The organism is Psychrobacter sp. UBA3483 (genome assembly GCF_002377905.1).
GTDB lineage: Bacteria > Pseudomonadota > Gammaproteobacteria > Pseudomonadales > Moraxellaceae > Psychrobacter.
Map to the genome: position 1 here is coordinate 57,672 of NZ_DFQS01000005.1, position 57,671 is coordinate 115,342.

The 57,671-nt window shown below is 44.4% G+C and carries 47 protein-coding genes and 2 tRNA genes (2 of these 49 cut by a window edge); 22 read left to right on the top strand and 27 right to left on the bottom strand.

Annotated elements, in window-relative coordinates; all coding sequences use genetic code 11:
• Together B2866_RS01015 and B2866_RS01020 are read left to right on the top strand one after the other, a co-directional pair.
• Nucleotides 1-677 carry the 3' portion of a serine hydrolase gene (locus B2866_RS01015; RefSeq protein ID WP_296189695.1) on the top strand. Its footprint begins 418 nt before the window's first position, so the window shows 677 of its 1,095 coding nt (coding positions 419-1,095); its start codon lies beyond the left edge, outside the window; it ends in the stop codon at nt 675-677.
• A 91-nt stretch (nt 678-768) separates the two neighbouring features.
• Complete coding sequence (locus tag B2866_RS01020; protein ID WP_296189697.1) at nt 769-1,437, top strand: thiamine phosphate synthase; 669 nt, start codon at nt 769-771, stop codon at nt 1,435-1,437.
• Nucleotides 1,438-1,516: 79 nt separating this feature from the next.
• On the opposite strand, the gene B2866_RS01025 is transcribed toward B2866_RS01020, so the two are convergent.
• On the bottom strand, nt 1,517-1,846 hold the full coding sequence (locus B2866_RS01025) for a TraR/DksA family transcriptional regulator (protein WP_296189700.1): 330 nt from the start codon (nt 1,844-1,846) through the stop codon (nt 1,517-1,519).
• A gap of 424 nt (nt 1,847-2,270) precedes the next feature.
• Between B2866_RS01025 and B2866_RS01030 the strand changes: the two genes are divergently transcribed.
• From B2866_RS01030 to ruvB, 5 genes are all read left to right on the top strand, one after another.
• Nucleotides 2,271-3,473 (top strand): phosphoglycerate kinase, encoded by a 1,203-nt coding sequence (locus B2866_RS01030; RefSeq protein WP_296189703.1) that lies wholly within the window; start codon nt 2,271-2,273, stop codon nt 3,471-3,473.
• A 286-nt stretch (nt 3,474-3,759) separates the two neighbouring features.
• Nucleotides 3,760-4,146: a hypothetical protein gene (locus tag B2866_RS01035; protein WP_296189705.1), complete on the top strand. Its 387-nt coding sequence runs from the start codon at nt 3,760-3,762 to the stop codon at nt 4,144-4,146.
• A 471-nt stretch (nt 4,147-4,617) separates the two neighbouring features.
• Nucleotides 4,618-5,655: a class II fructose-bisphosphate aldolase gene (gene fba / locus B2866_RS01040; protein ID WP_144297718.1), complete on the top strand. Its 1,038-nt coding sequence runs from the start codon at nt 4,618-4,620 to the stop codon at nt 5,653-5,655.
• Nucleotides 5,656-5,763: 108 nt separating this feature from the next.
• On the top strand, nt 5,764-6,384 hold the full coding sequence (gene ruvA / locus B2866_RS01045; RefSeq protein ID WP_296189707.1) for a Holliday junction branch migration protein RuvA: 621 nt from the start codon (nt 5,764-5,766) through the stop codon (nt 6,382-6,384).
• A 304-nt stretch (nt 6,385-6,688) separates the two neighbouring features.
• The gene (gene ruvB, locus B2866_RS01050) at nt 6,689-7,669 is read left to right on the top strand and encodes a Holliday junction branch migration DNA helicase RuvB (protein ID WP_296189990.1); all 981 of its coding nucleotides are present in this window, start codon (nt 6,689-6,691) and stop codon (nt 7,667-7,669) included.
• A 103-nt stretch (nt 7,670-7,772) separates the two neighbouring features.
• On the opposite strand, the gene B2866_RS01055 is transcribed toward ruvB, so the two are convergent.
• From B2866_RS01055 to B2866_RS01075, 5 genes are all read right to left on the bottom strand, one after another.
• Nucleotides 7,773-9,209, bottom strand: a complete 1,437-nt coding sequence (locus tag B2866_RS01055; protein WP_296189709.1) for an FAD-binding oxidoreductase — start codon at nt 9,207-9,209, stop codon at nt 7,773-7,775.
• 180 nt (nt 9,210-9,389) lie between these two features.
• Nucleotides 9,390-11,048 (bottom strand): ABC1 kinase family protein, encoded by a 1,659-nt coding sequence (locus tag B2866_RS01060; protein ID WP_296189711.1) that lies wholly within the window; start codon nt 11,046-11,048, stop codon nt 9,390-9,392.
• Nucleotides 11,049-11,135: 87 nt separating this feature from the next.
• Nucleotides 11,136-11,831 carry a ubiquinone biosynthesis accessory factor UbiJ gene (locus B2866_RS01065; RefSeq protein WP_296189714.1) on the bottom strand — a complete coding sequence of 232 codons (696 nt, stop codon included), beginning with the start codon at nt 11,829-11,831 and terminating at the stop codon, nt 11,136-11,138.
• 200 nt (nt 11,832-12,031) lie between these two features.
• The gene (gene ubiE, locus B2866_RS01070; RefSeq protein ID WP_409520827.1) at nt 12,032-12,826 is read right to left on the bottom strand and encodes a bifunctional demethylmenaquinone methyltransferase/2-methoxy-6-polyprenyl-1,4-benzoquinol methylase UbiE; all 795 of its coding nucleotides are present in this window, start codon (nt 12,824-12,826) and stop codon (nt 12,032-12,034) included.
• Nucleotides 12,827-13,292: 466 nt separating this feature from the next.
• Nucleotides 13,293-14,003: an FFLEELY motif protein gene (locus B2866_RS01075; protein WP_296189717.1), complete on the bottom strand. Its 711-nt coding sequence runs from the start codon at nt 14,001-14,003 to the stop codon at nt 13,293-13,295.
• Between the two features lie 283 nt (nt 14,004-14,286).
• Here B2866_RS01075 and B2866_RS01080 point away from each other — a divergent pair, with 283 nt between their 5' ends.
• Both B2866_RS01080 and B2866_RS01085 read left to right on the top strand, forming a co-directional pair.
• Nucleotides 14,287-15,954, top strand: a complete 1,668-nt coding sequence (locus B2866_RS01080; protein ID WP_296189720.1) for an ATPase — start codon at nt 14,287-14,289, stop codon at nt 15,952-15,954.
• 645 nt (nt 15,955-16,599) lie between these two features.
• On the top strand, nt 16,600-18,210 hold the full coding sequence (locus B2866_RS01085) for an inorganic phosphate transporter (RefSeq protein ID WP_296189722.1): 1,611 nt from the start codon (nt 16,600-16,602) through the stop codon (nt 18,208-18,210).
• A gap of 96 nt (nt 18,211-18,306) precedes the next feature.
• Here B2866_RS01085 and B2866_RS01090 read toward each other — a convergent pair whose 3' ends face one another.
• On the bottom strand, nt 18,307-19,920 hold the full coding sequence (locus B2866_RS01090; RefSeq protein ID WP_296189724.1) for an aminotransferase class I/II-fold pyridoxal phosphate-dependent enzyme: 1,614 nt from the start codon (nt 19,918-19,920) through the stop codon (nt 18,307-18,309).
• Between the two features lie 481 nt (nt 19,921-20,401).
• Here B2866_RS01090 and msrB point away from each other — a divergent pair, with 481 nt between their 5' ends.
• From msrB to B2866_RS01115, 5 genes are all read left to right on the top strand, one after another.
• Nucleotides 20,402-20,824, top strand: a complete 423-nt coding sequence (gene msrB / locus B2866_RS01095; RefSeq protein ID WP_068404968.1) for a peptide-methionine (R)-S-oxide reductase MsrB — start codon at nt 20,402-20,404, stop codon at nt 20,822-20,824.
• A 131-nt stretch (nt 20,825-20,955) separates the two neighbouring features.
• Nucleotides 20,956-21,441, top strand: coding sequence for a glutathione peroxidase (locus B2866_RS01100; protein WP_296189725.1), 486 nt, complete (start codon nt 20,956-20,958; stop codon nt 21,439-21,441).
• Nucleotides 21,442-21,600: 159 nt separating this feature from the next.
• Nucleotides 21,601-21,676 (top strand) — tRNA-Val (locus B2866_RS01105).
• 51 nt (nt 21,677-21,727) lie between these two features.
• A tRNA-Asp gene (locus tag B2866_RS01110) sits at nt 21,728-21,804 on the top strand.
• 170 nt (nt 21,805-21,974) lie between these two features.
• On the top strand, nt 21,975-22,991 hold the full coding sequence (locus B2866_RS01115; RefSeq protein ID WP_296189728.1) for a D-cysteine desulfhydrase family protein: 1,017 nt from the start codon (nt 21,975-21,977) through the stop codon (nt 22,989-22,991).
• Between the two features lie 49 nt (nt 22,992-23,040).
• Here B2866_RS01115 and modB read toward each other — a convergent pair whose 3' ends face one another.
• From modB to B2866_RS01195, 16 genes are all read right to left on the bottom strand, one after another.
• Complete coding sequence (modB, locus tag B2866_RS01120; protein ID WP_296189730.1) at nt 23,041-23,742, bottom strand: molybdate ABC transporter permease subunit; 702 nt, start codon at nt 23,740-23,742, stop codon at nt 23,041-23,043.
• A 210-nt stretch (nt 23,743-23,952) separates the two neighbouring features.
• Nucleotides 23,953-24,858: a molybdate ABC transporter substrate-binding protein gene (gene modA, locus B2866_RS01125; RefSeq protein ID WP_296189733.1), complete on the bottom strand. Its 906-nt coding sequence runs from the start codon at nt 24,856-24,858 to the stop codon at nt 23,953-23,955.
• Between the two features lie 172 nt (nt 24,859-25,030).
• Nucleotides 25,031-25,522: a molybdenum cofactor biosynthesis protein MoaE gene (locus B2866_RS01130; protein ID WP_102077822.1), complete on the bottom strand. Its 492-nt coding sequence runs from the start codon at nt 25,520-25,522 to the stop codon at nt 25,031-25,033.
• Nucleotides 25,523-25,657: 135 nt separating this feature from the next.
• Nucleotides 25,658-25,948, bottom strand: coding sequence for a MoaD/ThiS family protein (locus B2866_RS01135; RefSeq protein WP_296189736.1), 291 nt, complete (start codon nt 25,946-25,948; stop codon nt 25,658-25,660).
• Between the two features lie 79 nt (nt 25,949-26,027).
• Nucleotides 26,028-26,561, bottom strand: coding sequence for a cyclic pyranopterin monophosphate synthase MoaC (moaC, locus tag B2866_RS01140; protein ID WP_296189737.1), 534 nt, complete (start codon nt 26,559-26,561; stop codon nt 26,028-26,030).
• 105 nt (nt 26,562-26,666) lie between these two features.
• Complete coding sequence (mobA, locus tag B2866_RS01145; RefSeq protein ID WP_191690510.1) at nt 26,667-27,452, bottom strand: molybdenum cofactor guanylyltransferase; 786 nt, start codon at nt 27,450-27,452, stop codon at nt 26,667-26,669.
• Between the two features lie 3 nt (nt 27,453-27,455).
• The gene (gene moaB / locus B2866_RS01150) at nt 27,456-27,986 is read right to left on the bottom strand and encodes a molybdenum cofactor biosynthesis protein B (protein WP_296189740.1); all 531 of its coding nucleotides are present in this window, start codon (nt 27,984-27,986) and stop codon (nt 27,456-27,458) included.
• Between the two features lie 67 nt (nt 27,987-28,053).
• On the bottom strand, nt 28,054-29,157 hold the full coding sequence (gene moaA / locus B2866_RS01155; protein ID WP_296189742.1) for a GTP 3',8-cyclase MoaA: 1,104 nt from the start codon (nt 29,155-29,157) through the stop codon (nt 28,054-28,056).
• 254 nt (nt 29,158-29,411) lie between these two features.
• Nucleotides 29,412-30,707 (bottom strand): gephyrin-like molybdotransferase Glp, encoded by a 1,296-nt coding sequence (gene glp, locus B2866_RS01160; RefSeq protein WP_296189745.1) that lies wholly within the window; start codon nt 30,705-30,707, stop codon nt 29,412-29,414.
• A gap of 190 nt (nt 30,708-30,897) precedes the next feature.
• Nucleotides 30,898-31,917: a peptidylprolyl isomerase gene (locus B2866_RS01165; RefSeq protein ID WP_296189747.1), complete on the bottom strand. Its 1,020-nt coding sequence runs from the start codon at nt 31,915-31,917 to the stop codon at nt 30,898-30,900.
• Between the two features lie 294 nt (nt 31,918-32,211).
• Entirely contained in the window at nt 32,212-33,393 is a 1,182-nt protein-coding gene (locus B2866_RS01170) for a globin domain-containing protein (protein ID WP_296189750.1), read from the bottom strand.
• Nucleotides 33,394-33,624: 231 nt separating this feature from the next.
• Nucleotides 33,625-34,350 (bottom strand): respiratory nitrate reductase subunit gamma, encoded by a 726-nt coding sequence (gene narI / locus B2866_RS01175; protein WP_296189753.1) that lies wholly within the window; start codon nt 34,348-34,350, stop codon nt 33,625-33,627.
• Nucleotides 34,351-34,364: 14 nt separating this feature from the next.
• On the bottom strand, nt 34,365-35,174 hold the full coding sequence (gene narJ, locus B2866_RS01180; RefSeq protein WP_296189996.1) for a nitrate reductase molybdenum cofactor assembly chaperone: 810 nt from the start codon (nt 35,172-35,174) through the stop codon (nt 34,365-34,367).
• Nucleotides 35,175-35,220: 46 nt separating this feature from the next.
• On the bottom strand, nt 35,221-36,759 hold the full coding sequence (narH, locus tag B2866_RS01185; RefSeq protein ID WP_296189755.1) for a nitrate reductase subunit beta: 1,539 nt from the start codon (nt 36,757-36,759) through the stop codon (nt 35,221-35,223).
• A gap of 73 nt (nt 36,760-36,832) precedes the next feature.
• The gene (locus tag B2866_RS01190) at nt 36,833-40,591 is read right to left on the bottom strand and encodes a nitrate reductase subunit alpha (protein WP_296189757.1); all 3,759 of its coding nucleotides are present in this window, start codon (nt 40,589-40,591) and stop codon (nt 36,833-36,835) included.
• A 386-nt stretch (nt 40,592-40,977) separates the two neighbouring features.
• Nucleotides 40,978-42,357: a NarK family nitrate/nitrite MFS transporter gene (locus B2866_RS01195; protein ID WP_296189759.1), complete on the bottom strand. Its 1,380-nt coding sequence runs from the start codon at nt 42,355-42,357 to the stop codon at nt 40,978-40,980.
• A gap of 288 nt (nt 42,358-42,645) precedes the next feature.
• Here B2866_RS01195 and B2866_RS01200 point away from each other — a divergent pair, with 288 nt between their 5' ends.
• The 3 genes from B2866_RS01200 to B2866_RS01210 all read left to right on the top strand — a co-directional run bounded on the left by B2866_RS01200 (nt 42,646) and on the right by B2866_RS01210 (nt 46,871).
• A complete protein-coding gene (locus tag B2866_RS01200) occupies nt 42,646-44,697 on the top strand; it encodes a histidine kinase (RefSeq protein ID WP_296189762.1) in 2,052 nt (683 codons plus the stop codon).
• Between the two features lie 139 nt (nt 44,698-44,836).
• A complete protein-coding gene (narL, locus tag B2866_RS01205) occupies nt 44,837-45,496 on the top strand; it encodes a two-component system response regulator NarL (protein ID WP_201542607.1) in 660 nt (219 codons plus the stop codon).
• 142 nt (nt 45,497-45,638) lie between these two features.
• Nucleotides 45,639-46,871, top strand: coding sequence for a cytochrome P450 (locus B2866_RS01210; protein ID WP_296189766.1), 1,233 nt, complete (start codon nt 45,639-45,641; stop codon nt 46,869-46,871).
• Nucleotides 46,872-46,959: 88 nt separating this feature from the next.
• Here the strand turns inward: B2866_RS01210 and B2866_RS01215 are convergent, their stop codons facing one another.
• Nucleotides 46,960-48,438: an MFS transporter gene (locus B2866_RS01215; RefSeq protein ID WP_296189768.1), complete on the bottom strand. Its 1,479-nt coding sequence runs from the start codon at nt 48,436-48,438 to the stop codon at nt 46,960-46,962.
• Between the two features lie 322 nt (nt 48,439-48,760).
• On the opposite strand from B2866_RS01215, the gene B2866_RS01220 reads away from it, so the two are divergent.
• The 3 genes from B2866_RS01220 to B2866_RS01230 all read left to right on the top strand — a co-directional run bounded on the left by B2866_RS01220 (nt 48,761) and on the right by B2866_RS01230 (nt 53,171).
• Nucleotides 48,761-49,210, top strand: a complete 450-nt coding sequence (locus tag B2866_RS01220; RefSeq protein ID WP_296189770.1) for a DUF1971 domain-containing protein — start codon at nt 48,761-48,763, stop codon at nt 49,208-49,210.
• A gap of 198 nt (nt 49,211-49,408) precedes the next feature.
• A complete protein-coding gene (locus B2866_RS01225) occupies nt 49,409-50,332 on the top strand; it encodes an HpcH/HpaI aldolase/citrate lyase family protein (protein WP_296189773.1) in 924 nt (307 codons plus the stop codon).
• Nucleotides 50,333-50,864: 532 nt separating this feature from the next.
• Nucleotides 50,865-53,171 (top strand): nitric-oxide reductase large subunit, encoded by a 2,307-nt coding sequence (locus B2866_RS01230; protein WP_296189776.1) that lies wholly within the window; start codon nt 50,865-50,867, stop codon nt 53,169-53,171.
• A gap of 117 nt (nt 53,172-53,288) precedes the next feature.
• Here B2866_RS01230 and B2866_RS01235 read toward each other — a convergent pair whose 3' ends face one another.
• Together B2866_RS01235 and B2866_RS01240 are read right to left on the bottom strand one after the other, a co-directional pair.
• Nucleotides 53,289-54,788: an ATP-binding protein gene (locus tag B2866_RS01235; protein ID WP_409520826.1), complete on the bottom strand. Its 1,500-nt coding sequence runs from the start codon at nt 54,786-54,788 to the stop codon at nt 53,289-53,291.
• Between the two features lies 1 nt (nt 54,789).
• Nucleotides 54,790-55,509, bottom strand: coding sequence for a heavy metal response regulator transcription factor (locus B2866_RS01240; protein WP_296189999.1), 720 nt, complete (start codon nt 55,507-55,509; stop codon nt 54,790-54,792).
• Between the two features lie 386 nt (nt 55,510-55,895).
• Between B2866_RS01240 and B2866_RS01245 the strand changes: the two genes are divergently transcribed.
• Nucleotides 55,896-56,363 carry a DUF305 domain-containing protein gene (locus B2866_RS01245; RefSeq protein WP_296189781.1) on the top strand — a complete coding sequence of 156 codons (468 nt, stop codon included), beginning with the start codon at nt 55,896-55,898 and terminating at the stop codon, nt 56,361-56,363.
• Between the two features lie 191 nt (nt 56,364-56,554).
• Nucleotides 56,555-57,310: a CopM family metallochaperone gene (copM, locus tag B2866_RS01250; protein ID WP_296189783.1), complete on the top strand. Its 756-nt coding sequence runs from the start codon at nt 56,555-56,557 to the stop codon at nt 57,308-57,310.
• Nucleotides 57,311-57,442: 132 nt separating this feature from the next.
• Here the strand turns inward: copM and B2866_RS01255 are convergent, their stop codons facing one another.
• Nucleotides 57,443-57,671 carry the 3' end of a hypothetical protein gene (locus tag B2866_RS01255; RefSeq protein WP_200662905.1) on the bottom strand. Its footprint extends 287 nt past the window's final position, so only the last 229 of its 516 coding nucleotides appear in the window; the start codon falls outside the window, past its right edge; the stop codon is at nt 57,443-57,445.

The window sequence follows — 57,671 nt, forward strand, 5'->3', positions numbered from 1 at the left end:
CCCGTCCAATGGCGAGTATTACCAAGCTTATGACCGCAATGGTAGTATTAGATGCCGGTCTAGATATGCGTGAAGAGATTACCCTCGATCCAGAAGATTTCGTCGGTCCAAAACGCGCCAGCTCAAACCTTAAATCAGGTGATCGCTTGAACCGTGCTGAGATGCTACTCATGGCATTGATGAAATCAGAAAACCCAGCGGCAAAAAGCCTAGCGCGTAATTATCCAGGTGGTTATAGTGCCTTTATGCGCGCTATGAACCGTAAAGCTCAAGATTTGGGCATGAGCACCGCTTTCTTTGGTGACCCAACGGGTCTTGATAAGCGTAACGTGGCTTCATCAAACGATTTAGTGAAAATGGTACGTGCAGCTGGTAACTACGATGTCATTCGCCGTTTTTCGACCACCAAAAGCTATGACTTTTATGTCTCTAACTACTCAAGCGGCAACCGTACGTATAAAGCCAATAACACCAGCAGCTTAGTGCGCGATGGTAGCTACCCAATCGGTATCTCAAAAACTGGCTTTATCAATGAAGCAGGGCGCTGCGTGGTGATGGAAACCCGTGTCAATAATCGTCCAGCGATTATCGTGATTTTGGGCGCAAACAGCTCAGCGACGCGCTGGGGTGATGCGAAAAACATCTTAAACAGTTTGGCGACTCGCCGTACCGTATAAGCGCACTATTTTAATATTGATAAAAAGGCTGTTATGTAATATAACGGCCTTTTTATTGGGTCAAATTTAAGCCCATTTGAGGAAAAACCATATGTTCCAAGCATCGGCTATGACGCCCGCGCCCAAACTATATTTACTCACCAATGATGATGAGTTTGCGGTTTTATATGCAAAATTGGAAGCAGCATTAGCAACGGGGCTGGTAGCATTATTGCAAATTCGCCGTAAAAAAACCTTACAAGCGGTCAATGGCAAAGCAAAACTCTATGAGGAAGCGCAGCAGATAGTCAGCTTGGCCAAAGCTCATGACGTTGCAGTTGTAATGAACGATGACGTTGCACTTGCCAAAAAACTTGGCATCGGGGTGCATTTAGGTCAGCAAGACGGTAAGATGAATGACGCTAAAATTGCCCTAGCACCAAGCGAGATTATCGGGCGAACTTGTCATGGCGATGTGGATTTGGTCAAACAAGCCAAAAAAAACGGCGCAAGCTATGCGGCGATGGGGGCTGTTTTTGCCTCAAACACCAAACCTAATGCTAATGTGATATCTCGCCAGCAGCTTATTGAAGGTTGTCAGCAAGAGATTGATATCTGCGTGATAGGCGGATTAACGGCAGAGAATGTCACCGAGCTGGCAGGTTTGCCCATTGTCTATGTGGCGGTCGTTGGCGATATTATGGACTTACCTGTAGAGCAAATTGCCGCGCGTTGTCAGCAATGGCAGCAGGCGCTGAGTAAATGGCAAGCGCCTGCTTAAGCAAAGCGTCATTAAATTCTTCAATCATTTAACACCGCACTGATTTTAAGTGACATTTATTTAAAATCGCCGTTAAAAATTATTCTGCATGTTCCATGCATAGCGTGGCGTAAGGCAATGCTTTTAGGCGTTGCGCTTCGATTTTTTTGCCGCACACCTCACATTCACCGTAAGTGCCATTTTCGATACGGCTTAGCGCGTTTTCGACGTAGATGAGGCTTTGACGCGCTTCATCCATCAAACTTGCGCGCATGTCATTTTGACGGTAAGAGATGGCTTGATCTTCCCAATGTTCATTGAGGTCGTCTTGTGGGTTTTGAAGATGGTCTTCGATTTTATCAATGCGAGTTTCATATTCTTCTTTTAGGTTGAGTAGGTCTTGTTTGGCAGTTTCAATATCGATACTCATAGCGTTCTCCTGAGGGCTTATTTTTATTGTTGGGTTTATTACTGATTATAATAATAGACTTTATCATAAGCGGCTTTCTGTCAACCAGCGCGGCTTATCATAAACACTCCTTTATCATAAACAGCCTAATGATGAAGTACCACCACGAAATGTTACTGTTTTTAGTGCGTCTGATTACTATTGAGATTTTGTCGATTTTTGAACGGATAAAACTATGGCGCAAAATTTATCGCAGTTCTTTATAAGAGCTGACTAAAAACTGCTAGAATACACCGCTTGAAATTCTTGCTTGGGCAGTTTTGTAAATTCAAGTCTAAGAATGACCCATAATATATGTTTTAAGATGACTATTTAATAAAAATGTTTAGCAGTTAGCAAACAGCCATATTGTAGATTAACCATAGATGATGCATAGGAGCAGGTAATGAATTTTTTGCGTATGAGTGAGCTGAGCTTAGCGGATAAGGTGGTGTTGATTCGTGAAGACTTAAATGTGCCTGTTAAAGATGGCAAAGTCGCAAGCGATGCGCGCCTGCAAGCCAGTTTGCCTACCATTAAAATGGCGTTAGAAAAAGGCGCGGCGGTGATAGTTTGCTCACACCTCGGCCGTCCGACTGAAGGCAGTCCTGAGGCCATCTATTCGCTTGCGCCAGTTGCTGATTATTTAAGCGATAAGCTAGCCGCGCCAGTCAGCTTAAATAAAGACTATCTAACGGCAGGCGTAGCAATCAAGGCAGGCGAAGTTGTGCTGCTAGAAAACGTACGCTTTAATCAAGGCGAAAAGAAAAATGACGCAGCGTTGGCGCAGAAATATGCAGATTTGTGCGATGTCTTTGTCATGGATGCTTTTGGTACGGCGCACCGCGCGCAAGCGTCTACTGAAGGCGTGACTCAAGCCATGCATCAAGCAGGCAAAGTCGCTTGCGCTGGACCTTTATTGGCGGCTGAGCTTGATGCCTTAAGTCTTGCGCTTGAAACGCCAGCCCAACCAATGCTAGCAATCGTCGGTGGTTCAAAAGTCTCGACCAAACTTGAAGTACTGCATAGCTTGGCTGAAGTCTGCTCGCAGATTATCGTTGGCGGCGGTATTGCCAATACTTTTTTAGCGGCACAAGGTTGTAGCGTTGGCGCGTCATTATATGAAGCGGACTTGCTCGATACGGCTCGTGATATCATGAATAAAACTGAGATTTTATTACCAGAGTATGTGGTTGTTGCCAATAAAAATGAGATTGATTTTGCAGATTTTACCGGCTCATTGCAAAAAGCGGCGGCGACCATCAAGTCGGTCAATGCCATTGGCGACAATGACATGATTTTAGATATTGCGCCAGAGAGTGCCGAGCAATTAGCGGCGGCTATCATCAAGGCAAAAACCATTTTATGGAATGGACCGGTTGGCGTATTTGAAGTCGATGCTTTTGGTCAAGGTACCCAAATCGTGGCAAATGCGGTTAAAGACAGCCAAGGCTTTTCGATTGCAGGCGGCGGTGACACGTTAGCAGCGATTGATAAATATCAAGTGGCTGATGGGGTCAGTTACATGTCAACGGGCGGCGGCGCGTTCTTAGAATTTGTAGAAGGTAAGGTATTACCTGCTGTTGCTGCCTTGCAAATTCAGGAATAGGGCTTAACGATACTTCAGCAGTTGAGTAACAGTAGACGTACAACTTGTCGTGAGCATCTAGGTTAGGCTATAAAAATAATAAAGTGACCGTCCTGTTTGGTTTTATTGATGCAGAGTTTGTCCGTATGAAAGCTGCATGATAAAAGTAAGCATGAAAGGTCACAGCTTATTATTAAGTAGTAATTATTTGTTTCCATACTGAAAATTATGATTGCATGCCCAATTTGTACTCTATAAAATAGCGCAAATCATGTATTTGGCATGCTTTATTTACGAGAGGTTTATTATGTTAAAACGTCATTTGTTACTTGCTAGTGTCCTTGCTGGTACCTTTGCAATTACTGCATGTAGCCAAGAAACACAAGATAAAACAGAAGCTGCTGCTGAATCTGCTGGCGATGACGCTGCTGCTAACACTGAAGCTGCCGCTGCCGAAACAGAAGCCGCTGCTGCTGACGCTGAAGTTGCTGCTCAAAACGCTGGCGCAGAAGTCGCTGAAGGCGCTGAAACAGCCGGTGCTGCTGCCACTAATGCACTAGAAAACACGGGTGAAGCGGTTGTGGTAGGCGCAAATGAAGCTGTTTCCGCTACTGCTGGTGTGGTTGCCGATGGCGCAGCTGCTGTTGAAGATAAAGCCAGTGAAAACGCAGTAGAAGCAGAACAACAGTACTAATTAATAGCTAAGCAGTTATATTCATTTGAGTTGTATTACTTGAACGATTAACCTGCATGAATAGCGCTTTAATTAATAGCTAATTTATAAGCCTCAAAATACTAAAAAAGCTTTGGTGATAACCAAGGCTTTTTTTGCGTTTTGTTTATTGTGAAAGGTAAAAAATGTAAAAGCGTGAGTTATCAATTAAACCAAAGCTGTAGGCTCAATACAATTGGTATGCTTAATGAAACTGCGAGCTTAATCGAGCTTAATAATGTGTGCCTAATAAATAGTCGCCCAACCGCTACGAAGCATGGGCAAAATTTGCTATAATCTGCGCGTGATAATTGCTAGTCAAAATCCTGCATTTTTTCCTACCCGTTCTATAGTGCTGCTTGTCGATTTAACTACCTTGTAGCGAGGATAGAACACTTGTAATCACCTAATCGTTACAAGTATTTATTTTAAAATCTAATCAGAGAGCGTTTTATGGCCTTAATATCTTTACGTCAACTTTTGGATCATGCCGCTGAGCACAGCTACGGTGTCCCTGCCTTTAACGTCAATAACTTAGAGCAGATGCGCGCTATTATGATGGCGGCCGACGCTTGTGATTCACCTGTCATCGTGCAAGCCAGTGCTGGCGCGCGTAGTTATGCAGGGTCGGCATTTTTACGTCATCTGATTATTGCTGCGATTGAAGAATGGCCGCATATTCCAGTGGTGATGCATCAAGACCATGGCATGTCACCTGCTATTTGCCAGCGCTCAATTCAGCTTGGCTTCTCATCAGTGATGATGGATGGCTCGCTTGGTGAAGACGGCAAAACGCCAATGGACTATGACTATAATGCCAGCGTGACCCGCGAAGTGGTCAAAATGGCCCACGCGTGCGGCGTGTCAGTCGAAGGCGAGATTGGGTGTTTGGGTAGCCTTGAGACGGGTATGGCAGGCGAAGAAGACGGCTCAGGCGCAGAAGGCGTATTGGATCACGAGCAGCTCTTGACCAGTGCTGATGAAGCTGAGCAGTTCGTTAAAGACACCAATGTCGATGCGCTAGCCATTGCGATTGGTACCAGTCATGGTGCGTATAAATTCACCCGTCCACCGACAGGCGATATTTTATCGATTGAGCGCGTCAAAGAGATTCATGCGCGTATCCCGAACACTCATCTGGTCATGCATGGCTCATCATCAGTGCCGCAAGAATGGCTAAAAGTCATCAATGAAAATGGCGGTGATATCGGGGAAACTTATGGTGTACCGGTTGAGCAAATCGTCGAAGCGATTAAACATGGCGTGCGTAAAGTCAATATCGATACCGATTTACGTTTGGCATCAACGGGCGCTATCCGTAAATTCTTGGCAGAAAACCCAAGCGAATTTGATCCCCGTAAATACTTTAAAGCGTCTATGGTTGCGATGTCAGATATCTGTACCAATCGTTTTGAAGCCTTTGGTTCTGCGGGACAAGCACATAAAATTCGCCCGATTAGTCTTGAAGGTATGGTCGATTTTTATAAATAAGCGTGGTTAGCAAAGCATGCTCATTGAGCCATACATAACAGCCGCTTATTTTTAGCGCATATTCTATAAGCAGTTTTTATATTAAATCTTATAAAGGGTGGTGGATTAATGATTGGATTGATTACCGGGCAGGTGCAGTATTTGATGGCACCAACTGCCTGTGTCATGACTGCCTCTGGCGTAGGCTACGATATAGAGCTGCCGCTGCCGTCATTTTGTCAGTTGCGTCTTAACGAGCAAGCGAGTATTTGGACGCATTTTCACGTGCGTGAAGATGCGCAGCTGCTTTTTGGTTTTATCGATCGTAAAGAGCGCGATGTTTTTCGTCAATTGATTAAAATTAATGGCGTTGGGGCAAAAATGGCACTGGCGATGCTGTCTGCGATGTCAGCTGCTGAGCTAAAAATGCATGTCGAGCAAGAGTCGGAGACGGCATTAACGCGTATCCCTGGTATCGGCAAAAAGACCGCACAGCGTTTATTGATTGAGCTAAAAGACAAGCTGAAAAATATCGAAGTTGATAATAGCCATTTAGAATTTGCGCTTCAACCTGCGCCTATTTCTGCTGAAGGTAGTATCATCGCTGAGGTAGAGGGCGCGCTGATTAGTTTGGGTTATAAAGAACGAGAAGCGCAGCAAGCAATTAAAGCGGCGAAAAGTCATGGCGACACTTTTGCCGATACGCAGAGCTTACTAAAAGCCACTTTGCAACAGCTGTCAGGCTTCTAGTAATGTAAGCGCGTTATTCTATAGTATCAATAAATCTTCAACAGATAAGCGACATTCATTGTCGCTTATTTTCGTTTTAGACTGTGTTTTATTGACTCGCTGCTTTATGATGTTTTGCATGACTTATATGCAGCGTTTGGTTATGCTGTTTATACCAATTCCAAAAAATATGATTAGTTTCGTCAAGCTCGTTTAGTCTTCTAGATGTCATGCTGGCATTCGCTTTCCTAGCTATTGAAAGCTACTCAAATTTTTGAAAGTGGTATGATTACTTTATTCTTTTATTAAAATGATAAAACCTATGATGCAAGATCGTTTGATTAATCCGTTAGAAGGGGCAGGTGATGCGCCTGATGCTAATATTCGACCGGCATTATTGGCTGAATATATCGGTCAGCCGGTGGTGCGTGAGCAGATGGAAGTATTTATTGGCGCGGCGCGCGGCCGGGGTGAGGCATTAGATCATACCTTGATTTTTGGTCCGCCGGGGCTTGGTAAAACCACACTTGCCAATATCATCGCTCGCGAAATGGGTGGCAATCTGCGTTCTACCTCAGGGCCAGTGCTGGAGCGCCCAGGCGATTTAGCAGCAATGCTGACCAATTTAGAAGAAGGTGACGTCCTCTTTATCGATGAAATCCATCGCTTGAGCTCTGTTATTGAAGAAATACTATATCCAGCGATGGAAGATTTTCAGCTGGATATTATGATTGGCGAAGGGCCAGCTGCACGCTCTATTAAGCTGGATTTACCGCCTTTTACTTTGGTGGCAGCAACCACACGTGCAGGATTATTGACCTCACCACTGCGTGATCGTTTTGGGATTGTGCAGCGCTTAGAGTTTTATAATATTGCTGACCTGACAACGATTGTTAGCCGTGCCGCGCGTTTGATGCGGGTACCGATGAGTGACGATGGTGCGGTAGAGATTGCTCGGCGTGCGCGTGGTACGCCAAGGATTGCCAATCGACTATTACGCCGTGTGCGTGATTATGCTGAAGTGCGAGGTGATGGCAGTATTAATGGCGCGATAGCGGGTAGTGCGCTCGATATGCTGGCAGTGGATAGACGTGGTTTGGATCATTTGGACAGGCGTTATATTGAAATATTGCACGAGCGTTTTGATGGTGGTCCAGCTGGCGTTGAAGCAGTAGCAGCAGCAATGGCGGAGGATCGCGGTACGCTTGAGGATGTGATTGAACCGTATTTGATTCAGCAAGGTTATGTGCTGCGTACGGCGCGTGGTCGGGTATTGACGCAAATGGCGATTGACCAGATGTTGTAATTTGAAAACTAAAAATCTTAAATAAAAAAAGCGCCTGCTTTTAATCTCGACTTAAAAGTAGGCGCTTTTTTTGCTACAGTGATTAAAATAAATAGCTTTGTATCTAAGCTGTAGGTAAAGTCTCAGGCCATATCTTCCCTGGATTTAAAATGTTTTTAGGGTCAAGGGCTGACTTAATCGCTTGCATTAGTACTAATGCATTCCCATGCTCTTGCTGCATATATTTCTGTTTGCCTTGCCCAATACCGTGCTCACCAGTACAGGTGCCATCCATCTCAATTGCACGGCTGGCGAGGCGGCTGATGATACCGTCAGCGGTAGCGACTTCTTCAGGATTGTTGGTATCGACCAATAAGAGAACATGAAAATTACCATCGCCGACGTGACCGACGATAGGTCCAATCATGCCAGACGCTTCGATATCTTTTGCTGTCTCACTGACGCATTCTGCCAAGCGTGAAATGGGTACGCAGGCATCAGTCGATAAGGCGCTGGCTTCAGGTCGTAGGGCACAGCTGGCATGATAGGCATTATGCCGCGCTTGCCACAGACGTTTGCGCTCAGCTTCATTGGTATCCCAAGCAAAATCCGTACCGCCGAATTCTTCGATGATATCGGTAAAGATTTGCGCTTGCTCGGCAACGCTGGCTTCTGTACCGTGAAACTCTACAAACAAGGTTGGCGTCTCAGTGAGCGTAAGATTAGCATATTGATTACAGGCTTTAATTTGCATGGCGTCGAGCAGCTCGATACGGGCAATTGGCAAGCACATTTGAATAGTCAACATCACTGCCTGACAAGCATCCTCTATTGTTGGGAAGTGGCAGATACCGCTACCAATACACTCACTAATACCAAATAACTTGAGCGTGACTTCGGTGACGATACCAAGCGTCCCTTCTGAGCCTATCATTAAGCGAGTCAAGTCATAACCAGCGGCAGACTTTTTGGCGCGAGTACCGGTGCGCACAATATCTCCGCTTGCGGTCACTACTTCAAGGGCGAGTACCACATCTTTCATGGTGCCATAGCGGACAGCATTGGTGCCTGAGGCGCGAGTCGCGACCATGCCGCCGATACTGGCATTGGCACCAGGGTCTATTGGAAAAAATAGTCCAGTATCACGTAAATAATGATTGAGCTGCTCACGTGTGACCCCGGGTTGTACCGTTACCGTCAAATCTTCGTTATTAACCTGTAATATCGCATCCATCGCATGCATATCGATACATAAACCGCCATAAGGCGCGTTTAATTGACCTTCTAAGGATGAACCAATACCAAAGGCAATGACTGGCATCTGATTCTGATGGCAAATCGCAACCGCAGCAGCAACCTCGTTTTTATCCTGCACGGTCAATACCGCTTCGGGTGGTTGATTGGCAAGCCAGGTCATGGTATGACCATGCTGCTCACGTACGGTTTGATTAAGGCTAAGTTGTTTGCCAAAGCGTGTTTGCAAAGTGGCAATCGCGTCACTATGATTTGGTTTGACTGAATCATTAGGCTTGGAAGGTGGTATAGATGATATGGTCGACATAGGTAAATTCTCCATATAAGGCGTATTTTTAACTGAGTAAACGACATGCTAAATAAGATAAAAAGTTAAGCTCTAATTCATTTTATTGTCCTTTATGGAAAATAAAATGAATTAGAGCTTATTAAATTAAGATTTTTTTGTTAATGATTAACGAGTATTTTTTCGTCAAAAACTAATAGCCTAAGCTAAAACCCGCCAAATAACGACGATAATAGCCAATAGGTAAAAAATAGGCGCAAACCAACCGACTTGCGTGGCGATGGCAATAAATACCGCAAAACCTGATAGCGCTAACCAATCGCGGCGACGGTCGTTTAGCATATCGGCGCGAATTTGTTGTATCTCTCGTAGCTGACTGTCTTGGCGCGAGCCTTGTGAGGCAAGGCTTTGTAAACCTTGGTCTAGCAGCTTAGGAATATCAGTCGTTGATAATAAAATCTCTGGCAACTGCTGACGCAGATATTGCAAGTTACGCATCGGATCGAGCTGCTCTTTAATCCAGCCACTTAAAATGGGCTTGGCAAGCGACCAGATATCAAGGTCAGGATATAAATCGCGACCGAGTCCTTCGACATGCACCAAGGTTTTTAGCAGCAGCATTAATTGTGGCGGAATACTCATATGATGGCGACGGGCGATATCTAAAATCTGCATCAAGACACCAGCAAAATCGATATCGTTAATGGATTTTTGTAGCATTGGACCGACAGTGCGTTTCATATCACGCATGAGTGCATGCTTATCGGTATTGGGCGGTATCCAACCCGCTCGGCTGACGATATCAACCATCGCCGTGAAGTTATTATTCATTACCGCCAAAAGCATGCGCGCGACGATAAGCTGGTCGTCTTTAGAGAGCGTACCCATAATGGCGCAATCAAGACCGATATAGCGCGGCTCATGACCCAAGTCAACCGCTGCCATATCTGCCGTGAGTGTTTTAACCGGCGGCGTTTCTACAAAGACATTACCCGGATGCATATCAGCATGAAAAAAGTTATCGCGAAACACTTGGGTAAAAAATATCGTTAAACCTTTTTCTGCTAATGTCGCACGGTCGTAACCCAGCTTATCAAACACCTCAACCTGCGAGATAGGCACGCCTTGGATACGCTCCATAATCATGACATTTTTAGCAGCGTCATAAACTTCAGGCACATACATCAGTGCTGAACCCAAGAAGTTATTACGCATCTGGGTGGTATTGTCCGCCTCCAAGGTTAAATCCAATTCATTAAGCATCACTTGGCGATAGTCTTCGACAATATCAACGATATGAATGGCGCGCGCCGCTTCGATACGCGCCGATGCCCAATTGGCAAGCTCACGCAGTAGCTCAAAGTCTGCCACGATAGTGGTACGAATATCAGGGCGAACCACTTTCACTACTACCTCACGACCATCATGCAATGCGGCCGTATGTACTTGAGCGATAGAAGCTGCTGCTAACGGCTTAACATCAAAGCGGGCAAATAGCGCTGCGATAGATTGACCTAAACCGTGCTTGGGGTCTTGGATTTGGGCAATAGCAACATCAGAGTCGAAAGGCTTGACCTTATCTTGTAGCTGTACCAATTGCCCGATAATCTCAGGCGGCACCAAATCGCGACGCGTCGAGAGCAGTTGCCCCAGTTTTAAGAACAGCGTACCCATGTCTTCAAGCGCATACTTAATCGCATTGGGCTGATGTTTTTTACCCCAAGCCGCCGGATGCAAACGGATTAAACGCGCCAAAGGTTGCAATTGCGGCGCTTCTTCGACAGACAAATGGGTGTCAATGCGATAAGCGGCGGCAATACGCCAAAGTTCAAGTAAACGGGCGCGATGTGATAGTAGCATGAGATAGGGTTACTCTAAAAAGTCGAAAATAGGGCAGAGTCTATGACGGCTCATAGTTAGCGTTTAGGTCGTCATAGACTCTATTTATTATCTATGATTGGTTAAACGTGCTTGCTCATCTTTGATAGCGGCAAGTTTGGCCTCTTCACGCTCAATGTCGGCACGCAGTTTTAATAACTGCTGCTTTAGATCATTGACTTCGGCAGCTTCCATCGGGTCGGGAGTAACATTGCCCGCTACGTCATTGGCCCAGTCGCTGACATCGTTAAAGGCGCGTTTGGCACTATGACGCCAGCTGCCTTTTAGCTGCGAGATAAGCAGGTGTAATTGGCTGGCCATCGGTTTCCCAATAAAGGGCTCAAGCTGGCCGGCGACATCAGGGTCAAAACCTGCAACCAGCTGCTTAAGTTGCATGAGCACTTTGTAATCCCCAGCAATAGGCAAGTTGCCTTCTGTGCCGCGCATCAGATTCAACAGCTGCGCAGGATTATCAACGGTAATGATACAGTCTGGACGACTATGACCCAGACGCGAACGCTCTAGACTGGCTTTTTGGCGCTCATTCATATTGCCACTTGTCTCAAACACACTTTCAGTCATAACCGGCTCAAAGCGCAAACGATCTTCGGTAAATAAAACGTCTAGATTAATCTCAGGCATGCCCATATTTAGACGCAGCACTTTGCCCGCAAGCGGCGCTAGCCCAGCTTTGGTAATCTCATCGCTGGCAATGGCGATATTAATCAGCTTTTCGGCACCTGCCAAAAGTAACACAGTCAGCATAAGGCCCTCACAATGTTTGGTTGAGCGCCATAAACGCGGCGCATATTTCGATATTGGCTGTTATGACGATGTAAACGCCTGCTCAATGACAGACGTTTTTACATGATAAAAAGCTTGGTTATCTAAGCAGCTGTCAAAACTAAGCTCTACAGCTATTCTTTTCTAAACCTGTGCTTTTCTAAAGCTGTGATTTTTTAAAATTAGGCTTTAAAGCCGCGATGCACCGCAACGATACCAGCGGTCAAGTTATGATAATCACAATTCTCAAAGCCTGCTTGCTGCATCATCTGCTTAAGCGTCTGCTGATCAGGGTGCATTCGAATCGATTCAGCCAAGTATTGATAGCTCTCAGAGTCATTAGCAACCAACTTACCCATAATCGGCAACGCCGTAAATGAGTACAAATCATAAGCTTTCGATAAAGGCTCAAACACAGGTTTTGAGAATTCTAAAATCAATAAACGACCGCCTGGCTTGAGTACACGATACATAGATTTTAGCGCCGCATCCTTGTCTGTGACGTTTCGCAGACCAAAGCTAATAGTCACCAAATCAAAGCTTTCATCATCAAAAGGTGCCAAAGTTTCAGCGTTTGCTAAGACGAAATCAACGTTATTACAGCCGGCATTGATGAGGCGCTCACGACCCACTTCTAGCATCGCCGCATTGATATCTGATAATACCACATGGCCGTTGCGACCCACTTCACGGCTAAATACTTTGGCCAAATCACCCGTGCCACCAGCGATGTCAAGCACCTGCTGACCGGCGCGTACACCTGATAAGCTAATGGCATAACGCTTCCATAAACGATGAATACCAAACGACATTAAGTCATTCATGATGTCGTATTTTTTGGCAACTGAGGTAAAAACATCGGCAACGCGCGCTTGTTTTTCTGCTTTATTGACCGTTTTATAGCCAAAATGCGTTTGCTCATTACCATCGGTATCAGGCGTATGTGGGTTATTGATGTCATCACGTTGGTTAAACAGCGTTTGTTTGGCCGTTTGTGCGTGCGTAGCAGTAGGATTGGCGCTGTTATTTATCGTATTTGGCATAGTCGTTTGTTGACCTTGTGGGGTTCCGGTTGGTAAGTCTTGCACTTGGGTGAAGTCATTATTATTGCTGCTATCGACTGCAGCATTGGCATTCAGCGTCGTACTAGCGCTTTGGTTTTGACGCGCTTTTACTTGCGCGGTGATATTTTGATTATGAGCAATACTGTCTTTAACCAATTTATCTTGCAGATGACCATGAGAAGTAGGGTTATCAGTATGGGCTTGATCGGCTTGGCTAGAGTTATTATTTAAGTTATCAGTCATACGGTTATCCTATTATTTGTTTTTATGATGGCGTATTTAAGCGTTATTTGCATAGAGTTTAAACATTGATTGCATGTTGTTTAAACCCTATTTAAGCACTATAGCTGTCAGTTAGCCACGGGCATTATTGACCCTATCATACACCAAACGTTACTGGCTTACCGCCATTATTGGTGCCATGAACTTCGTCGATAATCTCAAGCTCGCGCTCACAAAACGGTTCAATAAAGCTGCTTACACTCTTCAGCGGTTTCATCGCTTTAAAGCCTGAATCGATAAAGTCGTAAAGCGGCTGGAAGTTATGGCGATAAGCCGTGCCTTTTGCGAGACCAAAGGCTTTTTTGAGCATAAATGAATTCAAATCTTTATCGGTACGATAGCAAACCTCTTTTAAATTGTTAATCTGCACGCGGCGCTCCTCTGCCTCATCGACTGCGCGGTAAGCGGCAAGCATATTCTCTTCATTGACTCCTAAATCTTGCGTAACCAACCACTCGGCCAAATGTAAATCCAGCTCAATCGCCAAGATAGACGCTTGAATGCCCATGCTGCCCGCTTCTAAAGAAGCCTCTTTGGCAAGGCGCTCTAATTTTTTGGCTTTGGGCAAGATACGATCTAACTGTTCTGCCAATACTTTAAATTCATCACCACCATACAGCTGCGTCAAAAAATACTCTGCCATCGGTTTGTTTTTTGGTTGTTCAAACAGCGCGCTATGGGTACGCTTAATACGCGCCTGTTGCCATGCTTGCACTTCTTTGAGCTTGGTATTTAAGGCAGCATCTTTATGGTGTGGCAACGCCCAAAAACGGTTTAAGTGCTGTTGTAAATTGGCTAACGCAGACATGGCAGGTAATCCTATAAAAAGTAAAAATGGCAATAAAATTGCTAATAAAAGAGTAGAAATGATACTAAATTCTTATCTTTGTGGGCAGCTATTAAAGCATGCGCACAAGATTTTGTTCACCTTAAAAGAAAATACCGCAGAATACAAATGCCAAACTGTTACATAGCAGGGTTATTTACTAGATTTACTCAATGCTATGATTCATTGTATAAATAAGACAACTTATAAAAACCATAAATAAGACAGCTTATCAAAATTATCTAATAATAAAGCGAGTATGGACATGAGCAAAAAAAATAAATCGACTGAAAGCCAAGCACGAGAAGCAGTAAGTGACCAGTTTAGTAAGCAAGTCGTCGAGCAGCGTTTAACGCCAAATCCGTTAAATATCTTTGCTATGGACAAAGATACATTGCGCTTAGCATTAGTCACCGCTCAGTTTGCCCTGCGCGCCACGCGGCAGCAAACACCGCCAACCATCAATAAACCAACTGGGCTTTTGGTGCTGGTCAACGGCATGGAGCAGGCGGGCAAGGGCACCGCGGTCACTCAGTTGCGGCAATGGGTTGACCCGCGCTTACTCAAGGTTGAGGCGACTATCGGAGATTGTCCCTTAGAACATCAGCCGATTTGGCAAGCGCATACCAAAGCGCTGCCGCGTCATGGCGATGTGATGGTGTATTTTGGCAACTGGTATGCTGATTTACTCTATAACGTCATGCGCATGGCGACCCTAGATGATGACGATAAGGTGAAAAAAAGTGAAGATAAGAATAATAAGACGCTGAAAAATAACGCCTTGCCTATTGGCCGATGGCAAGACTATTTAAAACAAGAACTCACCAAACTACAAGCCTTTGAACAAGACCTTGCTGCTAACCAAACCAAACTGCTTAAATGCTGGTTTCATGTCGATATCGAAACCTTGCAGGCGCGGCTCAACGATGATGAGGCTGATCCAGAATTTTTATATCAAATCGATTGGAAAAGTAAAAAGGTCGTCGATACTTTTAATAAGGTAGCAACCGCGCTATTACGCCAGCAAGATGACTGGATTATTATCAATGGCGATGATAAATCAGAGGCTGCCACCCATTTTTGTCATGAAGTATTGCAAGCGATGCAAACCGCGCTAGCAAGCAGTAAAGCAGAAAGTAGTAAAGCAGAAAGTCAGAATATAAAAGAAGCAGCAAAATTCGAGCCTATAAAAATCCCTAAAACCTTGATAGAGGTTGACGATACCAAGATAGATAAGTCTGACTATCATAAAGCGCTTGCCGATAAGCAAGCACACCTTGCCAAATTGCTACGGGCGCGTCAGGGTCGGCATGTGGTCTTTGCCTTTGAAGGAATGGACGCTGCTGGCAAAGGCGGCGCGATCAAAAGACTGGTTGCGCCACTCGATCCACGCGAATATCAGATTTATAATATTGGCGCGCCGATGTTATATGAATTGCAGCATCCTTATTTATGGCGTTTTTGGACCAAGCTGCCCAATGAGCAAATCGATCGTATCAGCCGTATCGCCATCTTTGATCGTACGTGGTACGGACGCGTATTGGTCGAACGTATCGAAGGCTTTGCGACTGACGCAGAATGGCAGCGCGCTTATGCTGAAATCAATCGTTTTGAAGCAGATTTGGTATCCGCTGGCACGATAGTCATCAAATATTGGCTCGCTATTGATAAAGAGGAGCAGCTCAAACGCTTTGAGGCGCGCGAAGAGACGCCGCATAAGCAGTTTAAATTAACCGATGATGATTGGCGTAATCGTGATAAATGGGTGGAGTATGTGCAATCGGCGGCTGATATGTTGGCACGTACTGATACTAAGGATGCACCTTGGGCAATCATTGCGACTAATGAGAAACGCCAAGCGCGCCTAGCGGTATTAGACCATGCTATTAAGCAGCTATCCGCGGCATTGTCTATCACTGCTGATACTAAATAAATGGATGATAAGTGATGAAGGCTTTATACGAACTTAAAAGTTAGTATTATCTTTGTTTGAAGTTTTAGGGAAAATTAACAACATTTTTCTACTAAATAGACAGCTTTTTTGATTGATATATTTGTAGTTACAAATCTCGCAATATCATCATGCATTCTGTGTCTATATTTAATATAATAGGCGCGTAATAACTTCTGCCTGCTCGCAAAATAGCTGGACAGTCAGAGACAGTATTTATCCTATAAATGCTTTAATTAGTAGCAACAGATTTTTATAACCAAACGCTATCCCTATAAAACCTAAGCCGCAAGCTGCTGTAATCGGACGATTTGGCAAGACTACTTGCGGCTTTATGGCATTTTGTGGCTTAGGTTTTTCGCTGATAGGTGAGTAAGCTTGCGCGTAAATATTTACAAGTACGCAAAACTATCAGGACAATAAAGAGCGCAGTAGATAGCAATTTTTTATAACTATATTTTCTTCAAAACAGTATTTCGAGAAACAAATTCAACATAGTATGTCAAAACCACGTTGCGGGCACGCTATCATAATGTTGGGTGGTGAAAACAACGCCATCGTTAGCGCCGTAATTAATGGCATCAATCACCTATAATTTCAATCAGCTTACGCAGGACGTATTAACGTATGGGTATTAGCAGCAGTTCTACAGAACCAACCAAAGCAGTCGGTTCTATGAGAATCAATCTATTTTTTGCCATTTTACTGATTGCGATGACCGCTTACTTTTTGTGGTGGGGTCTAGATTACACCATGCATCAGCAGACGACGCTATTTATCGTAGCGACGGCTTTTGGTGTATTTATGGCATTCAATATCGGCGGTAACGACGTCGCCAACTCCTTCGGTACTTCGGTGGGAGCAGGGACGTTGACGATTCCGCAAGCTTTGGGTATTGCCGCGATATTTGAAGTGTCGGGCGCGGTGCTGGCGGGCGGTGAAGTTACCGATACCATCCGCAGCGGCATCGTTGACTTAGATGGTTTATCGGTGTCGCCCAATCAGTTTATTTATGTCATGCTCTCAGCGCTTATCGCGGCGGCATTTTGGCTGTTGTTTGCCACCAAAAAAGGTTTGCCCGTTTCGACCACGCACGCCATTATCGGTGGTGTCGTTGGTAGCTCTATTGTGCTCGGTATTTCTTTAGGTGGTACCGACATGGCACTATCGACCGTCGATTGGGGTACGATTGGAACAATTGCCATCTCTTGGGTCATCTCACCCGTGTTAGGCGGCGTATTTTCTTACCTGTTATACGGCCAAATTAAGAAAAAGATCATTGAGTATAATGATCGAACCGAAGCGCATATTGCGACACTAAAAGACGATAAAAAAACCGTCAAGCAAAACCACAAAGAGTATCTAGAAAGTTTGACCGAGTCAGAGCAACTGGCCTATACCTCAGCGATGCTGCGCGATCAAGAAATCTATAAAGATGATGATTGTGACATCGAGGATTTAGAAACCGATTATTACAAAGAGCTTTATAAGATTGAGCACGAACGTAGCAATCTTGATACCCTAAAAGCCCTCAAGCAATGGGTACCGCTCATTGCTGGTGCGGGCGGGGCGGTCATGACTTCTTTGGTGGTGTTCAAAGGCTTAAAGAACGTCAACAGCAACATGACGACGATTCAAGGCTTTTTTATCATGGGTATGATAGCGGCGCTGGTATGGCTTGCGACCTTTATTTATACCAAGAGTATCCGCGGTAAGCATAAAGAGGATTTGACCAAAGCGACGTTTATTATGTTTAGCTGGATGCAGGTCTTTACCGCGTCCGCCTTTGCTTTTAGTCATGGCTCAAACGATATCGCCAATGCCGTCGGTCCTTTTGCCGCGATTATGGACGTTATCCGTACCAATAGCATAGCGACCGAGGCTGCCGTGCCGCCTGCGGTGATGTTGACCTTTGGTGTGGCGCTTATCGTTGGCCTTTGGTTTATCGGTAAAGAAGTTATTCAAACTGTTGGTACCAATCTAGCAAAAATGCATCCGGCTTCTGGCTTTTCAGCGGAATTGGCTGCGGCTGCTGTCGTCATGGGCGCATCGACCATGGGTCTGCCTGTATCGAGTACGCATACGCTGGTTGGCGCGGTGCTTGGTATTGGCATCGTCAATCGAGATACCAATTGGGCGCTGATGAAGCCTATCGGTCTGGCATGGGTAATTACCCTGCCTGCGGCGGCCTCGATGTCGGCTATCAGCTATCTGTTATTAAGTAATATTTTTCAATGAGAGTGTTATAGTTATTTATTATAGCTTTCTATAAAAGAATAAAAAACGCTTATCAGCCTTATGCCGATAAGCGTTTTTTTACGAGGATTTGAATCTCTATTCAGTACCAAACTGCTTACGTTTTTTGGCAAAAAAGCGGTCTAATCGGTCCATGGCATCTTCTAAGTCATGGAGATTGGGCAAAAACACCAAACGGAAATGGTCGGGTGCATCCCAGTTAAAGCCAGTACCTTGTACCAGTAAGACGTTCTCTTCGACCAATAAATCCATCATAAACGCCATATCATCTTCGATAGGATAAACTTCAGGATCCATCTTTGGAAAGCAATAAAACGCCCCTTGCGGCATGGTACAAGAAATACCTTTAATGGCATTTAAGCGCGAGACCGCCATTTCGCGCTGCTTATACAGACGCCCCTTTTTAGAGGTCAAGTCCTTCATGCTTTGATAGCCGCCCATCGCGGTTTGGATGGCATATTGCCCTTGAACGTTTGAGCATAGGCGCATAGACGCCAACATATCCAAGCCTTCGATAAAGTCGGCAGCGTGGTCTTTTTTACCAGAAACCATCATCCAGCCCGCGCGAAAACCGGCGATACGGTGCGACTTTGATAAGCCGTTATAAGACAATACCAGTACATCATCGGTCAAGGTGCTCATTGGCGTATGCGCCATATCATCATAAAGAATACGGTCATAAATCTCATCGGCCATGATGATTAAATCATGCTCTTTGGCGACGTCGATAATTTGCAATAACACCTCATCACTATAGAGCGCGCCCGTTGGGTTATTGGGGTTAATCACCACAATGCCTTTGGTTTTAGAGGTGATTTTAGACTTGATGTCTTCAATATCAGGATGCCAATTGTCCTCTTCATTACAGCGATAGTGCACTGCTGTACCGCCTGCTAAGTTGGCGGCTGCCGTCCAAAGTGGGTAATCAGGCATTGGCACCAGGACTTCGTCGCCATTGTTCATGAGCGCCTGCATGGTCATGACAATCAGCTCAGAGACGCCATTACCCAAATATACATCGCGCACATCGACAGCCGATAGCAGACCTTTTGATTGATAATATTGCAAGACCGCTTTACGTGCCGCAAAAATCCCTTGCGAGTCCGAGTATCCTGTCGCTTCTGGCAAATTCATCGCTACATCGCGCAAAATCTCATGCGGTGCTTCAAGGCCAAACGGCGCAGGGTTGCCAATATTCAGCTTTAAAATACGCTTACCTTCAGCTTCCATTTTATTGGCTGTTTGCAAAAGCGGACCACGAATGTCGTAGCAAACGTTTTGTAATTTATCGGATTTTTTAATTGGATTCATAGAATGACCACTCATCGGATTGGGTTGTGAATTTGCGGTAGAAGTAGGGGCTACGTTTTGCGACGTAGGCGTTTCGTTTTTATTATGAGAATTGATAGGTTGATTTGAATTAACAACGCTATCCATGTCGTTTTGCAAGTCGCCGCGTAATAAATAGCCTTCGCTACAGCCTAAGATACGGGCTAGGGTCGGTAGTTTCGATGATACGATGCCATTGGTGCCGCGCTCCCAGTTGGAGATGGCACCGCGACTAACCTTTGCACCTGCTGCGGTCATTGCCTGCGCCAATTGCTCGGCGGTCATGCCTTTATCGCGGCGCAGCTGTACCAGTCGTTCGGCTTGCGTACTCTGAGGAGTTTGGGGAAATTCGCTATCAGCCATTGTTGTGTAACCCTTTTATTAAAACAATCAAACCTAATGCAAGATATTATTGCATAAAATTTCTTAATGCAAGTCTAAAGATAAAGTCTTTATAGGATTATTCAAAATAGAGATAAATTGCAAGAATAACTTGCATAATGTGTTTATTTTAAGGGTGTTATTAATTATTAAAAACTAAAATGTCCTTTTCGCTAAATTATTTAGCAATAAAAAAGCAAATCAGATGCGCGTTTAATAAAATTACAACTTTATTGATTTCGCTAGCGAGGTAATTTGCTATATTTTACTTCTCTATCTCTAATTTTTTTCTTAAAACCTTAGGCTTTGGGCTGCTAAATTTATTACTTTTATAAGCAATGCCTTGAATAGTCAGCCAATAAGCAGCAGATAAAGCCTAGCGTTTTTATAAAAACGTACGATAAATTGGTCAGAAAATGACATATCGCAAATGAGATAACCAATCATTTAATAAGGATAAAAGATGCAAGACAATCAATTAAGCAAAGAAGAAATCAGCCAATTGACCGACGCAGATTGGAAAGCGCGCTTAAGTGCCGACGAATACCACGTCATGCGCGAGAAAGGCACAGAGCGGCCATTTACTGGCGTTTATAACGATGTTAATGATAAAGGTATCTACCGCTGTAAAGGCTGCGGTGCCAGCTTGTTTGAGTCGGACAATAAGTTTGACGCCGGTTGTGGCTGGCCAAGCTTCGATCAGAGTATCGATAATAGCGCTATCGATGAGCACGAAGACAATTCACTTGGCATGCGCCGTACCGAAGTGACGTGTAGCAATTGCGGCGCCCACTTGGGACACGTATTCCCTGATGGCCCACGTGAGACCACTGGCATGCGCTACTGTATCAACTCAGTGTCTATCGATTTGGATAAAGCTGAGTAATAAGTATTAATATAATCAATATTTTAGCCAAAGTTGGCGTGATAAAAGGGAAGTACGCGGTGCTTCCTTTTTTCTTATCAGTACGCATGTTAATAGTAAAAATAATAAAACAATCAATCTAAGGATTCATCATGAGCACTATTTACGATTTTACCGCTGAGCGTATGGACGGCACCTCGCAAGCCTTTGCCGATTATAAGGGCAAAGTATTATTAATCGTCAATACCGCCAGCAAATGTGGCTTTACGCCGCAGTTTGAAGGCCTAGAGGCGCTGTATCAACAATATAAAGAGCAAGGATTGGTGGTGATTGGCTTTCCTTGTAATCAGTTTGGCGCGCAAGACCCTGGGACTAACGAGGAGATTGGTGCGTTTTGCCAAAAAAATTACGGCGTTAGCTTTCCAATGATGGCAAAAATTGATGTCAACGGTAAGGACGCCCATCCAATTTTTGATTGGCTTAAAGACCAAAAAGGCGGGCTGCTGACAGATGGTATCAAATGGAATTTTACTAAGTTTTTAATTGGCACCGATGGACAAGTAATTGACCGTTATGCGCCAACCACCAAGCCTGATGCTTTAAAAGCAGATATTGAACAAGCATTGGCGGCCAAATAAATAATAAGCTAGAGAAATTATTGGTTTTATATAAAATATAAAGCCAATAAAAACATAGGTTTGCATAAATTGCGGCTAAATTAAGAAAAAATACGCAGGAAAAAGGTAAATAGTGTTTGACAGCCATGTGTAAATGTATATAATACACACCCACAGCAAGGGTGATTAGCTCAGTTGGTAGAGCGTCTGCCTTACACGCAGAATGTCGGCGGTTCGAATCCGTCATCACCCACCACTCATTTAGCGAGTGGGTCTTTTAGAAGACGAAATGCTAAAGACGACCTAAGCAGCGGTAGTTCAGTTGGTTAGAATACCGGCCTGTCACGCCGGGGGTCGCGGGTTCGAGTCCCGTCCGCTGCGCCATATTTAAAACTTAGTTTTAATACAAAAGTTTCAACCTCAAGTATTCGTTTACTTGAGGTTTTTTTGTGTCTGCTCATTTTAAATAGTAGCGGCGTGACTTATATTTATATTGTATGCTGTGCTAATAGCTAAATTTTACATGGCAATTGATAATAGGGATGAAAAATAACATGGAATATAACCACATACCTAGAGAGCCGCTAGGCTTTTTTCCAACCCCGCTGATTGAGCTAAAACGATTGAGTGCAGCCTTGGGCGGTCCCAAAATCTATATGAAAAGAGATGACAATACGGGGCTGGCATTGGGTGGCAACAAAACCCGTAAGCTTGAATTTATCCTCGGTGACGCGCTTGCCAAAGGTGCTGATACTATCATCACTGCGGGCGCGATACAGTCAAACCATTGCCGTCAGACAGCAGCGGCGGCGGCAAGCTTAGGACTAGAGTGTCATTTAGTCTTGGGCGGTGAAGAGCCGGAGCAGGCAAATGGCAATCTCTTGCTAGATAAGCTGTTTGGTTGTCATATCCACTGGGCAGGCAATCATCGCAAAGGCGAGGACATTCCTAGCATCGTTGAACAATTAACCAACCAGGGCAAAAACGTCTACGTGGTGCCGTACGGTGGTTCAAGCGAGCTTGGGGCGTTAGCCTTTGTAGAAGCATTTAAAGAGTTAGAATCGCAGCGTCAAAGCATGGGCTTCTCCTTGACTCATATCGTATTTGCCTCAAGCTCTGGCGGCACGCAAGCGGGCTTAATGCTTGGCAACAAAATCTTTAACTCACCTTATCAAATTGTCGGTATCAATATCGATAAAGGTGAAACCGATAAAGTCGCCTTTGATCAATATACCTTGGCGCTTGCTAATAGCACGGCAAAATTAATCAAGACAGATTACGAATTTACCGAGTCAGATTTGATTCTTAACTCTGATTATGTTGGTGAAGGCTATGGTGTAGTGGGTGCATTAGAAAATGAGGCGATAGCTTTGACGGCGCAAACAGAAGGGATATTGGTCGACCCTGTTTATACTGGTCGCGCGATGGGCGGACTTATCGATATGATTCGTAGGGGGAAGATTAAGAAAACCGATAGTGTGTTGTTTTGGCATACTGGCGGTGCGCCGGCTTTATTTGCTTATGCCAACGATTTGGATTTGGCGGAAAAAAGCCGTAAGCCAGAAGTTTGATTGCTTAAAAAAAGAAATTTGACTTGTTAGTGGTTTATAAAACAAGTGCTTATGGGCGCTGATTAAGCCGACTGACAGCAGCAATCAGCGCCACCATAATAATACCCATAATAATAAGAATCCCCGACATCAGGTGCGCTGCTTCGTAATTTAGCGCCTCTACTTGCTCATATATCGCAATAGAGACAACCTTGGTTTCACCTGAAATGCTGCCACCTATCATAAGTACCACGCCAAATTCGCCAATAGTATGCGCAAAACTGATTAAGCCGCCTAGAATAATACCAATACGCGCTTGCGGTAGGACAATTTTTATAAAACGTCTAAGACGGCTAGGCTCTAATAAGCTTGCCACTTCCATCACGCTTTGGGGAATACGCAAAAACTGAGCATAGACGGGCTGAATATAAAAGGGCAGGGAGTAGATGATAGAGCCAATTACCAGCCCTTCAAAGGTAAAAACCAAAGGGCTGATATTATGCTCGATAAGCCATTGTCCAATACCGACGGTCGGGCTTAGCAGTAATAATAAATAAAAACCAATGACGGTAGGCGGTAAAACAAGGGGCATCGCAATGATGCCCATTAATAGAATCTTTATACGCCCAACGACATTTCCGCGGCTAGGCTTGGCAAGCCAATAGGCGAGTGGCGTTGCAAATAACAATAAGCAAAGGGTGGTAATGCTGGCAAGCTTGATGCTTACCCATACCGGTAGCAGCATGTCTGAAATAAGAAACTGGGACATCATAGCGTGATTATCTATCTACCTTTTATCCAGTGCGCCGCTGATAGGACATTATTTATGCTGCTACGTTATTTATAGATCGCTTGCCTTGATAACGTGTTACTTATGTCACATTTCACTTATTTCACGCAGGCAAGCTTATCAAAGGGCTAAAGTATTCACTTGAGCAAACCTAAGCCGTCCTTATTCTCTTGATAGATTGTAATAAACAAGCTACTTAACAGCCAAATAACCCGCTTTAGCAAAATAAGCCTGGCCAGCAGGCGAGCGCAGATAATCGGTAAAATCTGCTGCGCTAGCGATATCGGTAATAACGATACCGTCCTGCAGGATAGCAGGATAAGAGTCGGCTGGTAAAATATAAAATTGCTCGGGCGTCGCTTTGATGGCGGTCACCTGCGACTGAGCCACAAAACCATAATCGACATTACCCGTATGCGCATATTGAAAAGCTTGGCCAATATTTTCCGCCTGAATGATGCGCTTTTGTGCCGTTAGAGAATCGTAAAGGTTCTGTGCTTGTAAATAAGCCTTGGCAGATTCGCCATAAGGCGCAAGCTCAGGGTTGGCAATAGTAATTTTCGTCTTGTCATCACGCTTTAATAACTCCGTCAGTGTACTCTGATTCAAACTATCAACCGGCTTGCTCGCGCTATAAATGGAGAGTTGACCTTGAGTATAGGTAAACGGCGTATGGCTGCTGTCACCTTTAAACATCTCATCGACCAATTTAGCGGGAAACTCTTGATTGGCGGCTAAAAAAATATCGTAAGGTGCGCCCGAATTGATTTGCGAATATAGCTTACCTGAAGAAGCAAAGGTAACCTCAATCTCTTGATTGGGCAGGTTCTTATCTTTTTTATAACCTTCGATGATTTCAGGCAATACGTCTGATAAATTGGCGGCGGCAGCGATGCGAATGGCGTCACTAGGTTGAGTGGTCTGTGGTGCGTTTTCTGCAACGGTCGCCGTTTCATTAGGGCTGTTTTCTTGGCTACAAGCGCCTAACGTCAAAGCCAAGCACGCGGATGCGCCCAATATTGTTATAGATTTAGACCGTTTTAAATAAGATAAATTGGTAATGGGTTGATGCTGAGCATTTGATGGTTTTGATTGCATAACCTACATCCTCTACTTTAAAAAAGAACAATAGTCAGTAAAAATGAATAATTTTGCAGTATACATCAGTTTTTTATAGTTATTGGCTTAATTTCTTTCGGACGATATGTTTATTATGATTCCATATTTTTCATCAATGTTATTGAGTGAGTCGTCATTAATTAACCATTAATTAACCATTATTGCTCAGCCATTTTGAAGAATCATCTTGGTAATATTCCTGTTTCCACACCGGAATATCGGCTTTAATCGTATCCAATATCCAGCGGCAAGCGTCAAAAGCAGGATAGCGATGGGCAGAAACCACACCAACCCAAACCGCTACATCGCCAATCTCTAGCGCGCCAATGCGATGGATAGCAATGGCATCGAGAATCTCAAAACGCTTTTTGGCTTCTTCTATGATGGCACGGCCTTGATTGATGGCCAAGTCTTCATAGCCATAGTAGGTTAGACGATTGACGCTCGTGGCATTATTATGATTGCGTACGCGACCCTCAAAGCAGACAAAGGCGCCGCAGCTGTCATTATCGAGCGTTTTCTTAAGGCGACTTTCGTCAATATCAGTATCTAACAGCGCAAAACCATCACGTTCAGCGATGAGGTACGCTTCATCGATGCTACGTTTGATGCTCATCGATTGGCCATGGACGTTGTCTGTCATTTTTTCTACCTATTAACTAATACTATTGTTTAATGAGACTTTTAATCTTTAAGCATCGCGCAAAGTTACGGCGCTAATAAAAAGTAAATTGATAAAGAAGGATAAATAAGTAGGCTAATAAAAAGCTATGTTAAATTAACCACCAGCCACTGGAGTGATAAAAACCACGCTATCGCCGTCATAAATCTCATCCGTCCACTTGGCAAAGTAATCATTTACCGCCACCCGTAGCTCCGACTGCGGACGGCTAAAACGATACTTTTGGCGCAGCTGCTCATATAGCTCAGTTAATGAAGTCGACTGTAGCACCGTGATTTTTTCTTCGTGACAATTGGCCTCATCGGCTAAGCTGGCGAAATATAAGACGTTAATATTCATCATGGTTTCTAACTTAGCATCTGTAGTGCTTTCTATTAAGGTGCTCATAGCAATCTCCCTTATTTATAAACTGCTTATTCACTGTCTAACGGTAGGCTTTTCAGAACTTTATTTTTTCAAATCATTCTTACTTATGCTGATAATCGGATTTACCGCCGGTTTTTTTCATGAGATGGATATTATCAATCACAATGTCATGCGAGATGGCTTTGGTCATATCATAAATGGTTAAGCAGGCGACACTAACGGCGGTTAATGCTTCCATTTCTACCCCAGTTTTGTGGGTGACTTTCACGGTGGCGGTCACAGTAATGCTATGGTTGGCATCATCGTATGCAAAGCTTAGACCAATTTTATCCAAGGGCAAGGGGTGACAAAGTGGAATGAGGTCATGGGTACGTTTGGCTGCCATGATACCAGCAATATGAGCGGTTTGAGTGATGCTGCCTTTTTTGGTCATGCCATCCGCGGCTTTAATTTGCGTATAGATATCTGCAGGAAAAACCACTTGTCCGCTTGCATGTGCTTCTCTGGTACTGGCCGTTTTACCACTCACATCAACCATGGTGATATCACCGTCGCTATCTAAATGCGATAAGCCAGATTGGTTGCTTGTTTGCTTTGTTAGCTGGTTACTGTCTTTTTGACTATCGCTATTCATTTTTTATGTCTCTTAAATGGCTCGTTTTTCTTAAATACAGTGCTTATTAAATGGCTCATTTTTCTTAAAGTTACTTTCTTTAACCAAACCTTTAACTAAACCTTTTTATAAGTTATTTAAGGCTAAACAAGCACTTGCAAAATCTTTAGGCGTATTAAAATTGGTTAACGCTTGCCATACTTGGGTAAAGGGTACAGGCTGCACAATCGGCTTAATAAGCTTCATTACTTGCCGCTGTCCGTCATCAATATACTGCTTTAACTCAGACTCAATACTTAAACGATATAAACCTAATAATGGATATAAATGGCTGTCATCGGTTAGGCAAATGACAGATTTATCATCAGCCTGCGTGATATAAGGTTGCAGTTTTTGCCATAAATCGCTGATAGGAATCAAGCTATCACAGCTAATGACCAGCAGCCAAGATTGTTGCCAGTTTGCGTCTCTCGTTAATGAATTTGAACTTGCCAAACGTTTTAATGATTGTAGCGCTGCTTCAATCGCCACCAACGCGCCGCCGGTTTCAATCGGTTTATTATGCCTAATAGAAAACTCATTGCTAGAGATGTTGTTAACCGAAATATTATCAACCGAAAGATAGTCCTCAATATAAAAAACTGACGACTGAGCTTCTTTTTTAGGCAAATCTGCATTGACGCTAAAACCACGTCCATTATCGGCAATCATAATAGGTAGATCGCTCATCATCGCAGCGCTTAATTTAAGCGCTTGTCTGACATGATAATCAAGCAAACGCTCACCCGTTGGCAAGATAAGCTCAGCTTTTGGCGAACCCATACGTTTGGAGGCGCCGCCTGCTAAAATAACGATACCGGCTAAGCGGCTGAGTTCATCTGCTTGGGCTGAGCTGTCTGCAACTTCTAGCATGAACTAATCGTGACCTGGGTTGGTGCGCATAAAGTGTGGCACAAAGTTACAAGGACGCGTGCGACTATCGAGCTGCTCTTGTAAGATACCTTCCCACGCAGTGCGGCAAGCACCTGATGAACCGGGCAGGCAGAAGATGCCCGTACCGTTTGCCATACCAGCCACGGCGCGAGATTGGATGGTAGACATGCCGATATCGTCTTTTGAGAGTAAGCGGAACATCTCGCCAAAGCCATCAACCGATTTATCAAACAAGACGCCAACCGCTTCTGGCATACTGTCGCGGATATAAAAACCAGTACCGCCCGTGGTGATAATAGCGTGCACATTTGGGTCGGCAATCCAGTTACTAATGACGGCTCTGATTTTATAAATATCATCAATAATCAGCTGACGGTCGGCAAGTTGATGCCCTGCTGCGGTCAGTTGGTCGACCAAATATTGCCCTGAAGTATCTTCTGCAAGAGTACGACTGTCAGAAACCGTTAGGATGGCGATATTAAGCGGGGTAAAGGGTGCTTGCAGCTTACTCATGAATGTTCCTTAATAAATACGCTTGTGGTAAAAAATGAAAAATTTGATTATTAGTATATTTTTGATTCTAACCGCCAATCATCGACAAATTATTCATCATGCCGCTGTTTGATTCATGAAGATGATGATGCTCAGGTTTAATCGGCATAAAACTGTGCAGGGTATTCACAAGCCCTGCGACATCATCTTGTTCTAGATGCTGACGAATATCGTAATTACCTTGGTCGAATAGACACAGATGCACCTTGCCTTGACTGCTGACCCGCAGACGATTGCAGCTATCACAGAAATGGGCAGCATAAGGGGCAATCATACCGATACGACCTTTATAATCTGGATGGCTATATTCTATCGCTGGACCGTCATTGCTACCACGTATATGGGTTTGCCAGCCGTGCTTGATTAGATAATTGGTAATAATATCGGACTGTGCATGCTGGGCAAAAAACAAATCGCTGTTGTCACTGGTCTGCATAAATTCAATAAATCGATAGGTAACGGCTCTGTCTTTGACATAGTCGATCGCATTCATCAGATTTTCAAAGGCGGTTTCTGCCATTAGAATGCTGTTTATTTTTAGCTTAATATCGGTAGTTGCAAGTAAGGTATCCATATCAGCCAACAGCTGTGGCAACATATCAAAGCCTGTCATCTTATGAAAAGTCGCGGCATCAAAGCTGTCCATACTGATATTGATTTGATTCAGCCCAGCTGCTTGCCAGTTAGCCAAATGCTTACCGAGCTTATAGCCGTTACTGGTCATAGCAACCGTTTCAATACCTTCAGTGTTTTTGATGGTTCTGATAATGTCTACCACGTCACGACGTATAGAAGGTTCGCCGCCGGTAATCCTGACTTTTTTGGTGCCAACTTGGGCAAAGCCGCGGACTAAGGTGGCAATTTCAGTGACGCTGAGCTCGTTTTGTGGGGGTTTGCCTTGATAGCCATCGGGTAGGCAATACTCACAGCGAAAATTACAAAAATCAGTAATCGATAAACGCAAATAGGTAAGACGTCGTGCGAAACCATCGGTTAATGGTTGAGAGAGCGTGACCGGAGAATACGTCGACGAGAGAGCCGTTTTCGACGACAAGTCACCGTCAAAAATAGCAGGTGCAGCGGCAGGCGAGTAAAATTGCACATTGCCTGCGTTGGGGGCAAGATGGTTCATAGATGATTACCATTAATATTAAGTATAGTGTGTACTTTTAGGCGTTGCCTCAGGTTGTGAGTGGAAAATTCTATTTATATTTAATTATGACAGCTTGCGTGCAAATAACCATTCACCGTAAGTGAGCTAAAAACTACCACCAAAGTAGTAGATAGAATTTGACAGTAAACCCTCAGTTTCTCACGATTAATGGTATAAAGAGTTATTAACTATGTAACCGTTACTCCGCTATGCAAGGATTAATCATGCAGTGCTTAGCTATATAACCAAGGAAAAGGCTGAACCAATACTTGCCCGCCAGCGGCTATATTGCCAGAATCTTGTGCCAAGACAATAAAGCAATTGGCGTGGCTCAGCTGTTTGATACGGTGCGATTGCTGCTTGCTAAAGCTTTCAACTACAAACTCGCGGGCTGCATTCTGCGACATAATGCCTCTTTGAAAATCCATCCGTCCGGCTGATTTTTTGATATCGTTTTTAAGGGTAGCGGTCAGGCTAAGCTGCATGGGTCGCTCTTGGGTCGCAGCGCCTGCCATTTGCCACAAAGCGGGAATGACAAATTGTAAGCTGCCAACGACAGTTGATAGGGGATTGCCGGGTAAACCAAAGTATAGTACCGGCTTAGCAAGATTTTGCGTCAGCTCGCCAAAGACAAACGGTTTGCCAGGTTTCATGGCGACTTTATAATGATTAATCTGCCCTAGCTGCTCAATGACGGTAGTTAAAAAGTCATAGTCACCAACCGATACGCCAGCGGTAGAGATAAGGACGTCGCAGTCTTGCATCGCTTGGGTTACGGCAGCGGCGGTTTTATCTAAATCATCAGCAATGATGCCATAATCGCGAACAGTAACGGGTAAGCTTGAAAGTAAGGTTTTTAGTGTCGGGGTGTTGGAGTTATAGATTTGCGCTAGGCTGGTTAGCTCATTGCCAATCGCCACCAACTCATCGCCCGTTGCGAGTACACCAACGATTAAAGGCTGATAAACATCGACTTTATCAAAGCCTAAATTCGCTAATAGGCTGATATCAGTAGGATTTAGGCGTTTACCCTTTTTTAATACCGTATCGCTAGCTTCAATCTCTTCACCTTGCTTACGGATATTGTCATTAGGGTTAGCAGTTTTGCTAAGTGTAATATCATAAGGTTTTGATTTATCAATACGGTCTTTTATGGCGGCAAAATTGGTGTTTTCTTGCATAACGACCGTATCACAGCTGTCCGGAACGACGGCACCCGTAAAGATGCGCACTCCTTGTCCTGCGACAATGTCACCACGATAAGGACTGCCCGCTTGTGACTCACCGACGATCGCAATCGTGCTTTCGGCGTCAAGCGTACTGCCTTGCGCCAACGCATAACCATCCATCGCCGACAGATTTTGTCTAGGGACAGCAAACGGTGAGACGATATCCGTTGCCAAGATATGATTGCGACTGTCTAATAAATCATAGCTTATGACGTCTCTTTCGCTGAGCGGAAAATCGTCATTATTATAAGTTTCTATCCGCTGCATTATTTTTGCGGTAAGCCCTGCGACAGTAATCATAAATCCCTACTTATTTTATTTATATATATTGAACTGATATTGAACTGAGATAGCTATTTAGCTTATAAACTACTGAAGTTATCTAGCTACCGAGATGGTATAACATAAGAATATACGTTATACCATACGAGCTACTTTATATCATCAATACGGCTTTATCATATAAGAATTAATTGACGGACAATAAATTTTAGCCGCGGAATATGTTTTCTTGTTCAAGCGTCATCTCGATACCTTCGATATCGGCGTCATTTGCTAAAGTAAACAAGTAATCGCACAAGGATTGGTGAAAGGCTTGTTGGCTAAGCTTATTATGAATCGCAGGGCTGACTTGCTCATAAGTCATCTGAATGCCAGGCTCTTTCGTTAGTACATCGACAATGTGAAAACCATAACGGCTCTCGATAGGGCTTGGTGCCAGTCCTGCATCTAGCTTAAATAACGTGCCTTCAAATTCTGGCACCGTTTGACCTTTATTAATGATACCAAGCTCGCCGCCTTGCTCTTTCGATGGGCAAGCTGAATGCTGGCGCGCCAGTTGGATAAATTCAGCATCAGGATTGGCATTATTTTTGATTTGATCGATAAATTCGTAGGCGGTTTTTTTAAGTTTTAATCGCTCATCGCCGTCTTCTGGCGGACATGCCAACAAAATATGACGGACATTCATAATAGGGTCGGTCTTAAAGTCAGTGATATTCTGCTTATAATAGCGCTCGCAGGTTGCCATATCGGGCATCGTTGCTTGCACGTTTTTTTCTATTAAGTCAGAGATGGCTTTTTCTTCATCGTCAAGCCATGCTGTCTCGCCAAGGCTTGGCTCATCTAAAACGGCAAGGCGCAAGAGTTCACGCACCACCAAGGCTTGCGTCGCTAAAAACACCGCATCTTCTTTATTTGGGGCAGGGTGGTATTGCAGCTCTTGGGCAATCGCGGTTCTATCTATCATCACGCCATTGACGGTTACAGATGGCAGCTCATCACGGCTAGAGGCAATCAGATTTTTATGGTTGCTGCGCTCTTCTGCCATGGCTTTTTCGATAAACTCTTGGTCAGAATGCGGTTTTTGCAAATCATTTAAGGTTGGCATAACCCGCAAGATATCATCACCACGACCAGTCGGAGCATGGCTATGACTGTGATTGTCACTATGCCCATGAGCGTGTTGATGGTTCGCATGGTCGGCTGGATTATAAGTACTGACAGTCATGGCGTTACTCCACTAAGGGTTTTGGTAATAGAAATTTTGAAATACGATATCATGTTACTGTAAAAATATGGCTAATAACGATTCGCTTTAAAACAAGCTCTATGAAAACTATAAGTATTAAGACTATTTATAGAAGTCTACATAAAAAAATAGAGGCACCTTTAAATATTTACTCACTAATGAAGCGTTTAAAGGTGACTCTATGGCAATTGCATTTGCATACTGACTTTATATTTCTTTAACAAAGTATCGAGCGTATTTTTCGCACCCTCAATACTTTATTAAATGGATCATTTAAGCCAGCTCTAGGCTCATTTTAGGGCCAAACGGCTCATAATGAACGCTATCAACGCCATGGTCTAAGGCCATTAAGCCGTCGATGATGCTTTCCATAAACATCATAGAGCCACAGACATAAATATCAGCAGGCTTTGGTAAATTAGCAAGCCATGCTTCATCTAGGATTTGCCCAGCTTCAAAGTAAAAAATGTGCTTTTCTACGTTGTCGGCGGCGGCAAGTAATTCGTTAACTTTGCTATCAAAGGCATGATGGTCTTTATTCTGACAAGCATAAACCCAAACGATAGGACGTTTTGGATTGGCTGTGACCTGCGCTTCTAACATCGACAAAATCGGGGTGACACCAACGCCTGCGCTCACCAGTACCAACGGAATATCATTTTGTTGAATTAAGTCTTGGTTGAGCTCAAAATCACCAGCTGGGGCAGATAATAAAATCGTATCGCCAACGTCTAAGTGATCATGTAAGTGGTTTGACACTAGACCATAATGCTCATTACGGTTGTCGCGTCTAACCGCAAATTGGATGCCTTTATCGCTCGTGGCTGAATATAAAGAATAATGACGTAGAGCAATATGGTCGCTGTCCTCTGGGTCGGTTTTGACCGTGATGTATTGGCCAGCGGTCAGGCTTAATTTGCTTAAATCAATATCGTCATTTGCGGGAACGACAGTAAAGGCGGCGATATCTGTCGCGGCTTCTACTTTTTCAGTGATTGTAAACGGTGCAAAGCCTTCCCACATTTCTTGCTCATACATGGTTTTTTCTAGCTGAATAAAGACATCAGCAATTTCATCATAGGCTTCAGTCCACGCATCGATGATGTCATCGTTGGCGGCTTCGCCCAATACTTCTTTGATAGCGCCTATTAAGTGATGACCAACAATCGGGTAGTGCTCAGGCAAAATTTGTAAGGCACGGTGTTTGTGACTGATTTGCGTGACTTGCGGTAGTAGTACAGCCAATTTATCCAAGTGCTTTGCTGCGGCCAAAACCGTCATAGCCAGTGCAGTTTGCTGACGGCCTAATTTTTGGTTGGTTTCGTTAAAAATATCTAAGAGTTCAGGGTGTTGGTTGAACATGTTTTCATAAAAGACGGTCGTAATTGCTGTGCCATGCTCCTCAAGTACAGGAACAGTTGCTTTTACGATCTCTAGTGTTTTTGGTGACGCCATGGTGGATCCTTTAGTGATTTACACAGTGATAAGTTTAGAAGCGTTAGCTCAATGCATGAGCGTAATAACCTTCATTAAACTGCTTTAAAAAACGCTGGGATTTGAGCGTTTAGCGGTCTAATAGTTAAGATTTTACCATAAGATTCATTATAAATGAATCTTATGGTATCGTAGCTTTATCTAAAACTTAATGCTGTATCACTATTGTGCCTATTTCTATTGCCAACGTTTCTATTGCGAACGTTTCTCTCTCACAATCTGATAACGGCGACCGAAATACCAGATTGGGGCACTGATAATATGGATAAGCCGTGTGAACGGGAATATCGCAATCAGTGTAATACCGAGCGCCATATGCAGCTGATAAATCAAGTCGGTTTGCTCGATACGCGCCGCTGCCTGCCAAGGTCTTAAAATGGTAATGTCTTGTGCCCAGCCGGCCAAATTCATCATGGTATAACCATCTAAATGCTTGACTGAGGTAAAAATAGAAATTAGACCAAGGTTGAGCTGAATAAATAACAATACCAGTACCAGTTTGTCCGAGAACGACGAGGTGTGCGAGATGCGCTCATCGGTAAAGCGTCGCCATAGTAGCATCACCAGACCGAACCAACAAAATACCCCCGCGATACCACCGACTACCACCGCTAAAATCTGCTTATGACCTGCACTAATAAAGCGGTCGTAAAGAAAGTGCGGCGTCAACATCCCAAATAAATGCCCGAGCAAAACCACGATAATACCAACGTGGAAGAGGTTGCTGGCAAGGCGCATGTTTTTGGTTCTGAGCATCTGCGTTGAGCCGGATTTCCATGAATACTGAGATAAGTCAAAACGTACCCAAGTACCAATGATTGCAATGGTCAACGCAATATACGGATAAACACCAAAAAGGAAGATTTGTAGCCAATTGAGGTTGGCGACAGACTGTACACTCGGATCTGCAATATTCATGTCATCTCTCCTTATTATTGTTTAACCGGTTGACTGGTTTTAAAATCGACCCAATGTACAGGGGCATCGACCGTATTGGTAGCGGGAGTCGTTCGAACACCCGCTTTGGCCGCAAGATTCTGGGTGCTCGTTTGCGACGGGCAGCGATCTTCTTGCTGCGCATCCAAAAACGTCACCACTTCCTCTTCCCATTCTTTATCTAGCGCTTCAAAGGTGTCGTCGCGCTGCTCTTTGCTGATTTGCTCTTGATACTCTTCGACCATAGCAAGTGGCTTGCCAGCGATTTGCAATAGCGCATTAAAGCAGCCTTGATAAATACTACTGCGATCCTCTAATCGGGCAGCAAGCAGGGCGATAATATGGCTGACATCAGCAATATCCATACGGATTTGAATATCATCATTAATCACCGAGGCCTGATACGCTAAAAACTCAAGGTATAAAGGCAAGTAGTCGGGTAATTCTTTAACGCTAATCTCAAAACCAGCATCGGAATATTGACCCATCAAATCGACCATCGCTTGACCGCGGTCACGCGATTCGCCGTGTACGTGCTCAAACAGCCAAAGCGATAAAGAACGACCGCGCTCGAACAGACCGTCATAACGCGCTTGTGCTTCAAGGCAGCCGGTATCGATTAAATCTTCGATCAAGTCGATGATTTGTGTGCGTACTTCTGGGCTAATCAGCGTCGAGCGCGCCACAATCTCGGTACAATCGGCGAGGGTATCACCACTAAACAGCTCATTGTTTGGATAATCTATCAGTAAGCTTAATACTTTGAGCAGCTTCAAGTCCGAAGTACCGATAGTCGGGGGTGTCATGGGCTCATGCACGGAATGACTGTTAGGAAATTGAGTAGTTTGCATCTTATGACTCCCACTTTTGGACGGTATCGATAAAATCACGGCGATTGGCTTTGCGTTGTCCAAACATACTGTTGTCAGAATGTCCTGAACAGCCTTCGCCAAAGGTGAAGCCGCAACCATTACGCTCAGCAAAAGCGTCACTTAACGCTTCTTCACGGTGCGCGGTTGGAATGACAAAACGGTCTTCGTAATTGGCGATTGCCAAGTAGCGATACATCTCTTCTACTTGCAATTTGGTTAGACCAACATCGTCCAAGATGCTCTGCACTTCTTGTTTTTCTACCAATTGCATACGCTTATAGCTGCGCATGGCAAGTAGGCGTTTTAGCGCCAAACGTACCGGCTCTTCATCGCCTGCGGTTAGCATATTGGCAAGATAGCGCAGCGGAATACGTAAGCTGTCGACGTCTGGAATCAGACCATCCATACCCACTTTACCGGCTTCGGCAGCGTTTTGAATCGGTGATAAAGGCGGTACATACCAAACCATCGGTAGCGTACGGTATTCAGGATGAAGGGGTAGCGCCAGTTTCCAGTCCATCGCCAGCTTATAAACCGGCGAGCGCTGAGCTGAATCAATCACCGATTGTGGTACACCGTCTTTTAACGCTTGGGCGATGACCACTGGATCATTAGGATCTAAGAAGACATCCAACTGTGCTTGATACAAATCTTGCTCGTTAGGAGTGCTAGCGGCTTCGGCGATTTTGTCCGCATCATAAAGTAGTACGCCTAAGTAGCGGATACGGCCAACACAGGTTTCAGAACAAACGGTTGGTAGACCAGCTTCAATACGCGGATAACAAAAGATACATTTTTCAGACTTGCCCGATTTCCAGTTGTAGTAAATCTTTTTGTACGGGCAGCCTGAGATACACATGCGCCAGCCGCGGCATTTTTCTTGGTCAATCAAGACAATGCCGTCTTCTTCACGCTTATAAATCGCGCCGCTTGGGCATGACGCCACACAGGTTGGGTTCAAGCAATGCTCGCACAGACGCGGCAAATACATCATAAAGGTGTTTTCGTACTGGCCATAAATATCGGCTTGGATATTGTCAAAGTTCTTATCTTTACGGCGTTTTTCAAACTCTGACCCTAAGATTTCTTCCCAGTTCGGACCCCACTCAATCTTTTGCATACGTTTGCCAGTAATGGCTGAGCGCGGGCGGGCGATAGGCGAGTAATTACCGAGCGGGGCAGTATGCAAATGCTGATAATCAAAATCAAAGGGTTCGTAATAATCATCAATCTCTGGCAAATCAGGGTTGGCAAAAATATTTGCCAAGACGCGGAACTTACCACCGATACGCGGGTTTATCGTACCGTTGGCATTACGTATCCAGCCGCCGTTCCATTTATTTTGATTTTCCCACTCTTTGGGATAACCGATACCAGGCTTTGACTCAACGTTGTTGAACCACGCGTATTCCATGCCTTCACGGCTGGTCCAAACGTTTTTACAGGTGACCGAGCAGGTGTGACAACCGATACATTTATCAAGGTTAAGCACCATGCCGACTTGTGAACGAATTTTCATGGGGTGTGCTCCAAGCTTTTTATAAAAAGCAATTAATATAAGTACTTATCAGTACCAATGTATAAAGATGCTATTAACCATCAATGGTGGTTGGCAACGGGCGTGGTAACGAGTCATCTGGTTTTTCTTCCAACCAATCGATTTTTGACATTTTGCGAATCACCACAAACTCGTCACGGTTACAACCGACCGTGCCATAGTAGTTAAAACCGTAAGATTGCTGCGCATAGCTGCCAATCATGTGCGTCGGTTTTAAGATAGTACGGGTCACTGAGTTGTGAATACCGCCGCGAATACCAGTTTGCTGCGAGCCCGGCACGTTGACCAATTTTTCTTGGGCGTGGTACATCATCGTCATGCCTTCTTTGACGCGCTGACTAACGATGGCGCGCGCGGTAATGGCACCGTTAGCGTTAAAGACTTCAATCCAGTCGTTATCGACGATACCGGCTTTTGCGGCATCGACTTCTGATAACCACACACAAGGACCACCGCGGCTCAGCGTCAGCATGAGCAAGTTTTCAGAGTAGGTACTGTGGATACCCCATTTTTGGTGCGGTGTTAAAAAGTTCAGCACAATCTCTTTATTACCGTTGGGTTTGGTGTTTTGGATAATCTCCGTCGTCTTGGTGTCGATAGGCGGACGATACTGCTGCATTTGCTCACCAAACGCCTGCATCCACGGATGATCTTGATAAAACTGCTGACGACCGGTAATCGTACGCCAAGGTATCAGCTCATGAACGTTGGTATAACCGGCGTTATAGCTTACTTCATCAGATTCAATACCTGACCACGTCGGGCTGGAGATGATTTTACGTGGCTGCGCAACGATATCTTTAAAGCGAATCTTTTCATGTTCACTGGATTTGGCCAAATGCGTATGGTCGCGACCGGTAAATTCAGACAGTGCTGCCCAGCCTTTGACGGCAACGTGACCATTGGTTTCAGGAGCCAGCATCAAAATCATCTCAGACGCATTCACCGCGGTATTAAGACGTGGACGACCTTCAGAGATACCTGGCTCAGTGACACGGTGGTTTAAATCACCCAGTTGTTTGACCTCGGTTTTCATGTCCCAATTCAAGCCTTTTGAGCCGTTACCTAATTTCTCTAAAGCTGGGCCCATAGAAGTGAATTTCTTATAGGTATTGGGGTAGTCACGCTCAACGATTTTAATCATTGGGCAGTTTTTACCAGGAACTGGTTTTTCGCCAGCCGTTTTCCAGTCGGTGCCGCCAAATGGCTGCGCAAGCTCACCCGGGCTATCATGTTGCATAGGCAGAGTGACCACATCGGTTTCAACGCCTAGATGACCTTTTGATATCTCAGAGAAAGTTTTGGCAATGCCTTTATAAATCTCCCAATCCGATTTAGATTCCCAAGCAGGGTCTGTCGCGGCGGTTAATGGGTGAATAAATGGATGCATGTCAGAGGTATTCATGTCATCTTTTTCATACCAGGTCGCGGTCGGCAGGACGATATCAGAGTACAAGCAGGTTGAGGACATACGGAAGTCTAAAGCAACGACCAAGTCCAACTTACCAGTAGGGCCTTTTTCTACCCAATCGACTTCTTTTGGCTGCAAATGACCCGTCGGGTTTTCTTCGTTAAGCAGACCGTTTCTGGTGCCCAAAAAGTAATGGAGCATGTACTCATGACCCTTACCTGATGAACCCAACAGGTTGGAGCGCCAAATAAACATATTGCGCGGGAAGTTCACCGGGTTATCGGGTGATTCACAAGCAAAGCGTAAGCTGCCGTCTTCTAATGAGTCGACCACATACTCTTCTACGTCTTTACCGCTGGCTTTTGCGGCGGCGGCAATGGTCAATGGGTTGCGGTTGAGCTGCGGCGCTGATGGTAACCAACCTGCGCGCTCTGCTTGGATGTTGTAATCAAGCATGTGCTCTGGGAAGAATTTTTTATTGGCGTTTGGTGAGAGAATCTCATGAGCAGAGATGGTTTCATGACGCCACTGTGAGCTGTGTGCATAAAAGAAGCTGGTACCGGCCATTTGACGCGGTGGACGATGCCAATCAAGGGCAAAGGCAAGGGGCAACCAGCCAGTTTGTGGGCGCAGTTTTTCTTGACCAACATAATGCGCCCAGCCGCCGCCAGATTTACCGATACAGCCGCACAGCATCAGCATGTTAATCACGCCGCGATAGTTCATATCGAGGTGATACCAGTGGTTCATACCCGCACCGATGATAATCATCGATTTGCCATGAGTTTTATGAGCGTTTTCAGCAAACTCACGAGCCACTTGTATGACACGCTCACGGCTAAGGCCGGTAATCACTTCTTGCCAAGCAGGCGTGCCTGGGACGCTTGCATCGTTATAATCGTCGGTGACATGCTCGCCGCCAACGCCATTGTCAACACCAAGGTTGGCCACGGTTAAATCAAATACCGTCGCAACGATAGCGGTGCTACCATCGGCAAGGGTAATGGTTTTGCAAGGGACGGTTTTTTGCTGGATAGGCTCGCCCGGTACCGAGGTAAAGTGCGGATGGCTCACATGACCGAAGTAATCAAAGCCCACCACGCAAGTCTCTGCGCTGTCTTTTAAGGTTAAGGTCAGATCAATGTCTTCACCTGTGGTGCCGTTCTTTTGCTCAAGGTTCCATTTGCCTTTTTCGCCCCAACGGTAGCCGATTGAGCCCAGTGGCGAAACCAAATTACCGTCGCTATTAAGAGCAATGGTTTTCCATTCAGGATTGTTTTCTTGACCCAAGTCATCCACCAAGTCAGAAGCACGCAGGTAGCGACCAGCACGGCGCGCGCCTTCTTCGCCTTCTAACATTACAAGCACAGGCAAGTCGGTATAACGCTTAGCGTAATCTAAGAAGTAATCACTTGGCTGTTTGAGATAAAACTCTTTGATAATGACATGACAAAACGCCTGCGCAACTGCGGCATCCGTTCCTTGTTTAGGATTGAGCCATAAGTCGGTGAGTTTAGAGATTTCTGCATAATCAGGGGTGATAGAAACGGTTTTGGTACCTTTATAACGCACTTCGGTAAAGAAATGCGCATCTGGCGTTCGCGTTTGCGGGACGTTGGAACCCCAAGCGATAATGTAGTCAGAGTTGTACCAATCGGCTGATTCTGGTACGTCAGTTTGCTCACCCCAAACCATTGGTGAGGCTGGTGGCAAATCACAATACCAATCATAAAAAGACAAACAGGCACCGCCGATAAGCGATAGGTAACGCGTACCCGCCGCATAGCTCACCATCGACATCGCCGGAATCGGCGAAAAACCAATGATGCGGTCAGGCCCGTAAGTTTTAGCTGTATAAACGTTACTGGCGGCAATGATTTCGTTGACCTCCGCCCATGTGGAGCGAATGAAGCCACCAAGACCACGCTTAGATTTGTATTGTTCAGACTTGATTGGGTCTTCTACAATACTTTCCCACGCATCGACCGGATCAGGATACTGAGCTTTGGCTTCGCGCCATAATTTGAGTAGCGGCTTACGTACCTTTGGATATTTGACACGGTTGGCAGAGTACATATACCAGCTGTAGCTTGCGCCGCGAGGGCAACCACGTGGTTCGTGGTTTGGCAAGTCGGGACGGGTTTCAGGATAGTCGGTTTGCTGGGTTTCCCACGTCACCAAGCCGTTTTTCACATAAATCTTCCACGAGCAAGAACCGGTACAGTTGACCCCATGCGTTGAGCGCACGATTTTGTCATACTGCCAACGGCTACGATACACGTTTTCCCAGTCACGAGACTCATCACGCGTCTCGCCATGCCCATCGGAAAATTCGCCCTGTTTGCGTTTAAAAAAACGGAATTGGTCGAGTAAATGGCTCATTTCGCTATCCTCTGTTTTATTGCCTATGGTGTATCTAAAGCTGAGTGCAGCATGCTGGTATCGTCGTACTTGACTCGATATTGGTATGCACCTAAGCCGTAAATATTATTTCAATAGCGTCATTTTAAGTAAGCCATAGCACCCTTACTATCCGCTAACATGAGCAGAGCACTACCACCTTAGTAGTAGCTACTAAAAAATAACAGCGCCAGAAAATGGCGGCCAAATGACGGCTTAATGACAGCGTGTCATGCTGATTGCTAAGCCCATAGTGAGCAGTAAAAATTAAAAATAAAAAAAGTGCTACTTACCGTGGCAAGTAGCACTTTATAGATTTAGTTTTGCTTGTATAAAAGTCGCTTTAAAGGACTTATAACACAGCCGTTTTAGCAAGGAATCTCAGCATTCGGGCGGCTGTAAAACCACCAAGTTAATGCAATACAGAGGACATAAAAGATGATTAAAGAGATAAAGGTGCCATCTATTCCCAGTCCTGACCCGAACATTTTGGGCACAAAGAACGCACCATAGGCGGCAACGGCTGAGGTAAAGCCGACCACCGCTGCTGACTCTTTACGTATCTCAACAAACAACTCTTCTGTACCCGCTTTTTCAGGCTCACGGCGGTCATGAAAGGTTCTAAAAATAACCGGAATCATGGTAAAGGTTGAGCCGTTACCGATACCGGTGGTGATAAATAACACCATAAAGGAGATAAAGTAGCCGACAAAGCTGCCCTCACTGGTCTCGCTAGGTAAGAAGTACATTACTGCCAATACTGCCAGTACCATCACGATATAGTTCCAAAACGTGACTTTTGCGCCGCTGGTTTTATCAGATATCCAGCCGCCTAACGGGCGAAATAGCGCGCCAACCAAAGGTCCTAAAAAGGCAAATTTTAGCGCGTCAACGGCAGGGAAGGAGTTTTTAATTAACATCGGAAAAGCGGCGGAAAAACCAATAAAAGAGCCAAAGGTTGCCATGTAAAGGATACACATAATCCAATTATGCTTGCGTTTAAAGATAACCGATTGGTCTTTGAACGACGCTTTAGCGGTGGCAATGTCATTCATGCCAAACCAAGCCAATGCCGCAAACAGCAAGATAAAGGGTACCCAAATAAAACCCGCGTTTTGTAGATAAAACAATCGACCGCTGTCGGATACTTGTGGATCGCCGCCTAAGCTACCAAAAGCGCCAACCAAGATAATCATCGGTACCACAAACTGCATCACTGATACGCCCAGATTACCCAAGCCGGCATTTAGCCCAAGCGCTGTACCTTGTTCGGCTTTTGGATAAAAGAAGGAGATATTGGACATCGATGAGGCAAAGTTACCACCGCCAAAGCCGCAAAGTAGGGCAATAATGGCAAATATGATAAACGGTGTATCAGGGTTTTGTACCGCAAAGCCCATCCATAATGCTGGTATTAATAAAGATAAGGTGGAGATCGCTGTCCAACGACGTCCACCAAAAATAGGTACCATAAAAGAATAAAAAATCCGCAGCGTCGCCCCTGACAGCCCCGGTAGCGCGGCTAGCCAAAACAGTTGTCCGCCATCAAAAGCGAAGCCAATTTCTGGCAGGCGCACGATAACCGCGCTCCATACCATCCATACTGCAAACGCCAATAGCAAAGATGGAATAGATATCCATAAATTTCGTGTGGCGACTTTTTTACCGCCGCCTTGCCAAAACTCTTCTACTTCAGGTCGCCAGTCAGTAATGAGCGTACCACCTTTGAAGTTGTATTTATTGCCCATACTATTCCTCACTTATTGTCTTTATAAAAAATAAGTATTTATAAAAAATGATAACTCAAGGTACTTTGTTATCGGGGTAATGAGTATTCATACATAGTGGTATACTGATGGCTAAAAGGGGTATATTGAAGGTAGATCTATTACCAAAAGTTTGGTTTTTTAATCATAAATAAGCGCGTTTGTTATTTTAAATACGCCTGGTTTTGAATATTGACGATTTTAAAATGAACGGTTTTAATAACGTTATTTACCCCCTGTTCTCACTAATTTGCTAGGTGACTGCCATCCATGAGGTCTAATCAACACAGACAGTCTTTATCGCTACATGCGTGGGGCGCTATTTTGATCATAGCCACCTTGGCGGTGATGTCTACGCTAGGAAGTGGCGCGCTGGCGTGGGTGGCAAAGTCGGATGCTGAAGCCATCAATATGGCAGGTTCGGTGCGTATGGCAACCTACCGTATCAACTTTCAGATAGCGACGGATTTTTCAGATGATCATCCTTTTAGCCCAAGCCTACATATCGGCCAAAACCGCGTAGGCGATAAAACCAATGAGCAGAACGCCAAACAAGATACATTAGACTTTGCCAATAAGACCACCGCTGAGAAGATAGATATCCTCAGTCGCGACATGGAAAACCGTCTCGAAGAATTGCAGGTCTATCAGCTAACGAGCGCCAATCGTCATGTGCGCATCAATGAGCAGCTTAATGAAATAAAAGAGCAGTGGTATCAAGATTTAAAACCGGCGTTATTGGCGCAAGACAAGCAAGGGTTTTATAGCGTCTCGTCGCGTTATATCGAAGATGTCAATGACTTCGTGGCTGAGCTGCAATACCGAAATGAGCAGCGCCAGACATGGCAACAAAACTTACAAACCCTCTCATTGCTGCTTATCGCTATTATTGTCTCACTCGGCATGCGCCGAATGCAAAAATTGGTACTTCTACCTATTCAGCAGTTGATTAAAGCCAATAACCAATTCAAAAGAGGTCAAACCCAGACGCGCGTATCCATCAAAGGCTACCGAGAATTTGAAGTGTTGGGCAGCTCATTTAATGACATGGCGGGCACGATTGAAACCTATCAGCGCTCCCTTGAAAGTGAGGTGCAAATAAAAACCCAGCATTTGGTCAAAGCCAATCAAGTACTGTCACTGTTTTATGACTTTTCAAAATCGCTGACCACCAGCCAAGTGAGCTTATATCAGCTTGATGATTTGATTGCAGACTTTAGTAAAGCGCTGCCGCATTTAGAGTTTACTCTGTGTATTCAAAATAAATATATCACCAATAAAAATGCTATCGTGCTGCATGGTGAAAAAATGAAAGAGCTGTGCAAAAAGCTGAGCTGTGAGAGTTGCGGCATTAAAAATGGTGAACATACTAAGTCCTATCTTATTGTCCATCAGCAAGAAACCTTTGGGGAATTACGCGTACGTCCAAAGTCGACGCTGGTCATGAATCGCTCTTTTGTCACGGATGGCGACGATAATGCTGATAGTCATAGCAATATAACACCGGACCAACGCATTCAAATGACCGAAGCAGGCAATATTTTTCCGTTTGTCAGTGCCGAGTTGGATGCACAAAATAACGAGCTCATCGTGGCGCTGACCAATTTAATCAGTACCGCACTATCACTGCGCAAACAAAGACAACAAGAGCATCAGCTGATTTTGTTTGAAGAACGCTCAACCATTGCCCGTGAGCTGCATGACTCCTTGGCGCAGTCGTTATCTTATCTAAAGATCCAAGTCAGCGTCCTTGAGAGACATTTAAAAAATGCGGGCAGTGAGCCAGTTCAAGCGCCTGTTTATCAAAATATTGAGCAGATAAAAATAGGTTTGGGTTCAGCGTATCAGCAGTTAAGGGACTTGTTGGTGACGTTTCGCTTGACCATTGATAATGATAATTTTGATGAAGCACTGCGTGATGCTGCCAGTGAGTTTGCCTCCAAGGGCAATTTTAATATGACTGTGCACAATCGAATCATGACGCTCAATTTAAGCGCTACTGAACAGATAGATTTGATACAAATTGCCAGAGAAGCGCTATCAAATATCAGCCGCCATGCTAAAGCAAAAAATGTAGAGATTCAATTGGCGTACGAGGACGGTGATAAATATATCGTTATGAGTATCATCGATGATGGTATTGGCATGTCAGGGAGTGTCGATCAAACCCAACATCACGGCCTCATTATCATGAAAGAGCGCGCTCATAACATCGGTGGTGAGCTTATCGTTACAGCCAATAAACCGCAAGGTACCATCGTCACAGTCAGGTTTGCGCCCAACTTTTTTGATGAAGAAAGTACGCAAGATGCTTATTTATAATCGAACAAACTGATAGCTTTAGAGAATAGATTTATTATTTTTGCCATTTTGACTTTGCCGTTTTTGTTGCCTGCTTGTAAGCAGTTTCTGGTTGAATCATGGATTTTTTGTACCATTTTTTTTAATTTGTGAGTATGTTATGAGCACTAAAGTTTATACCAGCACATCGCCTGCGCGCCTACTATTGGTCGACGACCATCCGATGTTACGCCGCGGCATCTCTGAATTATTAAGCCTTGAGGACGATGTCGAAGTCGTTGGCGAAGCCAGCAACGGTCAAGAAGCATTGGCATTTTTAGAAAATAACGACGTTGATTTGGTGATACTTGATCATAAAATGCCGGTACTGACCGGTATCGAAACTTTACGCGAAATAAAAGCCAGAAATATCAATACCAAGACCGTATTGTTCACGGTTTCAGATAGCGGTGAGGACGTCCAAGAGGCGTTAAAACTGGGCGTCGACGGTTATCTGTTAAAAGATATGGAGCCTGAGCTGATTATCATTGATATCAGAAAAATCCTGCGCGGCGAGCTGGTCATTAGTCCAAATCTCGCCTCGATACTTGCCCAAACCTTGCGCACGCCCAGTATCGAAGATATCGCCAGTAACTTGACCAGCAGAGAGCTGCAAGTGATTCAGATGATTGCTGAAGGGCTGAGTAATAAAATGATTGCCAATAACTTAGATATTGCCGAGTCGACAGTAAAAGTCCATGTCAAACATATCCTTAATAAGACAGGTCTGCGCACGCGTGTAGAAGCGGCGGTGTGGACGGTCAACCATTTATCTAAGTAACGTGGTTATAAATTGTCCTGTTTTATCCATTAAAATTTTATGGATTTGAGCGTATGATGGTGGTTGTTTATAAGACTCTCTATAAGAGTTTAGAAAATCGAGAGGCTCTGTAAGACCAAATACACTGCTGTAAGGATTTATGATGACATCTAACTTATTTGATCAAAAAACCGCTCATACTACTGCTGAGGTCACTATTTCTAAAGACAGTGATTTGCGCGCCCTGACCGATAACTTACGGCAAGCGCATGATGTGATAAAAAATGACGCAGGGGAGTGGGTGTTGTTACGCCATGCAGATGTAGTGGCGGCGGCTTTAGATGATGAGCGTTTTTCTAGTCAGGTGTCGCGTTTTTTGCAAGTACCCAATGGTTTGGACGGCGCAGAGCACGAGCATTTTAGGGCGCTGATCGATAGCTACCTTAGTAAAGAAGCGCTACTGCCTTATGTCCCTGTTTTTGACAAGGTCGCAACCGAATTAATGAGTGAGCTACCAAAAGGTAAAATGCTCAATGCAGTCGATGATATCGGCGCGGTATTTGCCGTACGCGCCCAATGCGCGTGGCTTGGTTGGCCTACTAAATTAGAGCCAAGGCTTTTAGAGTGGATGCGCGACAATCACAGCGCTACTCGCTCAAAAGATAACGTAAAAATGGCGCAAGTTGCGCAAGACTTCGATGATATTATTCGCTCGGTGATAAGCTCGTATCGTAATGCTGACGAAGTGGCTGGCATGTTTAACGCGAGCACTGCTGAAAATAACATCGTTAACAATGTTAACCATAGCCTTGATAGGAATAGTGTCACCGCTCAATTATGCCATGAGCGCATTGATGGGCGTGAGCTGAGCGAAGCCGAACTGGTTTCTATTTTGCGTAATTGGACTGGCGGCGATTTAGGGTCTATCGCTTTGTGTGTCGGCGTTATCATCGCTCATATTGTCAAGCATCCTGAGCAAGTAAGCCTCTGGTCGCAGGCTGCTGATAGCGAACTTGAAGCCATCATCGACGAGATATTACGTATCGATGATCCTTTCGTCTCAAACCGCCGTATCACTACTTGTCCCGTCTCCATCGGTGCGCATAAGCTACCCAAAGGCGCGCGTGTACAATTAAACTGGACATCAGCCAATCGCGACGAAGCGGTGTTTGCTGATAATAGTTTCGACCCTCAAAAGCATGCCGCTGTTAACGTGGTTTATGGTATCGGCAAGCACGTTTGCCCGGGGCGCCTGCTTGCTACTTGGCAGCTTAGAATGGCTACTCAAGCATTATTGACCCATTTTAAAGACATACAGTTGGCGGCAGGTTTTTCTTTAGAGCGTGAGCAGCCACCCTTAGGTGGTTACAGTCATGTACCTGTGGTGTTAGGCTAGAGTAAATTGGGATAAGTGTAGCGTGCATTAAAAACCCACTTAACGTTTGCTAAGTGGGTTTTGTTTTTTTATTGAATCTGATGAATAACTAACCTTGTTCTGCGGCGATCTGACGATCGACAGAGGACATTTTATATTCATCACCAAAGGCGTCTTCGGGTTCTGCCAACCAGAAATAGCACACAATCCAGGCGACAAATGCGCCAAACGCGATGATATAAAAGAACTGATTGGGCTCTACGAAGGTGTAAATGAACAAGTAAAATACCGCACCCACGTTCCCATAAGCGCCTGCCATACCTGATATCTGACCAGTCAGACGACGCTTAATCGAAGGAATGATACCAAAGGTCGCGCCTTCGGCTCCTTGTACAAATACCGAGCACAAAATGGTAAACACCACGGCGATAAATAACGGCCACTCGGCATTAAGCACGCCCATCAGCACAAAACCAATACCGATACCAAACATATAAACCAACATTACCAAACGGCGATTACCGATTTTGTCGGAGATATAGCCGCCAAGTGGCCGCGCCCATAAGTTAACAAAGGCAAAGGTAGAGGCAATCAAACCAGCAGCCGTTGGATCAAGTTTCCAAGTCGCGGCAAAGAACATCGGCAGCATAGAAACCACCGCCAGTTCTGCACCAAAGTTAGCAAAATAGCTGACGTTTAGCGCCGCCACTGATTTAAAGGGATATTTATCATCTTCTGGAATACCGGCTTTAATCATAGGTACGTTGACACTAATGGCTTTATAAATTTGGTAAATGACCATCACTATAATGACGCTATAACAAATAATCCCGCCAGTAGCACTTAAAAAGCCCATCGCTTGCGTACGATACACAAGCAGTGATAAGACGCCGTATAAAGGAATAATAAATAAGCAATATAACCACAAATCCTTCCACGTCGATACTTCTAATGCGCCCGCTTTACGAGATTTTTTGTGGGTACCAACTTCTGGCCCGTCGGTGATTAAAAACCAATAGGCCACACCGTATAAGGCCATTAATAAGCCTGATAGGGCAATTGCCCAGCGCCAGCCGTCGTCACCGCCAAAAAACTGTAAGGCAACAGTTGGAATGGTAATCGCCGCCGCCGCTGAACCAAAATTACCCCAGCCAGCGTAAAAACCTTCGGCAAAACCGATATCTTTTGGCTTAAACCATAAGGTGGTCATATGAATACCGACGACGAAACCGGCACCGACGATCGACATAAATAAGCGCGAAACGAATAGCTGGGTTGCCGAGTTGCCAAATGCGAAAAACCACGTCGGTATCGCCATCACGACCATCAGGATAGAAAACACGCGCCGCGGACCAAAACGGTCCAATGCCATGCCGACGATAACCCGCCCAGGAATCGTTAGCGCGACGTTGGCGATTAAAAATAATTTGATGTGGTCAGGGGTTAAATAGCTTTCAGTCTGTAGCATCGACGTTGCGAGCGGTGCCATATTAAACCAGACATAAAAGGTGAGAAAAAAAGCAATCCACGTATAGTGCAGCGCCCTGATATCACGGCGCTCAAGCTCAAGTAATTCTTTTGCATGCATAATAATGTCCCCATTATAAATTCTGATGCTGGTAATGGAAACAAAATAGCAATAATGAGGCAGCATCGCCATTGAGCGAAAGCAGTATAGGGTGTAGTTTGTATACTACTTATGGACAGGGCGAAAGTTAAGGAGAAGAGCCGTGACAGTTAGGGTGTTACATTTTTATAAATAGTCAAAACATACAAAGCTAGTAAAAGCATTTAAAAGGTGCTATTTTATAATAATGATAATTATTCTCAATTGTGCACTTAACTGTATATTGGTTTTAAGGCAGATTGAGATAAAAATCTACACTAAGCAAACCAGCTAAGGAGTTATCATGAGTTCTGATACCCAAACCAATACCAAAACCACGAACGACAATACCAATAATATCCCTGACAATCCTAATCCCGTCATTCCAAGCCATTGGAAAATAAAACGTTCGACACACTTCTTCACCAAAGATAAAGTACCTAATGCTTTATTAACCCATCATAATACGGCTGAAGGCGTCTACGGCCAAATCTGCGTCATGCAAGGGGCGGTGACCTTTTATGGTTTCGCTGACGAAGCTGCCACTGAGCCGGAAAAAATAATCGTCATTAAAGCCGGACAGTTTGCAGTCAGTCCACCGCAATATTGGCACCGCGTAGAGCTAAGTGATGATGCTCAGTTTAATATCAACTTTTGGACAGAAGGCGACACTGGCAATAAATCGATGTTTAATAGCTCCAAAATTCATAACAAACCCATTGAGAAGTTATTTGATAACCTAGTAGAGTCCTAATTATCGTAGAGTCTTAATCATCCAGCGTTGTCCTCATCTATCATTATCGGGTGATACAGTGATTGTGCTATGACAAGCGCTTTTGTCATGGCACAATTAATAATGACGCTAGCTAGCTATTGATAAGATGGCTATTTAACCATTTAATGACGTTAATTATTTAGCTATTCAACTATGCAAACAAAACCGAAATCCCTTATGTCAGCTTCTAATAATAAGCCTGCCAATGAAAATAGACGCAGCGCTACTCATATTGAATCACAAAACTGCCAAGCGGTGATTGAAGCGCTTGCTCATACCAAAACGTGGTTATTTGTGCCAGCAACGCGCATGGATCGGGTAGAAAAAGCTTTTGCTAGCGGGGCAGATGCGGTGATTGTTGATTTAGAAGATGCCGTTGCACAAGCAGACAAAGCCCAAGCTCGCGCAGCATTAAAAGCCTACTACGATGCTCAGCATGAGGCGCAAAGCTATCGCCCGATTTGGCTACGTATCAATCAAGCGAGTAGTGCTGAATTCGCCAAAGACTTAGCGCTATGTCAGCAGCTGCCTAAGCTGGCAGGCGTGCTATTAGCAAAAGCGGTGGAGGCAGTAGATATTGACAAAATCTACCAACAAACAGGTCTGCCGGTGATTGCGGTGATAGAAAATGCCATCGGTTTATACCGTGCCAAAGAGATGGCAGACGCGCGTGGTATGGTGGCATTTAGCTACGGATTTTTAGACTTATGCAATGATTTACAGGTACAAGTGGGCACAGCATCAGCGGATATCATTGCCAATCAAATTCGTTATCAGCTTATCTTAACTTCAAAAGTCCATCAATTGCTCGCACCGATTGATAGCGTGTATGCGGACTTTAATGACAGTAAAGGGCTGCACAAGCGTGTGCAACTATGGTCGCAAATGGGCATGTCAGGCATGCTTTGTATCCATCCTAAGCAAGTCGATATTGTTAAAGAAGCCTTGCAACCAAGCGCCAGCGAGCTTGAATTTGCGCAGCGGGTAATTGAAGAATACGAGCACAGTGGGCAAGCGGTCTTTAAAATAGAGGGTAATATGGTCGATGCGCCGGTAATTGAGCGCAGTTATCAGCTGCTAGCGAGTCGTCTGAGTCATTAATAAATCTTGCTGATAAAAGACCAGATAACTTCCCTTATCTGGTTTTTTTATGTTTTTGCATTAGGTATAAGTAACTACCCACTCGAGTTTCTCTCTCTAAATTTGGTTATAAATGAAGGACGTTACTGGCGATTTTATAAAAAGTGAACCGCACAGTTTATGCTAAAGAGAAGAATAAATAAAAATAACTCTTAACATTCATATTAAATGAATGTTAAAATGTTTCCAATTTGATGCTACATGTAAATAAACATCAAATAGATTTAGCGCATGAAGCGATAAAATCCATCCATTAATCGTCATATCTTCAAAGATTTAAGCCTTCAATCCCAGCTTTGATTGTGCTTTATTCTTAATTCCAAGATTAGAGCGCAGCTCAGGCAGCAGGCTTAGTATTCACCAGATGATTGATAGATTTATCGCAACAAACAGCGGTATTACTCATTTATGGAATTATAATTGCACTTATAAAAATTTATTTTAAATGAATGTTAAGTGTTCAGTTTATCTATCTAGCCATTAGGAGCAAGATATGGGCGAATATAAAAAGTATTGGTGGGGCTTAATCGCCGTCCTCGTCATTACCTTTACCTTTTTGGGTTGGGGCGGCGTGGAAGTCTATCGTACCGCACCTCCTATCCCTGATCAGTATATTGATACCAATGGGAAAGTTTTAATCACAGAAGAAGATATTTTAGATGGTCAATCTGCTTGGCAGCGAACCGGTGGTCAGCAGTTGGGCTCAGTACTCGGACATGGTGCCTATCAAGCGCCTGACTGGACAGCAGATTGGTTACACAGAGAGCTTGTGGCTTGGTTAGATATCAGGGCGCAAGAGTTATATGGGCATGATTTTGCCGCTGCAACAGACGATCAAAAAGCGGTACTTAGTGCGCAACTGAAAAAAGAATATCGTGGCAGTAATACCAATGCTAACAATCAAGTGGTATTGTCAGATACGCGTATCGCCGCTATGAATGAAGTCGCGCCTTATTATATCGGTCTGTACGGTAATGATCCGGCATTGCAAAAGTCGCGTGAAAATTTTGCCATGAAAAACAATACCTTGGCAGATATTGAAGACAGACAAAAACTCACCAACTTTTTCTTTTGGACCACTTGGATTGCTTCTACTGAACGTCCCGGTACGGATGCGACGTATACCAATAACTGGCCGCATGAGCCATTGATTGACAACGTCCCAACCTCTGAGAATATCATGTGGTCTATCGCCAGTGTGGTGTTCTTAATCGCTGGGGTTGGCTTCCTTATCTGGGGCTGGTCGTTCTTGCGTAAAGAAGAAGACGTTAAAGAGATGACACCAGAGGCTGATCCATTAACCAAAGTAGCGTTAACGCCGTCGCAAAAAGCGTTGGCAAAATATGGCGTTCTAGTAATGGCGCTGTTTGTCTTTCAGGTATTTATTGGTGGCTTTGTCGCGCACTATACCGTTGAAGGACAAGAGTTTTACGGTATTGCCGTCTCCGATTATTTCCCTTATTCGTTAGTACGTACGTGGCATATTCAGGCAGCCTTATTTTGGATTGCCACCGCTTTCTTGATGGCAGGTTTGTACTTAACGCCGCTTATCAATGGCGGTAAAGATCCTAAATATCAAAAATTGGGCGTAGATATCCTTTGGGTGGCGTTAATTATTGTCGTCGTCGGTTCATTTGTTAGCCAATACTTTGCGATTGCCGGTATTATGCCTGCAAAATACAATTTCTGGTTTGGTCATCAAGGCTATGAGTTTATTGACCTTGGTCGCTTCTGGCAGATTTTGAAATGGGTGGGTGTCTTATTCTGGTTGGTATTAATGACCCGTGGTTGTTTACCAGCGCTCAGAAAAAAAGAGGGCGGTGATAAAAACTTATTGGCCATCTTCTTTGCTTCAGTCGTTTGCGTCGGTTTATTCTACGGTGCTGGCTTGTTCTACGGCGAGCGTACACACTTAACCATCATGGAATACTGGCGCTGGTGGGTGGTACATTTATGGGTAGAAGGCTTCTTTGAAGTATTTGCCACCGTTTCACTCGCATTCATTTTCTACAACTTAGGCTTGGTCAACAAAAAAATCGCCACCGGTTCTGCCATCGCTTCAGCGGCCCTATTTATGCTTGGCGGCGTCCCAGGAACGTTCCACCATTTATATTTCTCAGGTACAACCACGCCCGTCATGGCAATTGGCGCATCATTTAGTGCTTTAGAAGTGGTACCTTTAGTGGTATTAGGTTATGAAGGTTATGAGCATTGGTCTATGCAGCGTCAAGCACCATGGATGAATAAACTTAAGTGGCCTATCATGTGTTTCGTTGCGGTCGCGTTCTGGAATATGTTGGGTGCGGGCGTGTTCGGCTTTATGATTAACCCACCTGTGTCATTGTTCTATTTACAAGGGTTAAATACTACGGCCACTCACTCGCATGCTGCACTGTTTGGGGTCTATGGCTTCTTAGCAATCGGCTTTGTATTACTGGTCATGCGTTATATCCGCCCAGACTATGTGTTTAGTGAAAACCTGATCAAAACTGGTTTTTGGGCGCTCAATGCAGGCTTGGTCTTGATGATTGCCACTAGCTTATTACCGATTGGTATTTTCCAAGCGCACGCATCAATGACCGAAGGTCTATGGTACGCACGTAGTGAAGGCTTCTTACAACAAGATTTCTTAGTCACACTGCGCTGGATTCGCACCTTTGCTGACGTGATCTTTATTACTGGTGCGGTTTGTGTGGCACTGCAAGTCGTCAAGTTTGCTTTTGCCAAACCCTCACATGCAAGCTATCAACCTGATAGCCCTGTCAATGTGGATAACTTACCAACCAACACCGTACGTTAAAAACTAACAATCATTAAAAGATAAAACCGCAAAAAGCTCTGCAATGGCAGGGCTTTTTTTTGGTTTAAATAAAGAGGTTGTTATTAAAGAGAAATGATTGGAGGCAAGCTTTTTTGCTTAAGCAAGTAGCAGTTTGATGCTAACCTCGAAGTAATAGCCGTCTTTTACCGTGATGGCTATTTTACCGTTATGAGCATTGACAATCGCATGCACAATCGACAAACCTAAGCCTGTCCCTGCATGCATTGATAAGGTTTTATGATGGCGATAAAAGCGCTCTGATAATTTATCCACTTCTGCTTGCGTCATCGGAGCGGTTAGACGATTCGTAAAGCGGATTTGTAAGTACGAGATAGGCATGGCTGATGAAGATAAAACCTGCCGATTATCTGCAAGCTTATCCGTAAAGGTTTTGCCATTGATATGAATAATACTATCACTGGCGGCATAATAAACGGCATTGGCGAGCAAATTGGCAAACAGCCTTTGTAATAGGCTTTCATCACCCAGGACGATTTTAAAGTCACCTGTTTTTTTAAAAGAGATGACACGGTCTTCGGCTATCCATTCGTAATACTCCATCATCTTGGTCAGTAGTCGCTCGCTATCCACGCGGTTAAACTGCGAATCAATCAAGCCTTTTTGTGTTTTTGCCAGTAGCAGCATATTGTTAATAAGGTTCGATAACTGCGCTAAGGTGTCGTGCTGATGATGCAGCTGCTCGATGTACTCATTGCTATCTCGCGGTTTGCTGAGCATGACTTGGGTTTGGGTGCTGAGAGTGGCAAGCGGCGTGCGCAGCTCGTGGGCGATATCGTCTGAGAAGCGCGACAGCGTTTCAAAGTTATGCGCCAGCTTATCCATCATTGCATTATAAGATTCAGCAAGCGGTCGCAATTCACTGGGCATATCCGCTATCACGATTCTATCGTCGAGCTGGTCGGCATTGATACGACTCATTTTTTGCCGAATGGTCGCAAGCGGCGCAAAGCCCAAATGCACACTAAAAGCGGCGATAGAGACTAAAATAAAGGTAATGGCGATTAAGATAAGAATCAGCTGACGGTTAAATTGCGCCAAATACTGATGATGAACATCGATGGGTAGGGCGATGAGTGCTAAGCGACTGGCATGCTGGATAACAATAGCGCGATAATGGCGATCGTTGATGGTTAAATCAAACGGCTGCTCGTGATGTTTTTGCCACAATTTTTTGATCGCGCCACTATGAGCCGATTGATTGATAAAACCGGTTGGCACACTGAGAAGCACTTGCCCGTTATTGTCAGTAATGACGGTTTTGACTTCATAGTCGATACTAGCGTTCTGTAAAGCGAGCGTCTGCTGAGAAAGTAATTTTTCCTTTTTAGGCTTGGCATCGCTAGTAGAGATATCATTAGTATGAATAACGTCGTCTATATGATTGCTGTCCATATACTGGCGTAAATTAAACGCCGCATGGGTCAAAATCTCCGCGTCCATTTGTTCAAAATGGTCATTAACCGAGCGCTGTATCCAGACATACAGAAATATCTGAGTGACGATGACGCACAAGCTTAACAGCAGGATAGTGCGCCACAATAAAGATAGGCGACCATCCGTCGCAATCGGCGTCATACTATTTAATGACCGAAACACTATCGGCGCTATCGTTGGTATTATCATCTATATCTAGCCGATAACCCATGCCGCGCACCGTATGAATCAGTTTGATATCAAAATCATCATCGATTTTAATCCGCAAACGCCGTATCGCCACATCAATCACATTGGTGTCGCTATCAAAATTGATATCCCAAACTTGCGAGGCAATCACAGAGCGTGGCAACACCTCACCTTGGCGTTCAAGAAAAAACTGTAGTAGCGCAAACTCTTTAGCGGTTAGCTTAATAGGCTGCTCGCCGCGCGTGACGGTGCGTTTGGCAATATCCATTTTTAAATCGGCAATTTGTAGCACTGTATTGGCATAATCGGTTTGATTGACGCGGCGTAGTAGATTTTTGATTCTGACCAATAATTCAGCAAAGGCAAAGGGCTTGGTCAGATAATCATCGCCGCCGATTTCTATGCCTTTTACGCGGTCACTTAAATCATCTTTCGCGGTCAAAAACAGCACTGGCGTCAGCTTACCCGCCGCCCGATAATTGCGTACCAACTCAAAACCACTCACATCAGGCAACATCACATCCATGATGACCACATTAAAATCCTCAGTCATCAAGGCGTGATAGCCGCCAAGTCCTGTGGTTTGGTGCTCAACAATAAAGCTCGCTTCACTCAAACCTTTTTTAATATAATCCCCAAGTGACAGCTCATCTTCGACCAATAGTATTTTCATAGCGTACTCGTGCCCGTTATTTATAATTTTCATGCGATTGCATCATATATAAACTGCAAACCTCCAATCATAGAGCAATGCCAGCGCTATGCCTATGCCAGACGGCTAAGATGACAACATTGTCATCTTAGCGTCATCTCATTGTCAGGCTGATACTGCTATCATTTTTGGATAAAAATCAACAAGGTTAGTTTGCGCTTTATAAAGCCATGCGTGCAAACAAAGACAGTACAAACCAAGTATACGCGGATGTTGAGTCTGCTAAGCAGTGGTTATAAGCTCATAAAATGCAATAAAAAACCTTTTAGTGATCGGCCAGGCCTTCAATAGCCTAAGCAATATAAATTAATAAAAATAATATAAACAACGTAGCGGGAGACTACCTTATGCAGCACTCTAAAGAAGAAAAAATGAACCCGTATCTCAGATTTTCATTGATGATTTTAACGTCAACCATTGTCATGTATATCATGATGTATTTTAATACTTACAAGTGGGATCACGTTTATTTTAGCGAAACCAGAGCCTATATGGCGCTGTATATGGGCGCAGCTATGTCTGTCATTATGCTGGCGTTTATGAGTCATATGTACAAAAAAACCAAAGTCAATCTTATGATTTATGGGCTGAGCATCGTGATGTTTGCCGTCGGTCTTTGGGGCGTCAGATCCCAAGCGACCGTTGATCAAGTTGACTGGATGCAGGCGATGATACCGCACCATTCGATTGCTATTTTGACAAGTAGCCGCGCCGATATTGACGATCCGAGAGTGCGTAAACTTGCCGATGATATCATCGAGGCGCAAGAGCGCGAAATTGGTGAAATGCAAGAGCTGATCGAAGAGCTTAAATAAATTAAAGGAGTGCTGTCGTTTAATCACTTAGTAAATTGGTCGCTTAAAAACCTAAGAATTGAACGTCCTAAATATTTTAATAAATGCTCGTAGTTAAATGGCTGTATTTAACGCAGTCATTTAACTATTTTTTTTCGGTAAGTTTTTCTTAATTTACCATTTTTATGCTTCATTTAAATAAAGGATATCCCATGAAAATGATTAACCATTCACACCTAGCATTGCTTAGTGCTAGTATCAGTGCTGCCTTGCTCATCAGCGCCTGTCAGCCTGCTAATGAAAACGCTACTAATAAAAACGCTGCGCCTGCTACAGAAGAGGCAGTCGCCACCGATACGGCAATCGACACAGCGACCAGCCCACAGGCCAACCATGATATGTCAGCGATGAGCACAGATACTGAGCACATGTCGGTGACGCATAAAGCGTACAATGACTCGATGGTAAAAATGCACGATGCGATGATGGTTGGGATGAATTACAACGACCCCGATACTGCGTTTGCGCAAGGAATGCTCGGCCATCATATCGGGGCGGTTGAAATGGCGGAGATTCAGCTAAAATATGGTACGGATAAAGAGATGCGTCAGCTAGCGCAAGAAATCATCGACGCCCAACAATCTGAGATTGAGCAGATGCAAAGCTGGCTCGCTAATCATCCTGACACAGCTGAAGCAACACCTGATACCAAAGCCATGCAACAAGCCTACGCTGATGGGATGGATGCTATGCACGATGAAATGATGGCGGGTATCGCTGATCCTAAGCCTGATATGGCGTTTGCGCGCGGTATGTTGCCGCATCATAAGGGTGCCGTTGATATGGCAGAAGTAGAGCTAAAATATGGCAAAGATGCCGAAATGCGTCAGCTGGCGCAAGCGGTTATCAACGCGCAACAGGCTGAAATTGAGCAAATGCAAAATTGGATTGCTAAAAATGGCGGCTAGTGCTTTTGTATAAAATGCGATGTTGGTTTAATATAAAAATCTGTTCCTTAAATTAAAAAATCCAGCTAAGAGTCTTAGCTGGGTTTTTTACGAATAATAATTTCTTAAACTTTAAACAATGATGGCATGCTGTTAGACATTTTTACCATGTTGCTTTTGCTGAATGTCTTTTGCCAAGTTATAGCATTCATTGATATGGTCGGTGGCGATTTTTTTAAAAATCATATAGCCCATGGTCGCGGCGACCATTTGTCCGCCTAAAGGAATGAACTTAGTCACTTGCTTAGCAGCGATACGACCACCGAAACCTTGGACGGTCTTTTTCACGATACCACGTGTCGCCATTAAACCTGCAAAATCA

Bases quoted from the DNA above. Each gene is read 5' to 3' on its own strand.
- narI (WP_296189753.1), bottom strand. From the start codon at position 34,350: ATGAATATTGCAGATCCGAGTGTACAGTCTGTCGCCAACCTCAATTGG.
- B2866_RS01100 (WP_296189725.1), top strand. From the start codon at position 20,956: ATGAGCACTATTTACGATTTTACCGCTGAGCGTATGGACGGCACCTCG.
- B2866_RS01245 (WP_296189781.1), top strand. From the start codon at position 55,896: ATGCAGCACTCTAAAGAAGAAAAAATGAACCCGTATCTCAGATTTTCA.
- narL (WP_201542607.1), top strand. From the start codon at position 44,837: ATGAGCACTAAAGTTTATACCAGCACATCGCCTGCGCGCCTACTATTG.
- msrB (WP_068404968.1), top strand. From the start codon at position 20,402: ATGCAAGACAATCAATTAAGCAAAGAAGAAATCAGCCAATTGACCGAC.
- ruvA (WP_296189707.1), top strand. From the start codon at position 5,764: ATGATTGGATTGATTACCGGGCAGGTGCAGTATTTGATGGCACCAACT.
- B2866_RS01030 (WP_296189703.1), top strand. From the start codon at position 2,271: ATGAATTTTTTGCGTATGAGTGAGCTGAGCTTAGCGGATAAGGTGGTG.
- moaA (WP_296189742.1), bottom strand. From the start codon at position 29,157: ATGAACCATCTTGCCCCCAACGCAGGCAATGTGCAATTTTACTCGCCT.
- ruvB (WP_296189990.1), top strand. From the start codon at position 6,689: ATGCAAGATCGTTTGATTAATCCGTTAGAAGGGGCAGGTGATGCGCCT.
- B2866_RS01135 (WP_296189736.1), bottom strand. From the start codon at position 25,948: ATGAGCACCTTAATAGAAAGCACTACAGATGCTAAGTTAGAAACCATG.
- B2866_RS01085 (WP_296189722.1), top strand. From the start codon at position 16,600: ATGGGTATTAGCAGCAGTTCTACAGAACCAACCAAAGCAGTCGGTTCT.
- B2866_RS01165 (WP_296189747.1), bottom strand. From the start codon at position 31,917: ATGACTGTCAGTACTTATAATCCAGCCGACCATGCGAACCATCAACAC.
- B2866_RS01215 (WP_296189768.1), bottom strand. From the start codon at position 48,438: ATGCATGCAAAAGAATTACTTGAGCTTGAGCGCCGTGATATCAGGGCG.
- B2866_RS01220 (WP_296189770.1), top strand. From the start codon at position 48,761: ATGAGTTCTGATACCCAAACCAATACCAAAACCACGAACGACAATACC.
- B2866_RS01065 (WP_296189714.1), bottom strand. From the start codon at position 11,831: ATGCTGACTGTGTTACTTTTGGCAGGTGCCGAAAAGCTGATTAATATC.
- fba (WP_144297718.1), top strand. From the start codon at position 4,618: ATGGCCTTAATATCTTTACGTCAACTTTTGGATCATGCCGCTGAGCAC.
- B2866_RS01080 (WP_296189720.1), top strand. From the start codon at position 14,287: ATGAGCAAAAAAAATAAATCGACTGAAAGCCAAGCACGAGAAGCAGTA.
- B2866_RS01240 (WP_296189999.1), bottom strand. From the start codon at position 55,509: ATGAAAATACTATTGGTCGAAGATGAGCTGTCACTTGGGGATTATATT.
- B2866_RS01115 (WP_296189728.1), top strand. From the start codon at position 21,975: ATGGAATATAACCACATACCTAGAGAGCCGCTAGGCTTTTTTCCAACC.
- B2866_RS01170 (WP_296189750.1), bottom strand. From the start codon at position 33,393: ATGGCGTCACCAAAAACACTAGAGATCGTAAAAGCAACTGTTCCTGTA.
- B2866_RS01235 (WP_409520826.1), bottom strand. From the start codon at position 54,788: ATGACGCCGATTGCGACGGATGGTCGCCTATCTTTATTGTGGCGCACT.
- modA (WP_296189733.1), bottom strand. From the start codon at position 24,858: ATGCAATCAAAACCATCAAATGCTCAGCATCAACCCATTACCAATTTA.
- moaB (WP_296189740.1), bottom strand. From the start codon at position 27,986: ATGAGTAAGCTGCAAGCACCCTTTACCCCGCTTAATATCGCCATCCTA.
- moaC (WP_296189737.1), bottom strand. From the start codon at position 26,561: ATGAATAGCGATAGTCAAAAAGACAGTAACCAGCTAACAAAGCAAACA.
- B2866_RS01195 (WP_296189759.1), bottom strand. From the start codon at position 42,357: ATGGGCAATAAATACAACTTCAAAGGTGGTACGCTCATTACTGACTGG.
- B2866_RS01200 (WP_296189762.1), top strand. From the start codon at position 42,646: ATGAGGTCTAATCAACACAGACAGTCTTTATCGCTACATGCGTGGGGC.
- B2866_RS01025 (WP_296189700.1), bottom strand. From the start codon at position 1,846: ATGAGTATCGATATTGAAACTGCCAAACAAGACCTACTCAACCTAAAA.
- glp (WP_296189745.1), bottom strand. From the start codon at position 30,707: ATGATTACTGTCGCAGGGCTTACCGCAAAAATAATGCAGCGGATAGAA.
- B2866_RS01090 (WP_296189724.1), bottom strand. From the start codon at position 19,920: ATGGCTGATAGCGAATTTCCCCAAACTCCTCAGAGTACGCAAGCCGAA.
- mobA (WP_191690510.1), bottom strand. From the start codon at position 27,452: ATGCTAGAAGTTGCAGACAGCTCAGCCCAAGCAGATGAACTCAGCCGC.
- B2866_RS01230 (WP_296189776.1), top strand. From the start codon at position 50,865: ATGGGCGAATATAAAAAGTATTGGTGGGGCTTAATCGCCGTCCTCGTC.
- B2866_RS01055 (WP_296189709.1), bottom strand. From the start codon at position 9,209: ATGTCGACCATATCATCTATACCACCTTCCAAGCCTAATGATTCAGTC.
- B2866_RS01210 (WP_296189766.1), top strand. From the start codon at position 45,639: ATGACATCTAACTTATTTGATCAAAAAACCGCTCATACTACTGCTGAG.
- B2866_RS01225 (WP_296189773.1), top strand. From the start codon at position 49,409: ATGTCAGCTTCTAATAATAAGCCTGCCAATGAAAATAGACGCAGCGCT.
- B2866_RS01190 (WP_296189757.1), bottom strand. From the start codon at position 40,591: ATGAGCCATTTACTCGACCAATTCCGTTTTTTTAAACGCAAACAGGGC.
- copM (WP_296189783.1), top strand. From the start codon at position 56,555: ATGAAAATGATTAACCATTCACACCTAGCATTGCTTAGTGCTAGTATC.
- B2866_RS01035 (WP_296189705.1), top strand. From the start codon at position 3,760: ATGTTAAAACGTCATTTGTTACTTGCTAGTGTCCTTGCTGGTACCTTT.
- narH (WP_296189755.1), bottom strand. From the start codon at position 36,759: ATGAAAATTCGTTCACAAGTCGGCATGGTGCTTAACCTTGATAAATGT.
- B2866_RS01075 (WP_296189717.1), bottom strand. From the start codon at position 14,003: ATGTCTGCGTTAGCCAATTTACAACAGCACTTAAACCGTTTTTGGGCG.
- B2866_RS01060 (WP_296189711.1), bottom strand. From the start codon at position 11,048: ATGCTACTATCACATCGCGCCCGTTTACTTGAACTTTGGCGTATTGCC.
- B2866_RS01020 (WP_296189697.1), top strand. From the start codon at position 769: ATGTTCCAAGCATCGGCTATGACGCCCGCGCCCAAACTATATTTACTC.
- B2866_RS01130 (WP_102077822.1), bottom strand. From the start codon at position 25,522: ATGACAGACAACGTCCATGGCCAATCGATGAGCATCAAACGTAGCATC.
- narJ (WP_296189996.1), bottom strand. From the start codon at position 35,174: ATGACACCCCCGACTATCGGTACTTCGGACTTGAAGCTGCTCAAAGTA.
- modB (WP_296189730.1), bottom strand. From the start codon at position 23,742: ATGATGTCCCAGTTTCTTATTTCAGACATGCTGCTACCGGTATGGGTA.